The sequence below is a fragment of the Streptomyces sp. NPDC057486 genome, assembly GCF_042802415.1.
GTDB lineage: Bacteria > Actinomycetota > Actinomycetes > Streptomycetales > Streptomycetaceae > Streptomyces > Streptomyces yanii.
Genome location: NZ_JBHVEE010000038.1, coordinates 1 through 56142, shown reverse-complemented (window position 1 = coordinate 56142; position 56142 = coordinate 1). Strand labels below are relative to the sequence as shown.

The 56142-nt window shown below is 70.6% G+C and carries 50 protein-coding genes, 4 tRNA genes and 1 pseudogene (1 of these 55 only partly in view); 28 read left to right on the top strand and 27 right to left on the bottom strand.

What is annotated here, in order from left to right:
* The 9 genes from ACFU6I_RS19610 to ACFU6I_RS19570 form a co-directional block, all read left to right on the top strand.
* Positions 1 to 178: the final stretch of a phosphonatase-like hydrolase gene (locus ACFU6I_RS19610; protein WP_384368096.1), read on the top strand. Its footprint begins 530 nt before the window's first position; only the last 178 of its 708 coding nucleotides appear in the window; its start codon lies beyond the left edge, outside the window; the stop codon is at positions 176 to 178.
* Entirely contained in the window at positions 175 to 1266 is a 1092-nt protein-coding gene (locus ACFU6I_RS19605; protein WP_384368093.1) for an ABC transporter ATP-binding protein, read from the top strand. Before ACFU6I_RS19610 ends, ACFU6I_RS19605 begins: the two co-directional genes overlap by 4 nt.
* Positions 1259 to 2149 (top strand): 2-aminoethylphosphonate ABC transporter permease subunit, encoded by an 891-nt coding sequence (locus ACFU6I_RS19600; RefSeq protein WP_384368090.1) that lies wholly within the window; start codon positions 1259 to 1261, stop codon positions 2147 to 2149. Before ACFU6I_RS19605 ends, ACFU6I_RS19600 begins: the two co-directional genes overlap by 8 nt.
* Complete coding sequence (locus tag ACFU6I_RS19595) at positions 2136 to 2933, top strand: ABC transporter permease (protein ID WP_384368087.1); 798 nt, start codon at positions 2136 to 2138, stop codon at positions 2931 to 2933. The genes ACFU6I_RS19600 and ACFU6I_RS19595 overlap by 14 nt, the downstream gene beginning before the upstream one ends.
* A 40-nt stretch (positions 2934 to 2973) precedes the next feature.
* Positions 2974 to 4038: a 2-aminoethylphosphonate ABC transporter substrate-binding protein gene (locus tag ACFU6I_RS19590; protein WP_384368084.1), complete on the top strand. Its 1065-nt coding sequence runs from the start codon at positions 2974 to 2976 to the stop codon at positions 4036 to 4038.
* 263 nt (positions 4039 to 4301) lie between these two features.
* Positions 4302 to 5090, top strand: coding sequence for an HAD-IIA family hydrolase (locus tag ACFU6I_RS19585; RefSeq protein ID WP_266985294.1), 789 nt, complete (start codon positions 4302 to 4304; stop codon positions 5088 to 5090).
* Between the two features lie 141 nt (positions 5091 to 5231).
* Positions 5232 to 5840: a hypothetical protein gene (locus ACFU6I_RS19580; protein ID WP_384368081.1), complete on the top strand. Its 609-nt coding sequence runs from the start codon at positions 5232 to 5234 to the stop codon at positions 5838 to 5840.
* Positions 5841 to 5845: 5 nt separating this feature from the next.
* The gene (locus tag ACFU6I_RS19575) at positions 5846 to 6529 is read left to right on the top strand and encodes a class F sortase (protein WP_384368078.1); all 684 of its coding nucleotides are present in this window, start codon (positions 5846 to 5848) and stop codon (positions 6527 to 6529) included.
* Positions 6530 to 6819: 290 nt separating this feature from the next.
* On the top strand, positions 6820 to 7812 hold the full coding sequence (locus ACFU6I_RS19570) for a glycoside hydrolase family 6 protein (protein ID WP_384368075.1): 993 nt from the start codon (positions 6820 to 6822) through the stop codon (positions 7810 to 7812).
* A 99-nt stretch (positions 7813 to 7911) separates the two neighbouring features.
* Here the strand turns inward: ACFU6I_RS19570 and ACFU6I_RS19565 are convergent, their stop codons facing one another.
* The 3 genes from ACFU6I_RS19565 to ACFU6I_RS19555 form a co-directional block, all read right to left on the bottom strand.
* Positions 7912 to 9846: a galactose oxidase-like domain-containing protein gene (locus ACFU6I_RS19565; protein ID WP_384368072.1), complete on the bottom strand. Its 1935-nt coding sequence runs from the start codon at positions 9844 to 9846 to the stop codon at positions 7912 to 7914.
* Complete coding sequence (locus tag ACFU6I_RS19560) at positions 9843 to 11747, bottom strand: glycosyltransferase family 2 protein (RefSeq protein ID WP_384368069.1); 1905 nt, start codon at positions 11745 to 11747, stop codon at positions 9843 to 9845. The genes ACFU6I_RS19565 and ACFU6I_RS19560 overlap by 4 nt, the downstream gene beginning before the upstream one ends.
* A gap of 478 nt (positions 11748 to 12225) precedes the next feature.
* A tRNA-Lys gene (locus tag ACFU6I_RS19555) sits at positions 12226 to 12299 on the bottom strand.
* A gap of 604 nt (positions 12300 to 12903) precedes the next feature.
* Between ACFU6I_RS19555 and ACFU6I_RS19550 the strand changes: the two genes are divergently transcribed.
* The 4 genes from ACFU6I_RS19550 (at position 12904) to ACFU6I_RS19535 (ending at position 18313) form a co-directional block, all read left to right on the top strand.
* Entirely contained in the window at positions 12904 to 14190 is a 1287-nt protein-coding gene (locus ACFU6I_RS19550; protein WP_384368138.1) for a peptidoglycan-binding protein, read from the top strand.
* A 25-nt stretch (positions 14191 to 14215) separates the two neighbouring features.
* Entirely contained in the window at positions 14216 to 15868 is a 1653-nt protein-coding gene (locus tag ACFU6I_RS19545) for an SPFH domain-containing protein (RefSeq protein ID WP_384368066.1), read from the top strand.
* A 160-nt stretch (positions 15869 to 16028) separates the two neighbouring features.
* The gene (locus ACFU6I_RS19540) at positions 16029 to 16619 is read left to right on the top strand and encodes a lytic polysaccharide monooxygenase (protein WP_384368063.1); all 591 of its coding nucleotides are present in this window, start codon (positions 16029 to 16031) and stop codon (positions 16617 to 16619) included.
* A 26-nt stretch (positions 16620 to 16645) separates the two neighbouring features.
* Positions 16646 to 18313 carry an AMP-binding protein gene (locus tag ACFU6I_RS19535; RefSeq protein ID WP_384368060.1) on the top strand — a complete coding sequence of 556 codons (1668 nt, stop codon included), beginning with the start codon at positions 16646 to 16648 and terminating at the stop codon, positions 18311 to 18313.
* A gap of 120 nt (positions 18314 to 18433) precedes the next feature.
* Here the strand turns inward: ACFU6I_RS19535 and ACFU6I_RS19530 are convergent.
* The 3 genes from ACFU6I_RS19530 to ACFU6I_RS19520 form a co-directional block, all read right to left on the bottom strand.
* Positions 18434 to 18507: transfer RNA gene (locus tag ACFU6I_RS19530), tRNA-Lys, on the bottom strand.
* Between the two features lie 94 nt (positions 18508 to 18601).
* Positions 18602 to 19675, bottom strand: coding sequence for a sensor histidine kinase (locus tag ACFU6I_RS19525; RefSeq protein ID WP_384368057.1), 1074 nt, complete (start codon positions 19673 to 19675; stop codon positions 18602 to 18604).
* 89 nt (positions 19676 to 19764) lie between these two features.
* Complete coding sequence (locus tag ACFU6I_RS19520) at positions 19765 to 20442, bottom strand: response regulator transcription factor (RefSeq protein ID WP_384368054.1); 678 nt, start codon at positions 20440 to 20442, stop codon at positions 19765 to 19767.
* A 296-nt stretch (positions 20443 to 20738) separates the two neighbouring features.
* Here ACFU6I_RS19520 and ACFU6I_RS19515 point away from each other — a divergent pair, with 296 nt between their 5' ends.
* Positions 20739 to 21383: a M15 family metallopeptidase gene (locus ACFU6I_RS19515; RefSeq protein ID WP_384368051.1), complete on the top strand. Its 645-nt coding sequence runs from the start codon at positions 20739 to 20741 to the stop codon at positions 21381 to 21383.
* Between the two features lie 80 nt (positions 21384 to 21463).
* On the top strand, positions 21464 to 22567 hold the full coding sequence (locus tag ACFU6I_RS19510; RefSeq protein ID WP_384368048.1) for an endonuclease/exonuclease/phosphatase family protein: 1104 nt from the start codon (positions 21464 to 21466) through the stop codon (positions 22565 to 22567).
* A gap of 54 nt (positions 22568 to 22621) precedes the next feature.
* Here ACFU6I_RS19510 and ACFU6I_RS19505 read toward each other — a convergent pair whose 3' ends face one another.
* From ACFU6I_RS19505 to ACFU6I_RS19480, 6 genes are all read right to left on the bottom strand, one after another.
* Positions 22622 to 23380: an IclR family transcriptional regulator gene (locus tag ACFU6I_RS19505; RefSeq protein ID WP_384368045.1), complete on the bottom strand. Its 759-nt coding sequence runs from the start codon at positions 23378 to 23380 to the stop codon at positions 22622 to 22624.
* A 166-nt stretch (positions 23381 to 23546) separates the two neighbouring features.
* The gene (ehuA, locus tag ACFU6I_RS19500; RefSeq protein ID WP_384368042.1) at positions 23547 to 24377 is read right to left on the bottom strand and encodes an ectoine/hydroxyectoine ABC transporter ATP-binding protein EhuA; all 831 of its coding nucleotides are present in this window, start codon (positions 24375 to 24377) and stop codon (positions 23547 to 23549) included.
* Positions 24367 to 25008, bottom strand: coding sequence for an ectoine/hydroxyectoine ABC transporter permease subunit EhuD (gene ehuD, locus ACFU6I_RS19495; RefSeq protein WP_384368039.1), 642 nt, complete (start codon positions 25006 to 25008; stop codon positions 24367 to 24369). The genes ehuA and ehuD overlap by 11 nt, the downstream gene beginning before the upstream one ends.
* Entirely contained in the window at positions 25005 to 25745 is a 741-nt protein-coding gene (gene ehuC / locus ACFU6I_RS19490; protein ID WP_384368036.1) for an ectoine/hydroxyectoine ABC transporter permease subunit EhuC, read from the bottom strand. The genes ehuD and ehuC overlap by 4 nt, the downstream gene beginning before the upstream one ends.
* A gap of 46 nt (positions 25746 to 25791) precedes the next feature.
* A complete protein-coding gene (gene ehuB / locus ACFU6I_RS19485; RefSeq protein WP_384368033.1) occupies positions 25792 to 26694 on the bottom strand; it encodes an ectoine/hydroxyectoine ABC transporter substrate-binding protein EhuB in 903 nt (300 codons plus the stop codon).
* 141 nt (positions 26695 to 26835) lie between these two features.
* Positions 26836 to 27810: a D-2-hydroxyacid dehydrogenase gene (locus tag ACFU6I_RS19480; protein WP_384368030.1), complete on the bottom strand. Its 975-nt coding sequence runs from the start codon at positions 27808 to 27810 to the stop codon at positions 26836 to 26838.
* Between the two features lie 168 nt (positions 27811 to 27978).
* Between ACFU6I_RS19480 and ACFU6I_RS19475 the strand changes: the two genes are divergently transcribed.
* A complete protein-coding gene (locus ACFU6I_RS19475) occupies positions 27979 to 28722 on the top strand; it encodes a decarboxylase (RefSeq protein WP_384368027.1) in 744 nt (247 codons plus the stop codon).
* 75 nt (positions 28723 to 28797) lie between these two features.
* Entirely contained in the window at positions 28798 to 29901 is a 1104-nt protein-coding gene (locus ACFU6I_RS19470) for an LLM class flavin-dependent oxidoreductase (protein ID WP_384368024.1), read from the top strand.
* Between the two features lie 95 nt (positions 29902 to 29996).
* On the opposite strand, the gene ACFU6I_RS19465 is transcribed toward ACFU6I_RS19470, so the two are convergent.
* Positions 29997 to 31925, bottom strand: a complete 1929-nt coding sequence (locus tag ACFU6I_RS19465; RefSeq protein WP_384368021.1) for an EAL domain-containing protein — start codon at positions 31923 to 31925, stop codon at positions 29997 to 29999.
* Between the two features lie 436 nt (positions 31926 to 32361).
* Here ACFU6I_RS19465 and ACFU6I_RS19460 point away from each other — a divergent pair, with 436 nt between their 5' ends.
* Complete coding sequence (locus tag ACFU6I_RS19460) at positions 32362 to 33576, top strand: M6 family metalloprotease domain-containing protein (RefSeq protein WP_384368135.1); 1215 nt, start codon at positions 32362 to 32364, stop codon at positions 33574 to 33576.
* Positions 33577 to 33636: 60 nt separating this feature from the next.
* Here the strand turns inward: ACFU6I_RS19460 and ACFU6I_RS19455 are convergent.
* The 7 genes from ACFU6I_RS19455 to ACFU6I_RS19425 all read right to left on the bottom strand — a co-directional run bounded on the left by ACFU6I_RS19455 (position 33637) and on the right by ACFU6I_RS19425 (position 40072).
* Positions 33637 to 33710: transfer RNA gene (locus ACFU6I_RS19455), tRNA-Lys, on the bottom strand.
* Positions 33701 to 34441 carry a hypothetical protein gene (locus ACFU6I_RS19450; RefSeq protein WP_384368018.1) on the bottom strand — a complete coding sequence of 247 codons (741 nt, stop codon included), beginning with the start codon at positions 34439 to 34441 and terminating at the stop codon, positions 33701 to 33703. Before ACFU6I_RS19450 ends, ACFU6I_RS19455 begins: the two co-directional genes overlap by 10 nt.
* A 179-nt stretch (positions 34442 to 34620) precedes the next feature.
* Entirely contained in the window at positions 34621 to 34962 is a 342-nt protein-coding gene (locus ACFU6I_RS19445; RefSeq protein WP_384368015.1) for a hypothetical protein, read from the bottom strand.
* Positions 34963 to 35111: 149 nt separating this feature from the next.
* Positions 35112 to 36446 (bottom strand): AAA domain-containing protein, encoded by a 1335-nt coding sequence (locus tag ACFU6I_RS19440; protein WP_384368012.1) that lies wholly within the window; start codon positions 36444 to 36446, stop codon positions 35112 to 35114.
* Entirely contained in the window at positions 36443 to 38056 is a 1614-nt protein-coding gene (locus ACFU6I_RS19435) for a hypothetical protein (RefSeq protein WP_384368009.1), read from the bottom strand. Before ACFU6I_RS19435 ends, ACFU6I_RS19440 begins: the two co-directional genes overlap by 4 nt.
* On the bottom strand, positions 38047 to 39240 hold the full coding sequence (locus tag ACFU6I_RS19430) for a hypothetical protein (RefSeq protein ID WP_384368007.1): 1194 nt from the start codon (positions 39238 to 39240) through the stop codon (positions 38047 to 38049). The genes ACFU6I_RS19435 and ACFU6I_RS19430 overlap by 10 nt, the downstream gene beginning before the upstream one ends.
* The gene (locus ACFU6I_RS19425; RefSeq protein WP_384368132.1) at positions 39140 to 40072 is read right to left on the bottom strand and encodes a phosphatase PAP2 family protein; all 933 of its coding nucleotides are present in this window, start codon (positions 40070 to 40072) and stop codon (positions 39140 to 39142) included. The genes ACFU6I_RS19430 and ACFU6I_RS19425 overlap by 101 nt, the downstream gene beginning before the upstream one ends.
* A gap of 247 nt (positions 40073 to 40319) precedes the next feature.
* Between ACFU6I_RS19425 and ACFU6I_RS19420 the strand changes: the two genes are divergently transcribed.
* Positions 40320 to 40916, top strand: coding sequence for a histidine phosphatase family protein (locus ACFU6I_RS19420; RefSeq protein WP_327246202.1), 597 nt, complete (start codon positions 40320 to 40322; stop codon positions 40914 to 40916).
* Positions 40917 to 41042: 126 nt separating this feature from the next.
* On the opposite strand, the gene ACFU6I_RS19415 is transcribed toward ACFU6I_RS19420, so the two are convergent.
* Entirely contained in the window at positions 41043 to 42407 is a 1365-nt protein-coding gene (locus ACFU6I_RS19415; RefSeq protein WP_384368004.1) for a tetratricopeptide repeat protein, read from the bottom strand.
* Between the two features lie 239 nt (positions 42408 to 42646).
* Between ACFU6I_RS19415 and ACFU6I_RS19410 the strand changes: the two genes are divergently transcribed.
* Both ACFU6I_RS19410 and ACFU6I_RS19405 read left to right on the top strand, forming a co-directional pair.
* Complete coding sequence (locus ACFU6I_RS19410) at positions 42647 to 43162, top strand: hypothetical protein (RefSeq protein ID WP_384368001.1); 516 nt, start codon at positions 42647 to 42649, stop codon at positions 43160 to 43162.
* An 85-nt stretch (positions 43163 to 43247) separates the two neighbouring features.
* Positions 43248 to 44138 carry a spermidine synthase gene (locus ACFU6I_RS19405; RefSeq protein WP_384367998.1) on the top strand — a complete coding sequence of 297 codons (891 nt, stop codon included), beginning with the start codon at positions 43248 to 43250 and terminating at the stop codon, positions 44136 to 44138.
* Between the two features lie 24 nt (positions 44139 to 44162).
* Here the strand turns inward: ACFU6I_RS19405 and ACFU6I_RS19400 are convergent.
* A pseudogene (locus ACFU6I_RS19400) lies at positions 44163 to 44357 on the bottom strand (hypothetical protein); the annotation flags it as partial.
* Between the two features lie 145 nt (positions 44358 to 44502).
* Positions 44503 to 44700, bottom strand: a complete 198-nt coding sequence (locus ACFU6I_RS19395; protein ID WP_384367995.1) for a hypothetical protein — start codon at positions 44698 to 44700, stop codon at positions 44503 to 44505.
* 566 nt (positions 44701 to 45266) lie between these two features.
* Between ACFU6I_RS19395 and ACFU6I_RS19390 the strand changes: the two genes are divergently transcribed.
* The 5 genes from ACFU6I_RS19390 (at position 45267) to ACFU6I_RS19370 (ending at position 51548) form a co-directional block, all read left to right on the top strand.
* The gene (locus ACFU6I_RS19390) at positions 45267 to 46592 is read left to right on the top strand and encodes an ABC transporter substrate-binding protein (RefSeq protein WP_384367992.1); all 1326 of its coding nucleotides are present in this window, start codon (positions 45267 to 45269) and stop codon (positions 46590 to 46592) included.
* A 169-nt stretch (positions 46593 to 46761) separates the two neighbouring features.
* A complete protein-coding gene (locus ACFU6I_RS19385) occupies positions 46762 to 47760 on the top strand; it encodes a carbohydrate ABC transporter permease (RefSeq protein ID WP_384367989.1) in 999 nt (332 codons plus the stop codon).
* A 14-nt stretch (positions 47761 to 47774) separates the two neighbouring features.
* Positions 47775 to 48695: a carbohydrate ABC transporter permease gene (locus ACFU6I_RS19380; protein WP_384367986.1), complete on the top strand. Its 921-nt coding sequence runs from the start codon at positions 47775 to 47777 to the stop codon at positions 48693 to 48695.
* A gap of 122 nt (positions 48696 to 48817) precedes the next feature.
* Positions 48818 to 50278: a GH1 family beta-glucosidase gene (locus tag ACFU6I_RS19375; protein ID WP_384367983.1), complete on the top strand. Its 1461-nt coding sequence runs from the start codon at positions 48818 to 48820 to the stop codon at positions 50276 to 50278.
* A gap of 238 nt (positions 50279 to 50516) precedes the next feature.
* Positions 50517 to 51548: a LacI family DNA-binding transcriptional regulator gene (locus tag ACFU6I_RS19370; RefSeq protein ID WP_384367980.1), complete on the top strand. Its 1032-nt coding sequence runs from the start codon at positions 50517 to 50519 to the stop codon at positions 51546 to 51548.
* A 109-nt stretch (positions 51549 to 51657) separates the two neighbouring features.
* Here the strand turns inward: ACFU6I_RS19370 and ACFU6I_RS19365 are convergent.
* The 4 genes from ACFU6I_RS19365 to ACFU6I_RS19350 all read right to left on the bottom strand — a co-directional run bounded on the left by ACFU6I_RS19365 (position 51658) and on the right by ACFU6I_RS19350 (position 54416).
* Positions 51658 to 51730: transfer RNA gene (locus ACFU6I_RS19365), tRNA-His, on the bottom strand.
* Positions 51731 to 51855: 125 nt separating this feature from the next.
* Positions 51856 to 52458, bottom strand: coding sequence for an oligoribonuclease (orn, locus tag ACFU6I_RS19360; RefSeq protein WP_384367977.1), 603 nt, complete (start codon positions 52456 to 52458; stop codon positions 51856 to 51858).
* A gap of 10 nt (positions 52459 to 52468) precedes the next feature.
* Positions 52469 to 53704 (bottom strand): helix-turn-helix domain-containing protein, encoded by a 1236-nt coding sequence (locus tag ACFU6I_RS19355; protein ID WP_384367974.1) that lies wholly within the window; start codon positions 53702 to 53704, stop codon positions 52469 to 52471.
* A 379-nt stretch (positions 53705 to 54083) separates the two neighbouring features.
* Positions 54084 to 54416, bottom strand: a complete 333-nt coding sequence (locus tag ACFU6I_RS19350; protein ID WP_384367971.1) for a hypothetical protein — start codon at positions 54414 to 54416, stop codon at positions 54084 to 54086.
* Positions 54417 to 54728: 312 nt separating this feature from the next.
* On the opposite strand from ACFU6I_RS19350, the gene ACFU6I_RS19345 reads away from it, so the two are divergent.
* Positions 54729 to 55250, top strand: coding sequence for a universal stress protein (locus tag ACFU6I_RS19345; RefSeq protein WP_037694266.1), 522 nt, complete (start codon positions 54729 to 54731; stop codon positions 55248 to 55250).
* 243 nt (positions 55251 to 55493) lie between these two features.
* Positions 55494 to 56066, top strand: coding sequence for an acetate uptake transporter (locus tag ACFU6I_RS19340; RefSeq protein WP_266985374.1), 573 nt, complete (start codon positions 55494 to 55496; stop codon positions 56064 to 56066).
* Positions 56067 to 56142 lie beyond the last annotated feature (76 nt).

The window sequence follows — 56142 nt, the reverse complement described above, 5'->3', positions numbered from 1 at the left end:
CGTTGTCGCTGGGGACACCTCGTACGACATGCTCAGTGGCGTACGCTCCGGCGCCGGGATCGTCGCCGGCGTGCTGACCGGCGCACACGACAAGGAACAGCTGCAGCGCAACGGTGCCACGCATGTACTCGGCTCGGTCGCCGAGCTGCCGGACCTCATCGCCCGGGCGGAAGCATGACCGGCGGGGCCACCCAGGGCAGCGGTATCCGGTTCGACCAGGTCAGCGTCGCGTACGGCGGGAACATCGTCCTCGACCGGCTCGACCTGACGGTGGAACCCGGCGAGGTCATGGCCCTGCTCGGGCCGTCCGGGTCCGGCAAGACCACGGCCCTGCGCGCCGTCGCCGGCTTCGTCCAGCCCGTCTCCGGGCGGATCCGGCTCGGCGACCGGGACGTCACCGGCCTGCCGCCGCACAAGCGCGGTATCGGCATGGTCGTCCAGCAGTACGCCCTGTTCCCGCACATGCGGGTCCGGGACAACGTCGCCTTCGGCCTCAAGGCCCGCAAGGTCGCGAAGGCGGAGATACCCGAGCGGGTCGCCGAAGCCCTCGAACTCGTCGGCATGGCCGCGTACGCCACGCGCTACCCGCGTGAGCTCTCCGGGGGACAGCAGCAGCGCGTCGCCATCGCCCGAGCTCTCGCCATCCGCCCGGGCGTACTCCTGCTCGACGAACCGCTGTCCGCGCTCGACGCCCAGCTGCGCTCCGGGATGCTTGCCGAACTGGCGCGGCTGCACCGGGAGTTGCCGGACGTCTCCATCCTGTACGTCACGCACGATCAGGTCGAGGCGCTCACTCTCGCCGACCGGATCGCGGTCATGGACAAGGCGCGGCTCCAGGACTGCGGCACCCCGCAGGAGCTGTACCGACGCCCGCGTACGGAGTTCACCGCGTCGTTCGTCGGCAACGCCAACCTGCTGCCGGTCACCGTCGCAGGCACCACCGGCGCCGTCGACTTCGCCGGGCAGGCACTCGCCGTGCCGACCGGCGAGGTGGCGGGCGGCGTCGCCGCCACCCTCTGCGTCCGGCCCCACCTGGTCGGACTCGGCGACGGCCCCAACGCGCTGACCGGCACTCTCGCCGAGGTCCAGTGGCGCGGCTCCACCCACCGGCTGTACGTCGACATCCACGGCCACCGGATCAAGGCCGACCTGCGCGAACTTCGCGAGACCCCGGTGCTCGGCGACAAGGTCACCGTGCACTTCGCCGCCGAGGACGCGGTGCTGCTGCCGGCGGGCGCCGGCGTCGGGGGAGGGGTCCATGGCTAGCGCCGTGGCCGGAGACGTGTCCGCGGGTGCGTCCGGCAGCCGTCTTGTCCGCAATCGTTGGACGGGACCCAGCAAGTTCCTCTGGGCGCTCCCGCCCGTCGCCGTCCTCGCCCTCGTCTTCCTGTACCCACTGGCCCTCGTCGTTCAGCAGTCCGTCAGCCCGGACGAGGGCGGCACCTCGCTCGCCCCGTACGGCGACGTCTTCGCCTCCGCGTCGTTCCGCTCGGCACTGACCACCACCGTCTGGCTCGCCGTCGGCTCGACGGTCGGCTGTCTGGTGCTGGGCTTCGTCCTCGCGCTGGTGATCGCCTTCGTGCCGTTTCCCGGCGGCCGGGCGGTCGCCAGGTTCATCGACGTCTTCCTCTCCTTCCCGTCCTTCCTGATCACGCTCGCCCTGCTGTTCATCTACGGCACCGTCGGCATGGCCAACGGCGTCTGGACGGATGTCACCGGGGCGGCGGACGGGCCCTTCCACTTCCTCACCACCCCGTGGGGTGTCCTCCTCGCCGAGATCACGTACTTCACCCCGTTCGTGATGCGGCCGCTGCTCGCCGCGTTCTCCCAGCTCGACACCGCGCAACTGGAGGTGGCGTCCTCCCTGGGCGCGAAGCCGGCCCGGATCGTGCGGCAGGTGATCCTCCCGGAGGCGCTCCCGGCGCTCGCCGCGGGCGGCTCCCTCGTCCTCGTGATGTGCCTCAACGAGTTCGGCATCGTGCTGTTCACCGGCGCGAAAGGTGTCACGACCCTGCCGATGCTGGTCTACGGCAAGGCGATCCTGGAGTCCGACTACCCGGCCGCCTGCGTCGTCGCCGTCGTCAACATCGCGATCTCCGTCGGCCTCTACAGCCTGTATCGGATGGTGAGCCGCCGTGTTGGTGCATAGCCGTACCGGGAAGTGGGCCACTTGGGCCGTGTTCTTCCTGCTCTTCGTCCCGCTGTTCGCGGTGCCGCTGCTGGTGATCGTCGCCGCGTCGTTCACCACCAACTGGTCCGGCGCCTTCCCGTCGGGACCGACCTCCGAGCACTACAAGGCCGCCACCAGCGGCGACTCGCTCCAGGCCCTCACCACCAGCCTGATCACCGCCGTCAGCGCCAGCCTGCTCGCCCTCACCGTCGGCTCCTGGGCCGCGCTCGCCGCCGCCTCGCTGCGACGGCGCGGACGCCGATTCCTGGACGGGCTGTTCATGCTGCCGGTCGCCGTGCCGTCCGTCGTCGTCGGTCTCGCCGTGCTCGTCGCGTTCAGCAAGCCGCCGTTGCTGCTCAACGGAACGCGCTGGATCGTGATCCTGGCGCACACCATTCTTGTCACGGCGTTTGCCTATCAGTCGGTTTCGGCTGCAATAGTGCGTCTTGACCCGATGTACGAACAGGCGGCGGCCAGTCTCGGTGCCCGCCCGTCCTACGTCCTGTGGCGGATCAGACTGCCGCTCCTGCTGCCCGCCCTCACCGCGGCCGCAGGGCTCTGCTTCGCCCTGTCCATGGGCGAGTTGAGCGCCACGATGATGCTCTACCCGCCCGACTGGACTCCGCTTCCGGTGCAGATCTTCGCGGCGACCGACCGTGGCTCGCTCTTCACCGGTGCCGCGGTCGCGGTGGTCCTCATGGGGACGACGCTGCTCGTGCTCCTCGGAGTCGCCCGCATCCGCACCAGGGCCTCGTACCGCTGACACCCCGATGCTTACTCACCTTCCAGGAGATACCTCACCCATGCGCAAGAACCTCCTCAAGCCGGTAGCCGCCGTCACCGGCTGCCTCGCCCTCGCCGCCACCCTCTCCGCCTGCGGCGGGTCCTCCTCCGCCGCCTCCGACGAGAAGGTCGTCACCGTCTACAGCGCCGACGGGCTCAAGGGCGAGAACGGCGACGGCTGGTACGACAAGGTCTTCAAGGACTTCGAGAAGAAGACCGGCATCAAGGTCAAGTACGTGGAGGGCGGTTCCGGCGAGATGGTGCAGCGCGCCGTCCGCGAGAAGTCCAACACCCAGGCCGACGTCCTCGTCACCCTTCCGCCGTTCATCCAGCAGGCCGACTCCAAAGGCCTGCTGACGGCGTACGAACCGGCCGGCTCCGACCAGGTCGACGGCGCCGACAAGGCGTCCGACGGAAAGTGGACCTCGGTCGTCAACAACTACTTCGGGTTCGTCTACAACAAGAAGGAGCTGAAGACCGCGCCCGCCACCTGGGAACAGCTCCTCGACGGGGCGTACAAGGAGAAGATCCAGTACTCCACCCCCGGAGTCGCCGGTGACGGCACGGCCGTGCTCATCAAGGCCATGCACGACTTCGGCGGCAAGGAGCCGGCGATGGAGTACCTGAAGAAGCTCCAGGCCAACAACGTCGGCCCGTCCGCCTCCACCGGCAAGCTCGCCCCCAAGGTCGACAAGGGTGAACTCCTCGTCGCCAACGGTGACGTCCAGATGAACTACGCCCAGTCCAAGGACATGCCGAACCTCGGCATCTGGTTCCCCGCGAAGGCCGGCTCCAAGCCCACCACCTTCGCCCTGCCGTACGCGGCCGGACTGGTCGACAAGGCTCCGCACAGCGCCAACGGCAAGAAGTTGCTCGACTTCATGCTCTCCGAGCAGGCGCAGAAGGACGTCAGCGAGGTCGGCGGCGGCTTCGCCGCCCGTAAGGACGTCGAGGCCACCGATGCCAACGCGATCGCGCTGACCGGGCTGATGGACGGAGTGGAGGTCTTCGAGCCGGACTGGTCGGACATCGGCGCTCACCTGGACGACTACGTCGGCGCCTGGAAGACCGCCACCGGCAGCTGAACCCCCGCTCCACAGGGCCTGGCGCCGATATGGGCCACCGGTGATCCGCACCGGAAAGATAACGGGTCTGGACTGAAGCTCAACTCCTCGCCAAAAGCGGGGAGTTGAGTGCATTCCTGGTGGGAGTCCGGATCGGTCCGGGTCGGGTACGGGACCGCCGCCGACCCCCGCCACCTGCCCGTACCTCTAAAATCGGCGATGTCGGCGCTGCACAACGCGGTGCCGCCGGCGTCCCCGCACACGGCGTACGGCAGGAGTCCCACATGGCAGAGCGCAAGCCGATCACATCCTGGCTCACCGACATGGACGGAGTCCTCATCCACGAGGGGACGCCGATCCCCGGGGCCGACGCCTTCATCAAGCGGCTGCGGGATTCCGGGCTGCCGTTCCTGGTCCTCACCAACAATTCGATCTACACGGCGCGCGACCTGCACGCCAGGCTGGCACGCATGGGTCTCGACGTCCCGGTCGAGAACATCTGGACCTCCGCGCTGGCCACCGCGAAGTTCCTCGACGACCAGCGGCCGGGCGGTACCGCGTATGTCATCGGCGAGGCCGGACTCACCACCGCGCTGCACGACATCGGCTACGTCCTCACCGACCAGGAGCCGGACTACGTCGTCCTCGGTGAGACCCGGACGTACAGCTTCGAGGCGCTCACCAAGGCGATCCGGCTGATCAACGGCGGCGCCCGCTTCATCTGCACCAACCCCGACGAGACCGGCCCGTCGGCTCAGGGCCCGCTGCCCGCCACCGGGGCCGTCGCCGCGCTGATCACCAAGGCCACCGGCAAGGACCCGTACTTCGCGGGCAAGCCCAACCCGCTGATGATGCGCACCGGGCTGAACGCGATCGGTGCCCACTCCGAGTCCAGCGCCATGATCGGTGACCGGATGGACACAGATGTGCTCGCCGGCCTGGAGGCGGGCATGCACACCTTCCTGGTGCTGACCGGCCTGACGACCCCCGCCGACATCGACCGCTACCCGTTCCGGCCCTCCACAGTCGTCGACTCCATCGCCGACCTGGTCGACCTCGTCGACGTGAGCTGAGCCCCGTGCGGGGAAGGCCGCCCGCGTACCTTCCCCGCACCCTTTCGTTTCCCGAGGAGCTGAACCCGCACGGCCCAGTCCCTCACCCCTGCGGATGCGAAAAGCCGCCGGACGCGTGAACCTGCCATCAGGAGGTTCACGATGCGTTCCATACCCCTCACGTTCTGTGGGGCCGCGGTGATCGCGGCGACCCTGATACCCGCTCCCGCCGCACTGGCCGACTCCGGCTCCGGCACCGGCTCGGGCTCCGGCACCGGCTCGGGCTCCGGCACCGGCTCCGAGAAGGCCTCGAAGTCCCACGCCACCCTCTCGGTGACCCCGTCCTCCCTCGCCCCCGGCGATGAGGTGGACCTGCAGGTCGACGGCTGCAAGGGCAAGGAGGCCAAAGGGATCTCCGACGCCTTCGCCTCCGATGCGAGCTTCTCGGCCGACGACCGCAACGGGCTCATCACACGAGCCAGGATTCGCTCAGACGCCGCACCCGGCGCGTACGACATCTGGGTGACCTGTGACGGCGACCAGGACACCAGGGTGTCCGGCACGGTCACCGTCGTCGCAGGCGCCGGACCGCTCGCCCCGATCGCCCCGGTCCGCGCCGGTGGCGGAGGCACCGCCGTCCTCACCGAACAGACGGCCGAGCAGGACGGCCCCGGCACCGGGCACGCCGTGCTCGGGCTGGCCCTGGCCGCCGTCGCGGCCGTCACCGTAGTCCTCCGCAGCGCCCGCCGTCGCCGCACGGCCGCGGACTGAACGAGATGTCCGCCTCGAACCGCCCGGCAGGGTCCGGCCGACTGCTCACCGGAGTGGCCTGGGCCACTCTGCTCCTGGGACTGTGGCTCTGGGGCCGCGGCATCACCGACGGCTCCGGCGCCAGCTCCGCCCCGACCACCGGTGACATCGCGGCCGTCGGGCGCCCCCACGGTGTACCGCTGCCCGCGGCGCACGCCCCGATCAAGGGCGCGGCGCCGGAACGCATCGAGATTCCCTCCATAGGAGTCCGGGCCCCCGTCGTCGCCCGCGGCCTGGACAAGGCGGGAGGGATCGACCCGCCACCGTTCGCGAAATCGCAGACCGTCGGCTGGTACGGCAGCGGCATCCGACCCGGCGCGGCGGGCGCAGCACTCCTCGTCGGCCACGTCGACACCGAGACCAAACCGGCCGTCTTCTACGGACTGAGCGCGGCCCGTCCCGGCGCGAAGGTCCGGGTCGTCCGGACGGACGGCTCGGTCGCCGAATTCACCATCGACGACGTCCAGGTCTTCACCCGGAAACGCTTCGACGCCCACAAGGCCTACGGGCCCCGCAAGGACGGCCGGGCGGAGCTGCGGCTGATCACCTGCGGCGGCACGTTCGACCGCGCGTCGCACGAGTACAACGCCAATGTGGTCGTCTCGGCGTACCTGACCGGCGAGAAGCCGTCCGCGGGCAAGTCCGCGTAGCGGACCGTCCGGTGGATGGGTGCACCTGGCCCGGCCGGCCACCCGTTTCCCCCCGGGGCGCCGACCGGGCCGGTCCTCGACCGCGGTGCGCGGGCTGCGGGAGAAGCCCGGCGCCGACACGGGAGGCAAAGGGGGCGTGCGGGCCACTGTGCGCCACTGTAGGGCGCCCAACGGCCGGTACCCAACAGATATTTGACGATACGTCCAGAACTGGTCGCTCTCCGTCGTTCGAGGTCTGGGTGTGTCAGGATGGATTCGCCCGGTCTTGTCCGGTGCCCAAGGGGGAGTGGATGTACGGCAATTACACCGGCCGGTCCGGTGCGGGGGCGGTGGCGGTGGCGCTGGCCGTGACGCTGATGCTCGCAGGATGTTCCTCGTCCTCCGGTGGTGACGAGCGCCCCGCCGCGAGCGGCCCCTACTGGGTCAACCCGGACGGGAACGCGGCCCGGCAGGTCGCCGCCTACACCGAGGCCGGCAACGACAGGAACGCCGGCCTGATCAAGAAGATCGCCCGGCAGCCGGTCGGGGAGTGGATCGGTCCTGACAACCCCGAGGCGGAGGCACAGGGCTTCACCGAGGCGGCCCGGAAGGCCGGCCGGGAGGCGCTGCTGGTCCTCTACAACATCCCGCACCGCGACTGCGGCCAGTTCTCGAAGGGCGGCGCCGCGGACGGCGACGCGTACCGTGCCTGGCTGGAGAGCGTGGCGAAGGGCATCGGCGACCGTCGCACCACGGTGATCCTGGAGCCGGACGCACTGTTGCACCTGATCGACGGCTGCACCCCGCAGGAGTTCCACGAGGAGCGGTACGACCTGCTCAAGGGCGCCGTGCAACGGCTGAAGCAACTGCCGCACGCGCGCGTCTACATGGACGCGGGCAACGCGGGCTGGCGCACCCCGGACGCGCTCTTCCAGCCGCTCCGGCGGGCGGGCATCGCGGACGCGGACGGCTTCGCGGTCAACGTCTCCAACTTCCAGACCACGGCGGACAGTACGGACTTCGGAAAGCGGCTTTCGGAGAAGGTCGGCAACAAGCCGTTCGTCATCGACACGAGCCGCAACGGCAACGGCCCGTACGACGAGGGCGACCCCAAGGAGAACTGGTGCAACCCACCGGGTCGGGCCCTGGGCGAACCCCCGACCGCGGACACGGGTGAGGACCTGGTCGACGCATACCTCTGGATCAAGCGGCCGGGGGAGTCGGACGGCGCGTGCAAGGGGGGCCCGAAGGCGGGGGAGTGGTGGCCGGAGTACGCGCTGGGGCTGGCCCGCAACACGAAGTAGTACCGGGGGTGCCCGGTGGCCGGTTCTCTCCCCTGCCACCGGGCGGGCCTGACGGGGCCGCGCCCGTCCGGGCCCCCGGCATGACCCGAACGGGAGGCCCTACGGGACCCGCACCCACGTCCCCTTCGACGGTGTCCCTTTCGCGTCGGCCACGAACAGCATGTACCACCCCGACGGCACCAGCGCCCGGTTCCCCGGCACCGTCACGGCGATACCCCCTGCCGTCCGCTTCAGCCCCAGCGCCACGGACCGCTGGTCCGTGTCCGTCACATGCGTCACCGCGCTCGGCCGCATCAGCTTCGCCGACGTGATCGTCGATCCCCGCCCGGTCGTGAACACCCCCGTACCGCCGCGTCGAATGCCTTTCGGTCCGGCCGTCAGCTCCGGCCGTGAGCCGCGGTACAGGTAGGGCGGCGTGTAGATCTCGATGCGCTGCTCGAAGACGCCCGGGCGGGTGTTCGCCTTGTCGGCGTACAACGAGTCCGAGCCGAAGATCATGACGCGCCCGTCGGGCAGCAGCAGCGACCCCGAGTGATAGTTCCGTCCGACCTCGGGATCCGCCACCCTCCGGTACGTGTCCGTACTCGCGTCGTACAGCCGGGCCTGCAGGACGTTCGAGCCGCTGCGCCCCCGGTAGTCGCCCGACCCGCCGGTGACGAGCACCGAGTCGTCGGGCAGCAGCGACGCGCTCGGGTAGCGCGTGCCCTCGGTGAGCGCCGCGCCGTCCCTGAATCTCGGCTCGGCGGCCTTCAGGTCCACGAGCCGGGACTTCTCGCTGGACCTGTCCGACTCACCCACCCCGCCCCCGCCGATGACCATGAACTTCTCGTCCTGGGCGGGTGGCAGCCGTACCGTCGCCGATGTCTCCATCTCGCGGGCGTCGCTCAGCCCGGGGATCTCCTCGAACGTATTCGTCGCAAGGTCCCAGACGCCCGGCGCGCGGCCGGTGTCCGCCGGACCGTACCCGGCGTTCGAGCCGGAGTAGAAGAGCCGGCCGTCGCCCAGCAGGAAGACCGCGGGGTAGGTGGGGAACTTCCGGACGATGCCGGTGTACGCCCACTTCTTCGTCCGGGGGTCGTAGATCTCGTCCTTGCCGGGCACGATCTGACCGATCTCGTCGAGTCCGGACAGGGCGAGGACCCTGCCGTCCTTCAGCGTGGTCAGCGTCGGGTACCAGCGAGCCTCGTTCATCGGATCGACGCCGATGTACTTCTCCGCCACCGGGTCGAACTCGAATGCCTCCCGGATGCCCTGGAAGTCCTTCTTGTCGAGGGCGAGCTTCTGGGCGATCCCGTACACGTTCCGTGTGTCGGAGCCGGAGAGCCCGGAGATCCGGTAGTTGTCCTGGGTGCCCGTCTCGTACCTCGTACCGGACTTCTGGGCCTCGACGTAGATCCGGCCGAGTCCGGGGTCGTTGCGCAGGAACGCGCCGGTCTTCCTGTCGAAGACCTTGGTGGCCTTCTCGACCAGCACCGAATCCTTGGAGACGAACGTCCTGCCGTTCTCCTTGCCGGTGAACCGGGTGCCCGCGGGCAGGGTGACCGGCTTGTCCGGGTCCTCGTTGTGGACGATCATCAGGCCGCCCGCCTTGGTGACGTCGCCCTTCAGCTTCTCGTACCGCTTCGTGCCGCCGGCCACCAGCAGCCGGCCGTCCGGCAGCTGGGTGTGACCGGAGCAGAACATGTCCTTGGGCGTGGGTACGTTCGTGAACCTGCCGGTGCCCGGGTCCCACAGCACCGACCGGAAGCTCTTCGCGTCGAAGTTCTTCTGGTTGTTGCCGGAGCCCGCGACGAGCAGCACCTTGCCGGTGTGCAGCAGCGCGGCATGGATCGTATTGATCCGGAACCCGGACGGAACGTCGAGGAAGCCCCAGTGGCCGTTGGCGGCCTTGTACGCCGGCTTGTTGATCTCGTACTCGTGGTAGCGCTCGCTGCTGACGCGGTACAGCCACGGCCCGTTGGCCCCCGCGAGCGCCAGCACCACCGCCGTACTGATCGCCATGCGGCGGGTACGGCGGCCAGGACGGTACGTCATTGGTTACGTCCCCCCAGGGAGATCTGCACGGTCCGCTCGTCGGACACCCGGTGCGGCTTCCCCTGCGGGGCATGCGCCGGCCGGCCAGCGGGTGCGCCGTCCTGCGGGGCCGGTCCGTCGCGCCGCTGCTTCCTCTCCGCGCGGACGGTGTACCGCCAGCCGAAGATCGGCGCCGCCGTGATCATCAGCGCCAGCGCGGCCCAGGTGAGCATCGCGGGGTGGCTGTGGCCGAGGACGAAGGAGGTGGCGATCGAGCCGCCGAAGACCAGCATGAAGAAGAGATGGATACGGAAGGTGCCGAACAACGTGTCGGGGCTGGACGAGTCGCCCTTGGGCGTCACCACGAACGAGCTCTTGCGGCGCAGCACGGCATCCATCAGGGACCGCGCGTAGACCGGGGCGGAGAGTGCGGACATCATCATCCCCGCCAGACCGCCGGAGCCCTCCGGCTCGTGCGGCGACACATTGTGCCGCCGGTTCCAGATGTACAGACCGATCTGGAGTGCCGAGGCGTTGCCGTACAGCATCATCCAGACGACCGGGTCGATCTGCACGCCGGAGGCGCCCATGCCCAGGAACAGCGCGCAACTGAGCGCCGCCAGGATCCAGTTCAGGGCGGACATCGGATAGAAGATGATCATCATCGTGTAGTTGAAGAGCTTGCCGACGGGGAGTGTCCCGATCCCTCTCCAGTACTGCTTGAGGATCGTCTCGTACGTCCCCCGTGACCAGCGCAGCTGCTGGGTGAAGAAGTCCGTCCACGCGGTCGGGCCCTCGCCGACGGCCAGCACGTCCGGGGTGTAGACCGAGCGCCACTTCCGGCCGGTGTGCGGGTTGCGCGCGCGGTGCATCTCGAAGCCGGTCGCCATGTCCTCGGTTATCGAGTCGTACAGACCGCCGATCTGTTTCAGGGCGGAGATCCGCACGGCGTTGCTGGTCCCGACGAACATCGGGGCACCGTAACGGTTGCCCGCGCGTTGGATCAGCGCGTGGAAGAGGAACTGCTGGGACTCGGCGGCCTTGGTGACGAACGTGTCGTAGTTGCCGTAGACCTGCGGGCCGATGACGAAGCCGACGTCCGGGTCGCGGAAGTAGCCGAGCATCCGCTCCAGGTAGTTGGGCAGTGGCACGTGATCGGTGTCGACCGAGGCGAAGAAGTCGTACGCGCTGCCGTGCGCGTCGAGCCAGGCGTTGTAGTTGCCGTGCTTGGTCTTCGCGCGATGCGCGCCCGTGGCCCGGTTCCAGTGCGCGACGCCCTTGCGGGAGAAGTGGTGCACCCCGAGCCGGGCACAGACCTCCTTGACGGCCGGGTCGTCGCCCTCGTCGAGCAGCCAGACGTGCATCGGTCCGCGGTGCCTGATGCGGACCGCCGCTTCGAGGGTCTTCGTCACCATCTCCAGGGGCTCCTTGCCCGGGACGAAGGAGGTGAGGAAGGCGACCCGGGTGCCGGGCTCCGGCACGACCGGGACCGGGTCGCGCGCGACCAGCGTCGCGTGCGCGTTCGACAGGACGTTCATGGTGCGGAAGAGCTCGATCAGACCGATCGAGACGAGCATGACGATGTCGAGGATCAGCAGTGTGTCGTTCTTGAGGTTCGGATCGCGCTGGGTCCAGTGTTCGGGCTGCATCAGCCATGCGAACAGGCCGAGTGAGACGAGCGGTGCGGCGCCGAGCAGGAGCGCCGCGCGGAGTCTGTGCGGTTCCTGCGAGAGCAGCGAGCGGTACTGCACGGAGTACGGTCTGCCCGGATCGGGCAGGGTCAGCGGCCCGGCGAGACGGCTGTAGTGCTCGTAGTCGTAGCGGGGCAGCGCCTTCTTCGGGTGGCGCCGGTCCCCGGTCCGCAGCTGCATGGTCCGGGAAGGGTCGTTGTTCTGCCGGGCGCCTGTCGGCGTCGACGTCATGGGTCATCCCCCTGCGCGCATGCTGGCTGCGCGGTCGGTCGGTCGTCTCGTCCGCCGCGCATCCCCCTCGATCGCGGCGGACGAACTCTCTGGCGGGCGCCGTCCCCTCACGGAAGGCGCCTTTCCGGTCGCCCGGTGCCCTTCGGCATCCGTCCGCGAGCGGGACCCCCATCCCGCGGTACGCGCAAACCGGAACTTCCCCCTGATACTGCCCCCAACTGCAGAGGTCATCGGCTCGGTTGCGGCTGATGACCCCATGACAGGCTGTATGACCCAGGTCGTGATCGCAAGGGCGAAACGGGCTACTTGCCGGTCATATGAGCGATTTAGGTGGCTCTTGTGGGGGGGTGCGCGGAGGTGTACGAGGGGGCTTTTCGGTTCCGGGGAGGCGGCTCGGGGCTCGCTCGGTGGCCGCGGATGAGGGGATGGCATACGAACAAGGCCCCCTCACGTGGAGTGAGGGGGCCTTGACTCTGCGTGCGCCGCCAGGGACTCGAACCCCGGACCCGCTGATTAAGAGTCAGCTGCTCTAACCAACTGAGCTAGCGGCGCCTGCTGACCTGGAGAACTCTACCCGATGCGGGGGGATGCTCCTGACCATTTCCTGCCCGTCGCGGCCTGTCGGATGGTCGTTTTTTCTGTTCTATCCGTCAAAATGCAATATGTCGGGAGAGTTGAGACACTGACGCCCGTGCAGCTGCGCCAAAAGATCTTGACGAGTGCCGAGGGGATTCGCATGACTGTGCCGGCCTTCGAGGAGTACGTGCCCGCCATCGACTGCACCTGTGCGGGGTGCGCCGCGCAGCGGCGCGCCGCCGCTCGTGCCCTGCCCAAGCGGTACGGAGGGCACCCCGCCGCACATGGTGCACGGCGCGTGCTGGTGCTGGCCACGGCGGCCGGCGTGGTGCTGAGCGCCGGCGCGACCGAGGCGGTGAGCGCGGTGACCGGGCTCGTGCCCGGGTCCGCCCGGACGGACGGGACGAAGGATCCGGGCGATGCGGGCGATCAGGGGCCGGTCGATCCGGATGTGGGTAATCCGCAGGGCATGCCCGGTCCGCTGAGGACCGGCTCGACGGACGGGACGACGGATCCGGACGAGACGGGTGATGCCGTCGATCAGGGGCCGGTCGATCCGGATGTGGGTAATCCGCAGGGCATGCCCGGTCCGCTGAGGACCGGCTCGACGGATCCGGACGAGGTGGGCGATGCCGTCGATCAGGGGCCGGTCGATTCGGATGTGGGTAATCCGCAGGGCATGCCCGGTCCGCTGAGGCCCGGTGCCGCCGAGGCGGTGAGCGTGGTGACCGGGCCGGCGCCCGGGTCCGCCCGGATGGACGGGGCGGCGGATCCGGGCTCGGGTCAGGCCGGCGCGGATGTGGGTAATCCGCAGGGTCTGCCCGGTCCGCTGAACGGCGCCGGGGCTCCGTCGTCCGGCGGTTCGAAATCGGCACTGAACGAGGTGACCCGGGCGGACATCATCAACCGGGCCAAGAAGTGGGTGAGCGCGAAGGTCCCGTACAGCATGGCGAAGTACTGGTCCGACGGGTATCGGCAGGACTGCTCCGGCTATGTGTCGATGGCCTGGAAGCTGAAGCGCAACGAGTGGACCGGCAGCCTCGCCGAGTACGGGACCCGGATCGCGCGCTCGGAGCTGCAGCCCGGCGACATGCTGCTCTTCCACAACCCGGCCGACCCCTCGAAGGGCTCGCACGTCACGATCTTCGGAGGCTGGACCGACTACACGCACACGCATTACACGGCCTACGAACAGACTCCCGCGCACACGCGCAAGCAGACGACGCCCATGGCCTACTGGACCAACTCGGGCAAATACGTTCCGTACCGCTACAAGGGACTGACCACCGGAACCGACAAGGTCGGCAGCGGAGTGGCGACGGCGTTCCCGGGCACCACGAAATTCGGTGCGGGTGTCAGCAACACGTACATCACCCAGCTCGGACGGATGCTCGTGGACCGCGGCGGAAGGCACTTCTACAAGGTCGGACCCGGGCCGGGCTGGGGCGACGCCGACCGGAGTGCGACCCGGGCGTTCCAGAGGGCACAGGGCTGGAAGGGCCAGGAGGCCGACGGCTTTCCCGGTCCGCACACCTGGCGCCTGTTGGTGAACGGGACCGGCCGCGACATCCCGGCGAGCACAAGCGGAAGCGCGGGCGGCGGCAGTCAGGGGAGCGGTTCGCATGCGGCCCCGGCCTTCCCCGGCCGGAGCTACTTCCGGCCGAGTCGGTCCAACAGCCATGTCGACAGGCTCGGCAGACAGTTGGTGAAGAAGGGATACGGCAAGTACTACACGTTGGGCCCCGGACCCCGGTGGACGGAGGCGGACCGGCGCAACGTCGAGGCCTTCCAGCGCGCCCAGGGCTGGCGGGGCGCCGAGGCCGACGGATACCCCGGCCCGGAGACCTGGCGGCGACTCTTCGCGTGAGAACACGGACATGACGGAGGCGGGAATGCGATCCACGGGATCGGGCAGCTCCGGAACCCCGGAGGACGGGAAGGAACGGGAGCCGATGAGCGGCGGAGTGGACGCCACGGAGGGCGCCTCGGGCGCCGGGGCCGGCCCGGACGCGGGTGCGGACATCTCGCCGGGCACCGGTCCGGCATCGGTTCCGGGCGTGGAGGCTGGGGGCGGCTCCGGTGCGGGGACGGAGGCGGAGGCCGGCTCGGATGCCCTCCTCGACCTCGTGCTCGACCTGGTCCCGGGGGGCGCGACGGACCCCGCCCTCGGTGCGGCCTCGGCCTCGGTTTCGGTTCCGTCCGGGGCTTCGGCGTCGGCCCTCGCCCCGGGCTCGTACCTGCCGACCCGCCCGCTCCTGGGCGCCCGGTCCGACAGCACGCCGCCGGCTCGAACCGAACCCGGCCCCGATGCGCCGCACGGCACACCGCCCCTCACGGTGCCTGTGCCCGCCTCGGCTGCCGAAGTCGTCCCCGTACAGGAATCCGCATCGGCCCCTGTATCGGTGTCGGATCCCGACGACGTGGGGACCGGGCGGCGGCACGTCGTCATCGCCCATGAGCACACCCGCTACGCCCCCGTACGCTTCCCCTTCCCCGGCGAGTTCGAGCGCCGCGACGCAGCCGCTCTCCCTGCCGGTCTCGCCCGGGGGGCCGGCGGCGGCGAGCAGGCGGCGGCCCTGCGGCGAGTGCCCGTCGCGCGCCGGATGCAGGTGCAGGCACCCACCAGGCCCGCGCCGGTGGGCGATCCACGGCTGACCGAGAAGCCGGGACCCGCGCTGCCCGGGTGGGCCGGGGCGCTCGCCGGGCTGGTGGCGACGGCCGGCGGTGGGGCGGTGCTGTGGTGGGCCGGCGCGCTGCCCGCCGGGGTGCTCGCCCGGCTCGGGATCGGCTCGCGTCCGTACGACGGCATCGGCATCGGGGCAGGGGCGGTGCTCGCCGCCCTGGCGACCGTGGTGCTCTTCGCGTTCGGCGGTCTGACTCGCGGTCGCGTCGGGTACGCATGGGTGACGATGCTCTTCGGTGCCTACCGGGGGAGCGTGCGGAGGACGGGGCTCGTCTGGGTCAGCCCGCTGCTGCGGCGCCGCCGGGTCGACGTGCGGCTCCGGCACTGGCGCAGCGAACCGCTGCCCACGGTGGATGCGAACGGTACGGCGCTGCGTGTCGTCGTCCTCGTCGTGTGGCGGATCAAGGACACCGTGCGGGCGACGCTCGGGGTGGCGGACCACGAGAAGTACCTGCGCGAGCAGGTCGAGGCGGCGATGGCGCGGGTCCTGTCACAGTTGCCCGCCGACGCGTTCCACGAGGACGCCCACACGCTGCGCAACGCGGAGGCGGTCGGTGACGCGCTGACCGGGACGCTGAAGGCGGAGTGCGAGCCGGTGGGCATCGAGGTGTACTCCGCGCAGCCGACCGGCATCGAGTACGCACCGGAGATCGCCGCCGCGATGCAGCGTCGCAGGATCGCCGCCATTGACGCCAAGCACCGGGACAGTGTGCTGACTTCGGTGGTCGACGCGGTGGACGACACGGTCAACCGGCTGACCGCGCGCGGCCTCGTGGAGCTCGACGATTATGAACGGAAGGCGCTGGTCAAGGACTTGACGGTGGCCTTCTACACCGGACACAGCGGTGGGGGCGGGGCCTGAGGGCGCGTCCGTACCGTGTCCGAGGTGAACCGGAATCCCGTTCCCATTGGTCTGGACATGTTCATGCTCCGTCAATAATCTAAGACTTGGTCTAGACCGCACGACCACGCGCGCAGCAGTGCTCATGGAACCTCCCCCACGTTCTTGAGGAGCGACAGCAATGCGTAAAAGGGCAAGCGCGGCCATAGTCGGCCTGGCGGTAGCGGGTGTCTCGATGTGTGCGACGAGCAGCGCCGGCAGCCACGGCTACACCGACAACCCCATCAGCCGCCAGAAGCTCTGTGCCAACGGCACCGTCACCGGCTGCGGCGCCATCCAGTGGGAACCGCAGAGCGTCGAGGCTCCCAAGGGCTTCCCGGCGGCAGGCCCGGCGGACGGCAAGATCTGCTCCGGCGGCCACGACAACTTCGCCGCGCTGGACGACCCGCGCGGAGGCAACTGGCCCGCCACCAAGGTCACCGCAGGTCAGGGCTTCAGCTTCCGCTGGCAGTTCACCGCCCAGCACGCCACGACCGACTTCCGGTACTACATCACCAAGAACGGCTGGGACCCCACCAAGCCGCTCACCAGGGCGGCGCTCGAGTCGCAGCCGTTCATGACCGTGCCGTACGGCGGTCAGCGGCCCCCGGCGACCCTGACGCAGCAGGGCACCATCCCCACCCAGAAGACCGGGAAGCACATCATCCTCAGTGTCTGGACCATCGCGGACACCGGGAACGCGTTCTATGCGTGCTCCGATGTTCAGTTCTGACGCATAGTCAGTTACCGTTCGGCGCCATGGGGAGCGCAGGCACCGTAGCGGAGCTCGTACAGCGCCAATGGGGCGACCACCGGCCAGGGTTGAAGCACGAGGACACCGTCCTCAGCCACCACCAGGTCGCCTCCGGAGCGGCCGTGCGGGCCGCGCTCCTGGCGGATCTGCTGTCGGCGGACGGCGAACCGCACCTGGGGGTACTGCTCGACAACACCCCCGAATTCCCGCTCTGGCTGAGCGCGGCGGCCCTGGCCGGGGCCGCCGTCGCGGGCATCAACCCGACCCGCCGCGGAGCCGAGCTGGCCCGCGACATCCTGCACACCGACTGCCGGGTCCTGATCACCGAGAGCGCACATCTGCCGCTGCTCGACGGGCTCGATCTGCCGGGCGTGCGGGTGCTGGTCACCGACACCGACGCGTACACCGCGCTGCTCGCCGGATATGCCGGGGCGAAGCCGGGCGATGCGGTGCTCCGGGAGGTCGGGCGCGGGACCCGGATGCTGCTCTACTTCACCTCGGGGTCGACCGGTGCGCCCAAGGCCGCGATCTGCACCCAGGGGCGACTGGCGGCGGCCGGGCAGTCGCTGGTCGACCACTTCGGGGTGCGGTGCGACGACGTCCACTACATCTGCATGCCGATGTTCCACGGCAACGCCGTGATCGCCGACTGGGCCCCCGCGCTGGCGGGCGGCGCCGCGGTCGCCCTGCGCCGCCGGTTCTCGGCCTCCGGCTTTCTCGACGACGTGCGCACGCACGGGGCCACGTACTTCACCTATGTCGGCCGCGCCGTGCAATACCTGCTGGCCACCCCCGAGCGCCCCGACGACCGTGACCATCCGCTGCGGCTCGGATTCGGCACGGAGGCGGGCGCCGTGGACGCGGCCCGGTTCCGGGAGCGGTTCGGGGTGCGGCTGGTGGAGGGGTACGGATCCTCCGAGGGCGGCGCGGCGATCCAGCGGACCCCGGACACCCCGCCGGGCGCTGTCGGCCGGGCGTCCCCCCGCGACGATCTGGCCGTCGTCGACCCGGAGACCGGCGAGGAGCGGGCTGCGGCGGCACTCGACGCGCGCGGGCGGCTGCTCAACGGGGACGATGCGATAGGAGAATTGGTCAACCGGGGCCGTACGCCCTTCGAGGGCTACTGGCGCAACGCGGAGGCGGACGCGGCCCGGGTGCGCGGCGGCTGGTACTGGACCGGGGACCTCTTCTTCCGCGACCCGGCCGGCTTCCTCTACTTCGCGGGCCGGACGGACGACCGGCTGCGGGTCGACAGCGAGAACCTGGCCGCCGCGATGATCGAGAACATCCTGGCCCGCTGGTCGGACGCGGCGGCCGTCGCGGTGTACGCGGTGCCGGACCCGGTGGCCGGCGACCAGGTGATGGCGGCGCTGGCGCTGCGCGAGGGGGCGGCCTTCGACCCCGGCGGATTCGCCGCGTTCCTGGCGGCCCAATCGGACCTGGGGACGAAGATGGTGCCCCGCTTCGTACGCATCGTCGCGGCGATGCCGGTCACGGCGACGAACAAGGTGCACCGGGTGGCGCTCCGCCGCGAGGGCTTCCGGATCGCCGATCCGGTCTGGTGGAACGGGGCCGGCGGACCCTACGAAAGGCTGCGGGGCGCGGAGCTGACCGCCCTGCTCGGCGAGTACGAGGCGCACGGGCGCGCCCACCTGGTGTCGTCCGGCGACTGAGGACGACATGGTTGACGGTTGTCCGGTACGCCTGCATGACTCGCGTGTACGGAGCGGCGGACCGCGAAAAACGCCCAGGGCGGCCCACGTGTGTACGTGAACCGCCCTGGGCGTTGTCTGTGCGCCGCCAGGGACTCGAACCCCGGACCCGCTGATTAAGAGTCAGCTGCTCTAACCAACTGAGCTAGCGGCGCCTGCTGACTCGAAAATAATACCTTGTCCCGAAGGGTGCTGATGACACGTGCCCGCGACGGGCCCGCGGGGACATCCGGCCCGACCGGACAGCCCCTAAGAGCTGGGGAGCGACACGCGGGCGGTGAGCCCGCCGCCGGGGTTGGGGGTCAAGGTCAGATCGCCGTGGTGGGCGCGGACGACACCCGCGACGATGGCCAAGCCGAGGCCGTGCCCGCGGCGTGCGGGGTCCTTCTCGGCCAGGCGTCCGCTGCCACGCAGGAACGGTTCGGTGAGGTGGTCGACCGTGTCGGGCAGGAGGGGCCCGGTGTTGGTGACGGTCAGGACGGCGCGGCCAGGGTGTGCCGGGTCGGGGCCGGTGGTCAGGGTGAGCGATCCGCCGGTGGGCAGGTTGTGCCGCACGGCGTTGTGGAGCAGGTTCAGGGTGAGCTGGCGGAGCAGTACGCCGTCGCCGGTGGCCGGGGCCGGGTGGATGTCGGTGGAGAGGGTGATGCCCCGAGCCCAGGCTTCCTCGCGGACGAAGTCGAGGGCTTCTTCGGCGGTGTCGGCGAGATCGAGGGGCTGGGTGGTGGGCGAGGTGTGGTCGAGGGCGGAGAGCTGCAGCAGGGCGTCGGTGACCTCGATGCCGCGCTGGTTGGTCTCGCGCAGCCGGGCCACGAGTCGGGGGTAGTCCTGGCCGTCGGGGTCGGCGGTGGCGACGTCGAGCATGGTGCGGTTGATGGCGAGCGGGGTGCGCAGTTCGTGCGAGGCGTTGGCGGCGAAGCGCTGCTGGGCGTCGAAGGACCGCTGCAGGCGGGCGAGCATGGTGTCGAAGGTGTCGGAGAGATCGGTGAACTCGTCGCGCGGGCCGGTGAGTCCGATGCGGTGGTCCAGGGAGCCGTCGGCCGCCCGCCTGGCAGCTCGGGTGATGTCCTGCAGGGGCCGCAGGACGCGACCCGCGATGAACCAGCCGCCGCCGACCCCGACGAGCGCCAGCAGGAGCAGCGTGAGGCCGGACGCTTCGAGCAGGGTCCGAAGGATCTCCTGCCGGGAAGGGGCGCCGCTCTCGTCCCGCGGGTTCGCGGCGGTCAAAGGGTAGTTGGGCACGAAGCGCATGGCCAGGTAGATGACGGCGAGGGTGAACGCGCCCGCGACGACCACGAACAGGGCATAAGTGAGGGTGAGCTTCATCCGGGCGGTCAGCCGCCGCGGCCGAAGGGGGCGCGCCGGGTCGTCCCCCGGTGCCGCGGTGGTGGCTCGGTGGGGTGCTGATCGCCGGTTCACCGTCCCTGCCCCGCCGGTTCGTCGAGCCGGTATCCGACGCCGGGCACGGTGTGGATGGACCACGGTTCGCCCAGCCGTTTGCGGAGCGTGGACATGGTGATGCGGACCGCGTTGGTGAACGGGTCGGCGTTCTCGTCCCAGGCCCGCTCCAGCAGCGTCTCCGCGCTGACGACCCCGCCCCGCGCCGCCATGAGGACTTCCAGGACGGCGAACTGTTTCCTGGTGAGCGCGACGTACTTCCCGTCGCGGAAGACTTCGCGCCGGAACGGGTCCAGCCGGATTCCGGCGTACTCGAGGACCGGGGGTGTGCTGTCCTTGGGCCGGCGGGCCAGTGAGCGGAGCCGTACGACCAGCTCTTTCAGGTCGAAGGGCTTGGTCAGGTAGTCGTCGGCGCCGATCTCGAACCCGGTGACCTTCTCGCTGAGGAGGCCCGCCGCCGTCAGCATGAGCACGCGGCAGCCGAGGCGCCGCTGCACGATGATCCGGCACACGTCGTCGCCGTGCGTGCCGGGGATGTCGCGGTCGAGTACGACGACGTCGTACTCGTTCACGTCGAGGCGCTCCAGGGCGGTGTCGCCGTCCCCGGCGATGTCGGAGGCGATGGCTTCGAGCCTCAGACCCGCCTGCACGGCCTCGGCGAGATACGGCTCGTCCTCGACAATCAGCACCCGCATGCGGCCTCTCCCGCTCTGTCTCAAACCGGCTGATATCCGGCTTCCGGTCCAGCCTACGGCCCCTGGGAGGGAACGGTGGCGAAGAGTGATTTCCGCACTGCGGAGGGCCCCTGCCGAGATTCCCGCCGCGAGTCGGACCGGCCGCCGGTCCTGTATCCGGCCATCCCTATTGGAGCGGTCCGGGCCTATCGAAAACGTATCGGGAAATCGAGACGGCCCGACAACACGGTCCGCCCTTGACTCAAGGCATCACCGAGCGGCACCCGCCGCTGTGTCCGAGATGCCTGGAGGCCGCGATGCGCGACAACCATGTGGCGAACCGCTCAACCACGGCGGCGCGCCGATTCCCCGGCTGGATGACGGCAGGAATCGGCGCACTCCTGGTTCTGGCGCTGTCGGCGATGTGGGTCGTGACGACCCGGAGCGAACCGGCCGCGCGGGCAACCGCACCGGCAGAGCATTCGCCGGACAGCGGCGGAGCGCCCGCGGAGGTCCCAGCCGAGGCTGCCGGTGACGGTGCCCTGCCGGACGACCGTGAGATCACCCCTTTCGACACCCGCCACGCGGCCGTCACCCGTCTGGACAGACGTCTGCTGAAGGCCGTGCAGGAAGCGGCCCGGGATGCCCGGGACGACGGCATCGAATTCGCGGTCACATCGGGCTGGCGCAGCAAGGAACACCAGCAGCGCCTGCTGGAGGAGGGAGTCGAGAAGTACGGAAGCCTGGAAAAGGCGCGGGAGTTCGTGAACACCCCGGAGAAGTCGACCCACGTGTCCGGGAAAGCGGTGGACATCGGCCCCACCGACGCCGACGACTGGCTCATCCGCAACGGCTCCGCCTATGGCCTGTGCCAGGTCTACGCCAACGAGATGTGGCACTTCGAGTTGCTGACCGGCCCGGGCGGCACCTGCCCCGGCCCCCTGAACAATGCCGCCGGCTGACGGGTACCCATCGCCTCGCCCTGAGCCGGCACCGCCGAGCCGGTACGCGCCGACCCACCCCCTCCTTTGAAGGACACGGCATGCCCGACCTGCACGAAGACCCCTACCCGGATGTGTACATCGGTGGCGGATTCTTCGACCCCGCCCAGATACCGCCCACCGACTCCGAGCCCGAACAGCAGGCCGCTTCCGGGGCAGCACCCGTGCCGGACCGACAAGCCCACGACCGGCCGGACCACGTATCAGATCGGCATGGACGTGACCGCGGATGGCGCAAGGGCCGGGTTCCGACCGCCCTGGCGGTCATGACGGGGATCGTGCTGGTCGGCCACTCGCTGGTTCCCAACTCGATGGGCAATCCGGGCAGCCTGCTCGAAACCCTGCTGCCCTGGACAGGTCTGGCCGTGCCCGCGCTGCTGTCGGCCGCCCTGCTCCGCAGGTCGGTGCCGGCCGGCGTCGCCGCGCTCCTGGTCGCCGCCGTGTGGGCTGCGATGTTCGGGCAGTTGTTTCTCGGCGGGCGGCCGGATGCCGAGCCGGACCTGACGGTCGTCACCCACAACGTCGGAGCCGCCAACCCGGACCCTGCCGGGACCGCCCGGGCGCTGCTTGCCGCCGACCCCGACCTGGTGGCCCTGGAAGAGATCACCGATGACGCGATGCCCGCCTACCGGAAGGTGCTGAACCGCCGGCTCACGCACTCGGTCCGCATCGGCACCGTTGCCCTGTGGAGCCGCTACCCGATCACCGACTCGGAGCGCGTCACCATCGACCCCGGCTGGAGCCGCTCCCTGCGCGCCCGGGTCCAGGGGCCGGACGGCCCGCTCGCCGTCTACGTGGTGCACCTGCCCTCCGTCCGGGTCGGCGCCTCCGGCTTCACCGTCGCACGGCGCGACCAGGTCCTGACCGCGCTCGATCATGCAGTCGACCAGGAACGGCAGAAGAAAATCCTCCTGATGGGCGATCTCAACGGCGCCACCACCGACCGGGGCCTCGCCTCCCTGAACTCCCGGCTGACGTCTGTCCAGGACGAGGCGGGGACCGGCTTCGGCTTCAGCTGGCCCGCAGCGTTCCCGGTCGCCCGTATCGACCACATCCTCACCCGGGGCGTCACCCCCACCGCCGCCTGGACCCTCCCCGCGACCGGCAGCGACCACCGGCCCGTCGCCGCCAGGCTGAAGGCGTAACAGGCGCACCGCCCCCGAGCTCTCGGAACTCGCCGGCCGCGGCCTCCAGCAGCCCTAGAGCGCCAGTGACAGCAGGACCGGAGCGGCCCGCCGGTTCAGCGTGTCCGCCGCCGCGCGCAGCCGGTGCGCGTGCTCGATGGGCAGCGACAGCGCCAGGCAGCCGGCCGAGGAGCCCGCCGTGAGCGGCACGGCCGCGCAGACGGTGCCCACCGCGTACTCCTGGAGGTCGAGCACCGGGACCGTCGCCGGCTGGCTGTCCAGCTTGGAGAAGAGGACCTTCTCGCTGGTGATGGTCCGCGAGGTGAGCCGGGCGATCTTGTGGCGCGAGAGATGGTCGCGGCGGCCGTTCTGGTCGAGCTGGGTCAGCAGGCACTTGCCGATCGCGCTGGCGTGCGCGGCCGACCGGAAGTCCACCCACTCGTTGACCGCGGGGGTGTGCGGACCGTCGGCGTACTGTGTGACCCGGATCTCGCCGTCGACGTACCGGCTTATGTACACCGCGGCGCCGACCGAATCGCGCAGCCGGTCCAGGATCTGCTGGAGCTTGTTCTCCAGGGCCTGCCTGCGGGCGGCGCCGGAGCCGAGCAGCAGGAGCGAGGCGCCGATCACATAGGCGCCGTCGGACACCTGCTCGACATAGCCCTCTCGGCGCAGCGTCAGCAGCAGTGGGGCGAGGTGCCCCGTCGGCAGTCCCGTCTCCCGGGAGATCTGGGTGTCGGTGACACCGGTGCCGTGCTTGGAGACCGTGTCGAGAACACGAAGGGCGTACTGCACCGAGTGGAACGGTGCGGTCGGTTCGGGCTTCAACGCCACGGTTTCCCCCCACCAGGTTGTGACCGCAAGCCTTTGCACCACGATAGCCGCCAAGAGGCTTTTGGTGGGGGCCTGTTGATGAGTTCTTGGTGCGCCCCGGCGCTGTCAGCTGGGGCGCACCCTTTTGGTATATGCCAGAGTCAATGACAATCGATGGACGGCGAGGTCACAGCACCGCGTTGAGGAAATCGCGCGTACGTTCATGTTCGGGAGCTGTGAAGATTTTTTCCGGCGGACCGGCCTCCACCACCCGCCCCGAGTCGAACATCAGCACCGTCTCCGAGACGTCACGGGCGAAATTCATCTCGTGGGTCACGCAGAGCATGGTGATGTCGGTGGTCCGGGCGATGTCGGACAGCAGGTCCAGCACGCCGGCCACCAGCTCCGGGTCGAGTGCGGACGTCACCTCGTCCAGCAGCAGGATCTCCGGCCGCATCGCCAGCGCCCGGGCGATCGCCACCCGCTGCTGCTGGCCGCCGGAGAGCTGGGACGGATGCGCATCGATCTTCCCGGTCAGCCCGACCAGGTCGAGCAGCTCGCGCGCGCGGCTCTCCGCCTCGTCCCGGTCCATGCCCAGCACGCTGATCGGCGCCTCGGTGATGTTCTGCAGCACCTTCATGTTCGGGAACAGATTGAACTGCTGGAAGACCATCCCGATCTTCTTCCGGACCTCGCGCAGATGCTTCTCACCCGCCGGCTTCAGGCCGCCGTCCGGCGTCCGGACATGGGACAACGGCGCACCGTCCACCCAGATCACGCCGTCGCTCACCTTCTCCAGCGTCATCAGGAGCCGCAGGATCGTGGTCTTTCCCGAGCCGCTCGGCCCGATCAGCGTGACGTGCTCGCCGCGCCGCACCGAGAAGTCCAACTCGTCGAGGACGACGTGGTCGCCGTACCGCTTGACCACACGGTCGAAGCGGACCAGGGCGTCCGTGCCCGCGGCGTCCTCGGGCGCTGCGGCCGCCGTCTTCTGCAGGGGGAGAGGTTCAGTGGCCAAGGCGCTTCTCCAGCTTTCTCATCAGCAGTGAGGTGGGGTAGCTCGCGACCAGGAAGACCAGTCCTGCGAGTGTGAATGCCTCGGTGTACGCGAAGTGGTCGGCCCCGTACCTGCGGGCCTCGAAGACCATTTCCTGCACCGTGATCACGGCGAGGAACGGGGTCTCCTTGAACATCGAGATCGCATAGTTGCCGAGGGCGGGCAGCACCTTGCGTACCGCCTGCGGCAGGACCACGGCCTGCCAGGTCCGCCGCGGCGACAGCGAGAGCGCCCGGCAGGCCTCCCACTGGCCCTTCGGTACACCGTCGATCCCGGCGCGGTACACCTCGGAGGTGTAGGCGGCGTAGTGGATACCCAGCACCACGATGCCGATGGTCAGCGGCTCCACCGAGGTGAAAAGAGCTGCCGCGCCCACCAGCTGGACCAGCAGCGGGGTGGATCGGATGAACTCCATGACGGCCCGCACCGGCACCGTCACGAACCGGCTCGGCGCCCGCCCGGCGACCGCGACGGCCAGCCCGAGGACGGCCGCGACGAGCGTGCCGAGCACCGTCGCCAGCAGCGTGACCTCGAACCCTTGCAGAACCAGGGGCAGGACGTCGCCCGCGGCGTTCCAGTCGAAGCCGTTCACCGGGCACCTCCGGCGGTCGTCGCCACGGCGTCCACCGCGGAGCGGGTGCGCAGCAGGGAGCCCGCGCCGGTCGGCAGTCCGAGCCGCCGCTTGGCGGTCCGCTCGAGCAGGTTCATGAGCAGGGTCAGCGCGTACGCGAGGACGAAGTAGACCGCCAGCAGGGTCAGATATGCGGTGAGGGTCTCACCGGTACGGTCGCGCAGCTGCTGGATCACGGTCATCAGATCGGCCGCGGAGATCAGCCACAGCAGCGGCGTGCACTTCAGCAGCTGGATCAGCAGATTGGTGAAGGGCGGAATCATCTGCACCCAGGCCTGCGGCAGGATCACCTTCCGCATCCGCTGGACCGGTGTCAGGTTCAGCGCGACGGCCGCTTCGTGCTGGGCACGCGGCACGGAGTTGATGGCGCCGCGCACCACCTCGGAGCCGTACGCCCCGTAGTTGAGGCCGAACGCGACGACGCCGCAGAGCAGCGGCGTCAGTTCGTACCCGGTCAGCGGCGGCATCGCGTAGTACAGCCAGAACAGCTGGATGTAGAGGGAGGTGCCGCGGAAGAACTCTACGACCACCCGGGACACACCGCGCACCGCAAGCATCCTGCTGATGGCCATCAGCCCGAGGACGAACGACAGGAGCAGGGCGAGCAGCGAGCCCAGCAACGTGGCCTGAAGGGTGACCCACAGTCCCGACCGGAGCTGGGGGAGATTGTCGGAGAAGGCGGAGAAGAAGTCGCTCATGCGGCGCTGTCCGTCCCTGTCGGCGCGGTCAGCCCCGCCGGTCCCGTCAGCCCTTGCACAGATCCGCCGTCCGCAGCGTGGCCGGCGGGAGCTCGGTGGCGCCGAAGCCGTACTCCTGGAGCAGCTCCACATAGCGTGAGCTGTCGGACACGATCTTCTTCAGTTCGCGGTTGAAGGAGTCCCGCAGGTCCTCGTTGCCCTTGCGGAAGACGGCGCCGCCGGGGCTGTACTGCTTCTTCCCGTCGAGCTCCGGCAGGAACGCCTCGGTGACCTCGGTGCCCGGGTTGGTCTTCGCGAGCCAGCGCAGCGAGATTCCGGTAAGCAGGAAGGCGTCGATCCTGCCGCCCCTGACCGCGTCGGCGCCGTCCTGCGGCTTCTGCAGCGTCTTGATCTTCTCCTTCGAGATGCCCGCGCCCTCGGCGTACGAGCCCTCCACCGCACCCGACATCACACCGACGGTGATACCGGCGGCCTTCGCCGACGGCAGGTCCGTGACCTTCTTCGGGTTGCCCTTCTTCACCATCAGCGCGGTCGGCGAGATGAACTCCGGCTCGGAGAAAAGGGCGTTGGCGCAGCGCTCGGGGGTGATCGCCATGCCCGCGCTGACCACGTCGTACTTCCCGGCCTGCAGTCCGGGAATCAGCCCGTCCCACTCGGAGAGGGTGGGCCTCAGCTCCTCGACCCCGAGCGCCTTGAAGATCTCCCGGTGCAGGGTGGGTGCCTCACCCTTGAGCTCCTTGCCCTCCAGATAGCCGTACGGGGCCTCGTTGGCATACGCGACCCGGACGAAGCCCTGCTTGCGGAGCTTGTCGAGCGCCCCCGCGCCGTCCGTGCCGCCGGAGGCTGTCTTGCTGCACGCCGTGAGCGCGCCGGGCACGACGAGCAGGCCGCCCACGGCTGTTGAGCGGCTGAGAAAGCCCCGGCGGGACAGGTTCGGGAAGTCGGCCATGGTTTGCAATCTCCTGGAACGGACGAACGGTTCGGACAGGGGGAACGCCTGCCCGATCCCGTGCGTCTATGCAGGAAGCGGCCCGGTGTGACCGAACGGTGTCCGGAGGGTGACCTCTCCGTGTCTCAATGTGCAGACGTGTCAACGCTGTTCGGGACTTCGGGGGACATCCGGTGAGGGAACGTATCCGCGCCGCTTGTCGACCACGTTCGGCAACGGCTCCCCGGCCGCCCACCGTTCGTACATCTCCACGAACTGCTCGCCCAGCCGGTCCCGCCAGCCCACGGTGTCGCCGCTCATGTGCGGGGAGACGATCAGCCCCGGTACGTCCCACAGTTCACTGTCGGCAGCGAGCGGTTCGTGCTGGAAGACGTCGAGCGCCGCGCCCGCGATCCACCGTCGGCGCAGCGCGTCGGCGAGATCGTCCTCGACGACCATGGGACCTCGCCCCACATTGATGAAGCGGGCCGAAGGCTGCATCAGCCCGAAGAACCGCGCGTCGAACATCCCGCGCGTCCGTTCCGTCAGGGGCGCCGCGCAGATCACCCAGTCGGCGAGCGCCGCCAGCCGGTCCAGATCGTCGGCGCCATGGATGGTGCGCCGCGCCGTACGCCCCACGAGTGCCACCTGGACGCCCAGTGCGTCGAGCAGCCGGGTGATCTCCCGGCCGATCGGCCCGGCCCCGACAACGACCGCGCGGGTGCCCGCGAGCTGCTGCGACTCGCGGTGGTGCCAGCGCCGCCGGCGCTGCAGCTCCAGCGTGCCGGGGACGTCCTTGGCGAACGCGAGCACCAGGCCCAGCACGTACTCGGCGATCGGCTGCTCGAAGATGCCCCGCGCGTTGGTCAGCACGGTGTCGGACCCGGCCAGCTCCGGGCAGAGCAGCCGGTCCACTCCCGCGCTGGCCGTATGCACCCACCGGGGCCGCGGTCCGTCACCGGGCCAGGCGGCGCGTACCGCGTCGGAGGTGAAGTCCCACACGAGCAGGGCGTCGGCGTGCGGCAGCTCCGCGGCGAGGCCGGCCTCGTCCACGGAGCGGATCCGGACCCGGCCGGTCAGCCGGCCGAGGCGCGGCGGCGGGGCGGCGTCCAGTACGAGGAGGGTGGGCTCTGACATCAGGGAGTGGTCGCCTCGTCAACGTCTGAGATGTACGGATTGACCACGCTCGCACCCGGGTCCGCGGCCGTCAACGCCAAGGTCGGCAGGGGTGCGGGCGTCGGAGGAATACTGGGCAGAGGGGAGGGCAGCGGCAGTACAGCGGTCCAGCAGTGCAGGAGGGTGAATATGACGACCGTCGGATTCCTCTACCCGGGCCATTTCGCGGACGACGACTTCCCGCGTATGGAGGTCATCCTCGACACCACCATCAGGCTCGTCGTCAACCGCACGGAGCCGGGCGAGGACGACCGCAGTGCCGAGACCCTGCGGCAGCGGGGCGCTCCCGAACGCCTCGCCGCCGGGGTCGAGGAGCTGCGGCGCGCCGGTGCCGAGTCGGTGGTCTGGGCCAGCACCGGCGCGAGTCTCGTGTACGGGTGGGAGGGCGCCCATCAGCAGAGCACCGCTCTGGCCAGGGCGGCGGGGCTGCCCGCATCGAGCACGTCGCTCGCCTTCGTCCACGCGGTACGGGCGCTGGGCGCCGCGCGTGTCGCGGTCGCCGCTCCGTACACCGAGGAGATCGCCGGACTCTTCGGCGACTTCCTGGCCGCCGCGGGCGTCGAGGTGGTCGCCGTGCGGGGCGGTGGCGTCACCTCCGCGGCCGCGGCCGCGGAGTGCGGGCTGGACCGGTTGAAGGAGCTCGCGGTTGCCGCGGACCGACCGGACGCGGAGGCGGTGCTGCTGCCGGACAACGCCGTGCACACCGCCGCGCACGTTCGTGACCTGGAGGAACTCCTCGCCAAACCGGTCCTCACCGCGAACCAGGTGGCGGTGCACGAGGCTCTGCGGCTGGCCCGTCGGCGCACCTGGGCGCCCCAGCTCGGCACGCTGTTCGCCACCCGGGAGGCGCCGCCCGCGCCGGTCGGGAAGTGACCGGCCGGGAATAAGCGGAGACATCCTCCTGTTAGGTTTCCCCGGACGTACGAGCATCACCGGAGAGGCCTTCACGTGGACAAGAACCGAGGCGGCGAGAACCGAGGCGACGAGAGTCGCGGCGACGGCATTCGGGGCAGGGCCGAGGGAACGGCCTCCGTGCCGCTGTCGGTGCTCGACCTGGTGACCGTCGGCCGGGGCCGCACCGCGACCCAGGCGCTGCGCACCAGCGTGGACATCGCCCAGCTCGCCGAGCGCCGGGGCTACCACCGCCTCTGGGTCGCCGAACACCACTCCATGCCCGGCGTCGCCTCGTCGTCCCCGGCCGTGATCCTGGCCCACCTCGCCGCCCGCACCGAGCGGATCCGGCTCGGCTCCGGCGGGGTCATGCTGCCCAACCACGCCCCGCTGGTCATCGCCGAACAGTTCGGCACACTGGAGGCCATGGCCCCCGGCCGCATCGACCTCGGCCTCGGGCGCGCCCCCGGCACGGATGGTGCGACCGCCGCCGCGCTGCGCCGCACGGACCGGCTCGGCGAGGGCGCCGACGACTTCCCGCAGCAGCTCGCCGAGCTGACCCGGTTCCTGGACGACGACTTCCCGGACGGCCACCCGTACGCCCGGATCCATGCGGTCCCGGGCCCGGTGCAGGGTCCCGCGGGCCGCCCGCCGATCTGGCTGCTCGGCTCCTCCGGCTTCAGTGCCCGGCTGGCCGGGGTCCTGGGGCTGCCGTTCGCCTTCGCCCACCACTTCTCGGCGCAGAACACGATTCCGGCGCTCGACCTGTACCGGGACTCGTTCAAGCCGTCCGCGGTGCTGGACGCCCCGTACGCCCTGATCGGCGTCTCGGCGCTGGCGGCCGACGAGGAGCGCGAGGCCCGCCGCCAGGTCCTGTCCGGTGCCCTGTCGATGGTCCGCCTGCGCACCGGCCGCCCCGGTCTGATCCCGACGCCGGAGGAGGCGGAGGCCTATGCCTTCAGTCCGATGGAGCGGGAGTTCGTCGACAGCTGGCTCGGCAATGTCATCCACGGGACGGCGGAGGAGGTGCGCAGCGGTCTGGACGACCTGGCCAAGCGGACCGGGGCGGACGAGCTGATGATCACGGCGAATGCGCATGGCGGGGAGGCGCGGCTGCGCAGCTACGACCTGATCGCGGATGCGTACGGGCTGCGTGGCTGAGGTCTGCGCGGGCCGGCCCGTTCCGCCCTCGAGCGCCCCGGCCTTCCCGGCGCTCGGGGGCACAGGCCGGCTCCGTGTTCCGGGGCGCGGCTCTCTCAGAGCGCCAGGGGGCTCGTCCCGATGAGTTCCGCGATGCGCTCCGGGGCCACCGCCCGGGAGTAGAGCCAGCCCTGCCCCGTGTCGCAGCCGATCCGCCGCAGCCGTTCCGCCTGGCTCACGGTCTCCACGCACTCCGCGGTGACGGTCAGCCCCAGCCGGTGCGCCAGCTGCACCATCGCCTCGACGATCGTCTCGTCGGCCGGGCTGGGGTGCGCCCCGTCCTCGTACCGGAAACCGCGCACGAACGAGCCGTCCAGCTTCAGTACGGAGACCGGCAGCCGGCTCAGATAGGCGAGGTTCGAATAGCCGGTCCCGAAGTCGTCGATGGCGATCCGGACGCCCATGTCGCTGAGCCTCTGGAGCGCCTCCAGCGGGCGGCCCGCCGAGCCCATCACCGCGGACTCGGTCAGTTCCAGCTGCAGCAGTCCGGGGGCCAGACCGGTCTCGGCGAGGATCTCGGCGACATCGGTGACCAGGTCGGAGTCCCAGACCTGCCGCACGGCGACATTGACGCTGATGAAGAGCGGCGGCTCGGCCGGATGGTCCAGCTGCCAGCGCCGGGCCTGACGGCAGGCCGACCGGAGCACCCAGCGGCCGAGCTGGACGATCGAGCCGTCCTCCTCGGCGATCGCGACGAACCGATTCGGTGAGAGCATGCCGAACTGCGGGTGGTTCCAGCGGACCAGAGCCTCCACCCCTCGCACGATTCCGTCGGCCATCCCGACAAGGGGCTGGTACTCGATGGTGAACTCGCCGCGTTCGACGGCGGGCCGGAGCGTGGAGGAGAGCGCCTGCCGCGTCATCCGGTGCGCGTTGCGCTCGGGGTCGAAGAGCGTCCAGCGTGCCTTGCCGTCCGCCTTCGCCCAGTACAGCGTGGTGTCCGCGGCCTGCATCAGACCGGTGGCCGAGGTCCCGGCGACGCCCCGCTCCACCACCCCGATCGACGCCGACACGGCCAGCCGTGTGCCGGCCAGGTCGAACGGCTTCTGGAGGGAGGCGAGCACCGCGCGGGCGAGATCGGTGAGTTGCTGCGTCCCGGTGGATTCCTCGACCAGGATCGCGAACTCGTCGCCGCCGAGGCGCGCCACGAGCGTGCCGCCGGTGCGGTGCAGGCTCTCCTGTTCGGCGCAGTCGGTGAGCCGGGCGGCGACGGCGGCGAGCAGCCGGTCGCCGATCCGGTGCCCCATCGTGTCGTTGACGGCCTTGAAGCCGTCCAGGTCGAGGTAGCAGAGCCCGATCCGGCCGTGCCGCGGCCGGCTGTCGTCCTGGTACGGCGGGGTCTCCAGAGCGGAGGAGAGCCGCTCGAAGAACAGCGTCCGGTTGGGCAGCCGGGTCACCGGGTCGTGCGTCTGGAGGTGGCGCAGTCGCTTCTGCAGCTCGTGCCGGTCGCTGATGTCGGCGACGGAGAGCAGTACGGGGGAGGCCCCCCGGGTGACCCCGGTTCCGGTCTCCGCGCCCGTCCCGGTCTCCGGATCTGTCCCCGCGCTTGCCTCCGGGGCTGTCGTCCCGGGCTCCGGCATCGGCACGACGGTGATCTCACCCCACATCGAGCGCCCGTCGGGGTGCTTGAGTCTGCGGGTGCAGCGGAACCGGGATCGCCGGCCGCGCAGCACCTCGCGGTACGCATGCCAGGTCCGGACGTCGGCGGAGAGGTCGAGCAGATCGGACGCGGACTGGGCGGTCAGCGCCGCGGGATCGGCGCCGAGCAGCCCGCCGAGAGCGTCGTTGGCGCACAGGACCAGGCCCTCGTGGTCGACGACGGCCATCGGCAGCACGGCGCCCCGGAAGGCGGCCCGGTAATCGGCCGGGCTCGAGTCGACGTCTCCTGGGCCGACAGGTTCCGTGTGACGCTCCGTGACGGACGGTCGCACGGTAGGGGGCGCTGTGCCTGCCGCGGGCCTCGGCCCTTCGGAGGTTCCGCTCACCGCTCGCTCCCGCCGTGCAGTTCTGTCCTGAACAGTTGTGGTCGGACTGGCCCGCCTCGCGGAGTGCCGTTGTCCGAGGCGGAAACCACGCAGGAAAGCGTGGTGAAGCATAGATGCTGTTGTCTCGCCCGTTCCAGCTCCCGGCCCGTTGCGACCCCGGGGAGCACCCCGCATGGGCCATTCGCGCGTCGTTCCGGTTTGCCCGTGACTGATTATTTCTGCGCGGCTCTGTTCCCTCACGTCGATCTTGGATCTCGTTCGCGTTGCCACAGTGATCGATTGTGACTGTCCGTGAACGAGCTCCGAGAGGCTGACTGCTGACACGTGTGGGGCAGCACAACAGGGCGAATGCGCCCGAACTGGCACAGGGTGGACTGCGTGTATCCGCATCCCGCACCCGGAGGTCGATGTGCCGCCTCAGCGCAGGCTCGGGGGACTGGAGAGGCCGAGCCCGCGTGGTGTGGTGGCCGGTCTGGTCTCTCTCCTGGCGCTCGCCTCCACCTCCCTCGTTGCGGGTCCGGCCGTGGCCGCCACGGGTGAAGCCGGCCCCTGCGCCCTGCCCAGGACGGGGGCACACCACTCGCTGGGCCTGGACGAGTGGGACGGCGCCTACCCGCGCCCGGACCACACCCTCGATGCGGTCATGATCTTTCTCTCGTTCCCCGACGCCCGCCCCGTCACCACCCCCGCCGAGCTCGCCGCCGACTACTTCCCCGCCACCACGCAGTTCTTCCGGCGCGCCTCGTACGGGAAGTTCACCCTGCGCCCGCACCCGCAGCGGCGGTGGGTCCAGATGCCTCACGCATCCACCTCGTACGGCATAAAACGCGACTGGGACGACAAGCGGCGCAGCTCCTATCTGCGCGACGCGATCGCCGCGGCCGACGACCAGGTCGACTTCTCGAAGTACGACATCGTCTATCTGGTCGCCGACCCGGACGCGCCCGGCGTCGACTCCGACGCCACCAAGGTCGTCAACTTCGACCAGCCGCTGCACGCCGACGGCACGGACATCAGGCGCGTCGTCACCGTGTTCGAGCAGCATCCGCCGGACCGGAACGTGCTGGCCCACGAGACCGGGCACGTCTTCGACCTGCCGGATCTCTACCACCGACCGTCGGACGGCAAGGGCGACTGGGACACCTACGTCGGCGACTGGGACGTGATGGGCAGCCAGTTCGGTCTCGCGCCGGATCTGTTCGGCTGGCACAAGTGGAAGCTGGGCTGGCTGGACCGCAGGCAAGTGGCGTGCATCCAGCACAACCAGGACATCACCCTGGAGTCGATGGCGGCCGTGCCGGTGCCCGGCGCGTCCATCGGTACGCGGCTCGCGGTGATCAGGACAGGTGAGGGCAGCGCCGTGGCGCTGGAGGCCCGCAGTGCCACCGGCAACGACCAGGCAACGTGCAGCGAGGGGGTGCTGATCTACCGGGTCCGCAACGAGACGCCGTCCGGCGGCGGGCCGATCCAGGTCATCGACACCCACCCCCACACCGACGCCTGCTGGGACCGGTCGGTCTACGCGCCGCTCGCGGACGCCCCGCTGCGAGTCGGCGAGACGTACTCCGTCCCCGGCGAGCACACCCGGATCGAGGTCGCGGACCGGACGCCGTCGGGTGCGTGGACCGTCCGTATCGCCACGGGTACGTAACGCTGCCGTGACGGCAAAACGAAGAAGCCCCTCGCTTCCGCGAAGGGCTTCTTCCGTCTGTGCGCCGCCAGGGACTCGAACCCCGGACCCGCTGATTAAGAGTCAGCTGCTCTAACCAACTGAGCTAGCGGCGCCTGCTGACGTCGTAGACCTTAGCACCCTGATCGGCGGGAGGAAAAATCGAAATCCGAGCCGATCCGGTGGGCGCGGAGCGCGTCACGCGCACACAGGCCCAGAGCAGTACATCGGGGCCCGGTAGCCAAGGGTTACGGGTGTCGGGGGCGACCACCCAGCGGGGCCCCGACGAGGAGGAGTCGCAGGCCAGGGGCGGAACGGTCACCGCGTCACCGGTGCCGTGGCAGAGCAGCGGCGGGACCCTGCCCTCACGGTCCTCGCTCTCCCGGGGCACCTCGGGGCCGTGCTCCGCCGCCCGGTCATGGCTGGTGCCCCACTCCTCCCAGTCGAGCAGCGACGGCAGCCGCTGGGCCGTTCCGGGGGCGGCGAACAGCAGCATCCGCCCGCGGTGCGTGGCGACCGGACCGGAACCCGGGCCGTCGGCCCACAGGTGCTCCAGCATCCGCCGCCCGAAGAGCGCGGGCACATTGACCACATCGAACGCCGATCCGCACGGCAGCACGCCGGGGGAGCCGGGGTGGGCCTCCCACTGGGCGAGCGCGGAGCGCGGATACGCGGCGGCCCCGGCCAGCCAGGCCGCTCCGGCCGCGGTGACCTGAGCGGTCTGGTCATCGGCTCGGTCCCGCAGGACCGTGAAGACATCGGCACCGTGGCGGGTGCCGGTGCGGGGTCCGGCGCAGGTTCCGGTGCCGGGATGCAGGGTGGTCTCGTCTGGCAGCCATGCGCTCATGACTACCTGTTTACCGGTAGTGACGCTGCGAATTGCTGGAATTGTCGGAAACCCGGACAGGGTGGGGTGGGGAGGAGTATCTTGCGCGCGGGCATATGCCAACGGCTGTGCCAGGAGTCAGATCCGGGGCGAGAGCCGGGGCCGGACCCGGAGGGGGTCGAGGGCCGGACGCTCCGGCGTCACGGCCGCGCGCCGCCCAGCAGACCCCGGCCGAACTCGACCATCAGCTTCGCGTAGTCCTCGGTCCACTCCGCGCGCTCCGCGATGTCCGCCATGGTGAGCCGGTCGAACCGGCCCGGGTCGGCCAGCTGGGCGGCGGCGATGGCCTGGTACTCGACCGCCCGGTCGGTCGCGGCGCGGAAGGCCAGCGTCAGCTCGGTGGCGCGGGCCAGCAGCTCCTTCGGGTCGTCCATCGACTCCAGGTCGAAGAAGTGCTCGGGGTCGGCGGCCGCAGCTGACGGCTCGAAGAGCAGGGGCGCGGGGCGCAGCCGCTGCCGCTCGTTCCGCTCGGGTTGTGCCATGTGTGGTTCCTCCTTCGGTGGGCCCGACGGCCACCCTCCATTGTCCAACCGTCCGCAAGTGCGCTTCGGGGGCGGTGTGCGGGGCGCACGGGGTCACCGCCCGGTACGGCGCACGCCCCCGACGGCCCATCGCCTGTGGTCCGGCAGTGTCACGGGCGCCACGGGACGCGGTGTTCCGCGAGGTGGGCCAGGACCGCGTGGTTCGCCTCCCACCCGTCGGGAAACTTGACCGTGACGCCGAGCTGGACCGGTTCCGTCGACGGGTGCTCGTCCAGCAGCTCCGCGACGCCGGCCCGGCAGACCACGATGCAGGCGTGACGGTGGCGGGACGCCAGGACGCACAGTCGGCCCGTCTCCAGATGGAACGCCGTGGCGTCCGGGCGCCCGGACAGCGGGTGCAGGACCACCGTCACATCGAACTCGCGGCCCTGGAGCCGGTTCGCCGTGTCCACCGCCACACCCGTCACACCGAGCTCGGCGAGCGCCGTCCGTACCGCCGCCGCCTGGTCCCGGTGGGCCGTGCCGACCGCGATCCGGTCCGCCGTCACCGGGGCCGGGTCGGGGGAGCGCTCGCTCGTCGCCGCGCCTCCCCGGTCCAGGAGCCGGCGGACCACCAGGGCCACCGCCCGAACCGCCTCCGGGTCCGTGCGCGGGGTGTGCCTGGCCGGGAGTTCGAGCAGCCCCCAGCCGGACTCCGCGGCCTCGTCCAGCACCCGGTCCGGGGCGGAGCCGTCCGACGGGACCCCGAACGCCAGCCGCCGGTCGCCGTGATCCGTACCGCTGCGGAACGGGGTGTACGGGTAGAACGCGTCCGAGACCAGCCGCGCGGCCGACGCGGGCAGCCGCCACGACACCGGCAGCCGGCGCTGCGGCAGCTCGGGGTTGTGCGCCAGCAGCGTCGAGACCGCGCTCGCCGACGGGTCGTACGACAGCCCCGCCCACTGGTCCGCACCGACGATGGAGAACGGATCCAGCTGCCCCGGATCACCGACGAACAGCGCCCTTTCGAAGAGCCCCGCGACGGCCAGCAGCGCGTCCGAGCGCATCTGGTACGCCTCGTCGACGATCGCGTGCCCCCACGGCTCGACGTTCTTCACATGAGCCCACTTGGCGGCCGTCGAGATGACGACGTCAAGTCCGGCCAGATCCCCGGCCTTCGCCGACTTCCGTACGTTGGCCAGGCCGTCCAGCACCTTGTCGTACGGGTCCGCGTCGTTGCTGTGCAAGCGCCCGACCGGCAGCCCGGGGTCCTTCTCGGCCAGTCGCACCACCAGGTCGTCGACCTGGGCGTTGGTCTGCGCGACCACCATCAACGGGCGCCCTGCCGAAGCGAGTTCGAGCGCGGCGCGCACCACCAGCGTCGACTTTCCCGCACCCGGCGGGGAGTCCACCACGATGCCCCGCGCCGTGCCGTTCAGCGTGTCGTCCAGGATCTGGGCAGTGGCCCGCCCCGCCTCGGCTCCCGGGTCGAATACGGCCGTCACAACAGGTCCTCCGGGGTCACGGGGTCGGGGTTCTCGGAATGTCCGGCGGCGCCCGGCGGGCCGCCGTGCGTCCACGGCGTCTCCTCCGGGTCCGGCAGCTTCGGGCCGCTGCGCTGGTCGTGCTCGAACAGGGTCCAGACGATCCGGTCGCCCGGCTCCGGCAGCGAACCAGGGGCCGGCTCCTTGCTCCGGCCCATCCGGTCGGTGATCCGCAGCACCAGCAGCCGCTCCTCGGCGTCCGGGAGATCCTCGGAGGCGTACGCCACGAACTCGGCGGTCTGCGGCCTGCCGTCCAGCGTGCGGTACACCTTCGTGCGCTCACCGAGGTGAGGGCGCTCGTCCGTCCGGACCGTGACCAGCGGACGCGGCGAGGGCCGCTTCGACTCGCTGTACGCCATCACCACCTCGGCCACCTCCCCGACGAACGCCTCACCGGCCAGCCGACGCCCGGCGAGCACCAGCGGGTCGTCCAGTGCCTCCTGCGCCTCCAACTGCGCCTGCGCCGTCTCCCGCGAGGCCAGCTTCGCCGCCGCCGTCACCGCGTCGTCCCGGCGCGGCTGCGGCGGCTCCCCGGCCCGTACCCGGTCCCGGTGGCCGGTGAACGACCAGCGGTCCCGGGTCCACCGGTCCTCGGTCCTGGACCCGGCCGGCAGCTCCCGCATCAGGTCGATCCCCCGCCACACCGCGTCCCAGGTCGGCCGCGCCACCGCGGCCAGCAGTGATCTGATCTCCCGCTCGGCAGCGGTCAGTTCGCCGAGCCGGGCGTCGGCCGCGAGGCCGTCCTCGGCCGCCGCGAGCGACGTACGCGCCCGGTCGTACTTCTCGATCGCGGGCGCGAGCAGCCGGTTGTCGAACGCCGGATCCGTCGCCGGACCGGCGGGCGGGCAGAGCAGTTGGCCGCCGGCGTCCCGCTCCAGCTCGGCCCGGAGCGCGGCCTGCGCACCGGACTCGCCGGCCGCAGGGTCGATCCAGGCGAGCAGCGCCCCCAGATGCTGGTCCTCCAGCGTGGACTGCCCGGTCGCCCAGTGCCGGTTCAGCAGATCGGTCATGGCGAGGAGCAGCGAGGAACCCGGCACCCGGGCCCGCTCCCCGTAATGCGTCAGCCAGCGGCCCAGCAGCGGGACCCGGGCCGGCGCCGGGTACGGGGTGTCCGGGTCGTCCTCGGCGGTGCGCCGGAACCGCATGGACCGGCCCAGCAGCCGGACGAAGTCGAGACCCGCCCGGCTCGGCACGATCAACTGCGGCGCGTCCGCGCACAACTCGACCTCGACCTTGACCTTCTTCCCGGTCTCGGGATCGGTCTCGTTGCGCTCGGCCGGCTCCACCACGTCCGTGTACGTCTCGATGTGCGGCAGGACCGCCTCGGCCAGTTCGGCGAGGAAGGCGAACCGCAGATCGCGGTCGCGCGGCTGGGCCACGGCGAGCAGCAGCGGCGCGTCCCGGTCGGTTCCGACGAGGGCGCCGAGCGGGGCGCCCGTCTCACCGGCGGTGGTCAGCGGCACGAGAACGAGCGGCGCACCGGTGAGATGACGGTGCCGGACGGTGGCCATCGGCTGCGCCCGCCCGCTCTCCACGGCCTCCAGTCGCGCCAGGGTGCTGATCAGCGACATGCCGGGCTTCCTTCCAGGGGCGCGCCCCGGTGCTCCAGCGCCTCCGCGCGCAGGGCCGCGGCGCGGCGCAGGGCGGCGACCGTGGGGTCGGCCGGATCGCCCTCCTTGCCCGCCGCCGCGGCCAGTACCGCGCCCACCGTCGTCAGACCGCCGAGCTCACCCCGTACGCTCCGCCCCAGCGCCTCCACCGCACCGGCCGCACGCGCCGTCGCCCGGCAGTGGAAGGCCAGTTCGCACGCGGCCAGGCACTCCGGTGCGTACGCAGCCGTGACCGCGTCGACCGCGGCCGTCAGCTCCTGCGCGGAGCACTCCGGGTCGAAGGTCGTGCCTTCGGGCAGGGCTGCCGCGATGTCCTCGACCCGGGTCAGCCGGGTCAGCTGGCGGCGGGTGACCGCGCGCTGCTTGCGCACGTCGACGACCGACGCCGTCGGCAGGTTGGAGAAGTCCTTCGGACAGACCAGCAGCACCCGGTGGCCGACCTCCGCCCCCGCCGTGACCGCCGCGATGCGCTCCAGCGCCAGCACATACACCGCCGACTGCCGGGCTGCCGCTCCGACCTTCGCCGCGTCCGCCGAACTGTCGATCATGGGAAACGACTTGATCTCCACGACCGTCCACCGGCCGTCGGGGTGCACCACCACCGCGTCCGGCTCCAGGTAGGCAGGCGAGCCCGCCACCTCCAGGGCCAGCATCGGGTGATCGAGCAGAGCCCAGCCACCCGCCTCGGTCGCCTCACGCAGCGCCAGTGCCGTACGCGCCGCGCGGCCCTCGGGACCCGCCGCCGCCAGATCCGGCACCCGGACCTCGCGCGGTGCATCGCCGCCCCCGCCGAGCCGCTCGTACAGCAGGCGCATCAGCTCCGTGCCGCCGTCGGCCTTGACCTTCGCCTCGAACGCGTTGCCCCGCATGAAAGCGAACTGCGACTGACCGAACGCGGCGGGAGAGCCGAGTGCGGCCGCCAGCGCGGCCTTGTCCACCCCGGCGCCGTCCAGCAGGGCGCGCCGCTTGCAGCCAGGGTTGGCGGCGAGGGCGGCCAGCGCGCGGGCATCGAGCGGATGCGGCGCGACGGCGGGACCGCGCAGTTCAGCGAGCCGCTGCCGGAGTGTCGTCGCCTGCTGCGTCGGCCGATGCCGCGACATCGGTTGAGTCTGCGGAGGAGGTCCGCTGGTTGGGAATTCGCTCACCCGCGGAAGTCTTGCATCCGGCACTGACAACAGGGGACTTCGTGACCGGGACGGCCACAGCGGTGCGGGCCCGTACCGCTGCCCCGATCCGGTCGGCGAGCCGCATCACCGGCGTGGCGAGAAGTGCCCCGACGCCCATCACCGCGGCGCCCGCGACCGCGTCGAGGAAGTAGTGGTTGGCCGTGCCCATCACGACGAACGTGGTGAGGAGCGGGTACACGACACCCGCGGCCCGGAGCAGCGGGTGCCTGCCGTGGCGCCACAGCAGGATCCCGCACCACAGCGCCCAGCCGACGTGCAGGCTCGGCATCGCCGCGTACTGGTTGGTCATCCAGCCCATGCCGCGCGGCGCACTCGCCTCGGCGCCCCACCAGCCGTACGAGCTGTACTGGGCCATCGTGTCGACGAAGCCGTGCGTGGCGTGGAGCAGCCGCGGCGGGCAGGTCGGCATCAGCGCGAAACCGATCAGACCGAGCAGCGTGGACGTCATCAGCCAGGTGCGGGCGGCGCGGTACGCGGTCGTGCGCCGTCGGTAGATCCAGATCAGGACGGCCGGGGTGACCACGTAGTGCAGTGAGGCGTACGCGAAGTCGGAGGGTATGCCTATCGCCGGATGGGCCGTCATCAAGCGGTTGAGCGGGTGCTCGGCATTGAGGAAGAGCGTCTTCTCCAGGTGAAGTATGCGCAGCCCGTGGTCGACGGCGGTCGACACATCGCTTCGGACCAGCAGCCGACCCGCCGAGTAGAGCGCGTACACGATCGCGATCAGCGGCAGCTCGGCCCACCATCGAGGCCGGTGCCGCGACACGGGCGCGGCGGTGGCAAGCGACATCCGGATGCTCTCCATCATGTGTTCATGCGTCCGACGGCGGGCGTTCAACCGTACGGCGCAGGTCGGTGACGAATCCCCCCGGGGCTCCCCTCTGGCTGCCCCGTGCGCGCGGAGCTCCCTCCGCGGGGGAAGGGACGCCGATGCGGCCCCGGGGGTTGCCTCCCGGGCACGTGAGCGATGATGGACAAAGGCGGATGACCCGTCCCTGTTGTCGTTTTCTCCGATCCACATCTCAGGGGGAGCCGTCATGGCACCGCGTATCCTGCTCGCCCGGCACGGCCAGACGGAATGGTCCGTCAAGGGCAATCACACCGGCAGGACGGACATCCCGCTGCTCGATGCGGGCCGCGAGGGCGCCAAGCTGCTGGGCGAGAGGCTGCACCGGAAACCGTGGGCGGACCTGCCGGGCCTCGAGGTCCGGACCAGTCCGCTCGTCCGCGCCAGGGAGACCTGTGACATAGCCGGCTTCGCGGACCGCGCGCAGCCGTGGGACGCGCTCATGGAGTGGGACTACGGGGCGTACGAGGGCATGACCCCGGCCGAGATCCAGGCCATCCGGCCGGGCTGGTTCATCTGGCGCGACGGGGTGCCGGAGGGCGAGACCCTCTCCGAACTGTCCGCCCGCGCGGACGAGATCGTGGCCTGGGCGCGCTCGGCCGACCGCGACGTGCTGGTCTTCGCGCACGGTCACATCCTGCGGGCGCTGGGGGCGCGGTGGCTGGGCGAGGACGTGTCTTTCGCGTCCCGCATCCGGCTGGACCCGACGTCGCTGTCGGTCCTGGGGTGGGCATACGGGGCGCCGGCGCTGGAACGCTGGAACGACACGGGCCACCTGGACCGGTAGGTCCCTCCGTCGCCCCGAGGCGGGGTGGGCGCTTCGCGGAGGGCGGCGCCGGGGAAATCGGCCTGCCCGGCGCCCGAGGGCCCAGCCGTCGGACCGGTCGGGGTGCCCCGGCCCCGTCGGGGGCTCCTACACCCCCATCTCCGCGCACCGCTCCAGAAGCCCCGCCACCTCCGGTGACCCGCGCTGCGCCCGCAACACCCCCACCGCCCCCGCCAACATCGCCCGGATCCGGGACGACTGCACCCGGTCGAGCAGGTCCAGCACCTGGTGGCCCGCCGCGGCCGCCTCCGCCGCGGCCCCGGCATGCGCCAGGTCCGTCGTCAGCTCGGCCCGGTACAGCGCCAGGTTCCGGGTGAAGTGCGGGTCCTGCAGCTGTGTGGCCCGTCGCGCATGACGCGCCGCCCGCGGCCAGTCACCCAGCGCCGACCAGCACTGCGCCTCCAGCATCTCCAGCTCCGCTTCCCGGAAGAACGTCATCCATTCCGGATCGGCATCGCGCGTTCCCCGTCCGAAGGCCTCGTGCGCCCGCCCCAGCGCCCGCTCGCAGCCGCTGCGATCACCGAGCCCCGCCCGGCCCCCCGCCTCCCGCAGCGCGAGCAGCGCCAGCAGTCGGGGTGAGCCCAGCGGCGTCGCCGCCCGCTGCCCGGCCTCCGCCGCCCGTACCGACTCCCGAGGCCGTCCCGCGTCCCTGGCCAGGAACGACGCGTTGCAGAACGCATGCGCCTCCAGCGCCGCGTCACCGGCCAGCCGTGCCGTCGCCAGCGCCTCCGCGTAGTGCGAGCGGGCGTCCTCGAAACGCCCCGAGTCATGGGCCAGCCACCCCACCGAGATGGCCAGCTCACCCGCCCCGGCATGCAGCCGGTCGGACGTGGAGCCGCGGGTGGTCGTCCCCTCGTCCAGCAGCGCGTACGCCGCCCTCAGCGGCTGCGCGGCCCGTCGGTAGAGGCCGTCGCCGCCGTGCCGGTCGTCCAGCAGCCTGATCTGCCGAACCGCCTTCTCGACGGCGGTCACCTCGGCCTCGCCGACCCGTCGTTGTGTGGGGCGCTGTGCGGGTACGGCAGCGGCGGCGGCGGTGGCGCCGAGGCCGAAGCCCAGGGTTGCGGCCGCCATCGCGGTGGTGCCGCTGGTCATGAATACGCGACGCAGCACGTCGCTCTCCTCGTCGCTGTCGCTCTGGAGCGTGGGGGGCAGTGGGGTGTCGGGGATCTCGGCGGTGGTGCGCGCTCCTCGGCCGCGTACGGTCTCGCGCGACGAGAAGCCCAGGTCCGCCAGGGTCGCCCCGGGGAACATGTGCAGGAAGACTCGTTCGTACGCGTAGTTGGGGCAGCGGATCTCGCCGGACTCCACGCGTCCGATGTACCGGGCGTCGCACGCGACCTGCTCGCCGATCTCGCGGGCGGATCTGCGCACCGCGGCAGCGAACTCCCCGGCGGAGCGCGGTCCGCGCAGCCGCCGGAAGGCGAGGTTGGGAACTGCCCCTGTCGACACCATGGCTGGGCCCTCTCTGGTGCAAGCCGGGCCTGTTTCCGGTGTCCCGGCGGAGCAAGAAGGTACCTGCTGTGACGGACCCCACACGCAGTGTTTGCCTACAAAACGGATATCTCGCCCGCGATCCGCCATGAACTGCCACCCTTTGCGGCGGCGTGGCACCGTAGCCCTTGACGTAGTCGACGCGTTGGTTCATGTGGAGACGGAGTCCTGCTCCGCCCGGCGATGAGAGGAGAGGTCCCTTGTTGCATCTCGGCACGGAGACCGGCTCGCGAACGACTGCGACGACGACCACGACGACGACCGGTTCCGGGGCTGCGGAGCGCGAACCCGCCACCCCCGAAGCCGCCACACCCCGGCCCCCGGCCTCCGAGCCCGCCGTGGCGGAACCCCTGCCGCTCACCGCCCCCGGGCCCTGCGAGCTGGTGACCGTTCCCGCCCGCCAAGGCCTCGAGGCCGTCGACATCCTGCGCCGCGGCGCCGATCAGGAGGCCGTCGGCCCGGTCCTGCACGACGGCACCTGCGACACCCTCGGCTTCCTGGTGCCGCCGGGCACGGCCGAGGCCTGGGACGTACCCGGCAGTGCCTGTACGCAGACGAACGGCCGCGGACTCCGCATTCCCGCCGAACCGCCGGTCTCCGGCAGCGGCTGGCTGCTGCCGCCCGCCGCCGACGCCCCGGTCACCGACCCTGCCGCGCTGCGGGCCGCCCTCGACCAGGCGGCCCGGCTGATCGAGGCGGCCGACAACTGCCGCTGAGCCCATAATGGCCGGGGGAGTGTTCCCCCTCGGTGCCGGACCGGCACCGGGCCGGAGCGATGAGCAGCGAGCAGGGGCAACAGCAGTGGCACGTCGAGGAGCATCCAGCGGTGGCGCGAACGCCCGGAAGCGTTCAGACCGCAGGCCGGAGACCCTCGCCGAGGCGGTCGACGGCGGTCTCGCCGAGCTGATACCCGACCGGGAGCGCCCCCGTGCCTGGACGCTGAACCTCGACGGCGCCCCTCAGTCCCATGTCGACCTCGACGACCCCTCGCACCTCTCCTTCTCCTACCAGCGCCGGATCGGCCACATCGCGGATCTCGTCGCCCCCGCGGGGCAGCCCCTGCACGTCGTGCACCTGGGCGGCGGCGCCTTCACCCTCGCCCGCTACATCGCCGCGACCCGCCCCCGCTCCACCCAGCAGATCGTCGAGCTGGACGCGGCGCTCGTCCAACTGGTCCGCCGGGAGCTGCCGCTGGACCCGCAGGCCCGGATCCGGGTCCGCTCCACCGACGCCCGCGCCGGGCTCGGGAAGATCCCGGACGACTGGGCGGACCTCGTCATCGCCGACGCGTTCAGCGGATCCCGCACCCCCGCCCACCTCAACAGCACCGAGTTCCTCACCGACGTACGCCGGGTGCTGAAGCCCACCGGGCAGTACGTGGCCAATCTCACCGACGGTCCGCCGCTGGCCCATCTCCGCGGCCAGATCGCCACCGCCGCCGCCGTCTTCCCCGAGCTGGCCCTCGCCGCCGACCCGGCGGTGCTGCGCGGCCGCCGCTTCGGCAACGCCGTGCTGCTCGCCTCCGGGCTGCCGCTCAAGGTCGCCGAACTGACCCGCAGGGTCGCCACCGATCCGCACCCGGGACGCGTCGAACACGGCCGGGATCTCGCCGACTTCACCGGCGGCGCGGCTGCGGTGCGCGACGCGGACGCCCGGCCGTCCCCGGTGCCGCCGTCCTCCGCGTTCCAGTGACTGGGCGTCGCACCGGCGCCGCGCTCAGCCGATGTCGACCGCCGGCGGATGATCGTTCCACGTGCAGAAGACCGACACCGTCGTGCCGTCGTCGGTGCTGAAGTTCACCCGGATCCAGGTCGTGTTCTTCCAGACCTGGATGGACCAGCCCGGATCCGGTGTCGCCGACACCAGCTCGGCCGAGGCGGCGCCCAGCTCGAAGACGACCCGGCCAACTCCCGCCGCGCGCAGGCGATCGCGCAGCTCCAGAAGTCGCACCCGGGCCTCGATGTGTCCTTCACCCTGCCGGTGATGCCCGAGAGTCTCACCCAGCCGGGCCGCCACGACGCAGGTCCCCGCAGGTCCCCGCAGAGCTCACAGTGCATCAGCCGCGAACGGTGCAGCGCACCGGCGGCGGGGGACGTGCCCTGCACTCCACGTACGCCGTCGCAGCGCTGCCCTGCCCCCGCGCCGTCGCGTGTTCCGTGAAGTCGTCGATGCCGACCTCGATCCCCGCCGCGGCCGGCGCACGGGTGAACGCCGACACCGGGCCGCGGGCGGGCCGGGCGGAACCGGAGCGCATGCCGGCCAGGCTGCGCGAGGTCCGAGTCCGCATCTGCCCCTGCACATGCCGCCGGACGATGTCCGGGGTGTCGGCTTCGGGGAAAGAACGCGCAGGGGCCCCGGAGGTGCCTCTGGGGGCCGCACCCCGTTCACCTTCCGGCGTGCCCTTCCGTGTGAACGGGGTGGGACGAGAACTGTTTCCCGGAGCCGGGGCACCGGGGGCGCGCTTGTGGGGCCCGATCCTGTGATCGTTTGGCAACAAGCCTTTGACCTGCTGGAATTCTGGATCCCGTCAGTCCGGAGATTGCGTTCACCCGTTTTGGCAAGCCTTCGGCGGGACACGGTCTCGTGACTTGCAGGACACACTCGGGCAACGGAAGCGTCTTCAACTCTTGACACCCACCCCTCCAAGGCAGGAACCTTCCGACATCGACGCATGGGAGCGCTCCCACATCGTGCGAGGTCTTCTCGTGCGAACGGCACTGCCCGTGTTCTCCCCCCTTGCACCACCCCGGCACCCGCCCTCACCACGCGTATGCCGCGCAGTCAGAACGCCAGTCCCACCCTGGAACAAGGAGTAGTGGAATGCGTATCACCCGCACCGTCGCCGGTCGAAGCCGCAGAGCCGCGGTTCTGGCCACCACGGGCCTGACAGCCACGGCCCTGTTGCTGACCGGCTGCAGCGATTCCGATTCGTCGGACCACACGGGCTCCGATGCGAACGGGCAGATCACGCTGACCGTCGCCGACTTCGGGCAGTTCGGCTACAAGGAAGCCGGTCTCTTCGCGAAGTACCACGAGCTGCACCCGAACATCACGGTCAAGGAAAACGCCACGGCCGACGAGAAGGTCTACTACCCCAAGTTCCTTCAGCAGCTCAACACGGGCAGTGGCCTGGCCGACGTGCAGGGCATCGAGGTCGGCCGCGTCAAGGAGCTCGTCGACACCAAGGCGGACGCCTTCGCCGACCTGTCCACGGTCGTCGACGCCGACCAGTGGGTCGGCTGGAAGGCACTCCAGGCCACCACCGACGAGGGCAAGGTCATCGGTGCCGGCACCGACATCGGCCCGATGTCGCTCTGCTACCGCCGCGACCTGTTCGAGCAGGCCGGCCTGCCGACCGACCGCGCCGAGGTCGCCAAGAAGGTCGCCGGCGGGTGGGAGGACTACCTCAAGCTCGGTGAGGAGTACAACAAGAAGGCTCCCAAGGGCACCTTCTTCATGGATTCCGCCAGCGCCATGTACAACGGTGTGGTCAGCTCGAACGAGGAGCAGTACTACTCCAAGGACGGCAAGGCGATCTACAAGGAGAGCGCCGGCGTCAAGAAGGGCTGGGACCTGGCCACCGAGGCGGTCGACAAGAAGCTGACCCAGGGCCTGGCCCAGTTCACCCCGCCGTGGCAGGCGGCCCTGCGCAAGGGCAGTATCGCCAGCATGGCCTGCCCCGCATGGATGGCCGCCCAGATCTCCACGTACTCCGGTGACGCGTTCAAGGGCAAGTGGGACATCACCCGCACCCCGGGCACGACCGCGGCCAACTGGGGCGGCTCGTTCCTGTCCGTGCCCGCGAAGGGCAAGCACGTCAAGGAGGCCGGTGAGCTCGTCAAGTGGCTGACCGCGCCGGAGCAGCAGGCCGCCGTGTTCAAGGCGGCCGGTCTCTTCCCGTCCAACAAGGGCGCCTACGACCTGGCCGACGTGAAGAGCGCCAAGCTGGAGTACTTCAACAACGCCCCGATCGGTGAGATCTACGCCGAAGAGGCGACCTCCATCCCCGCCGCCGTGCTCGGCCCGAAGGACGGCATCATCAAGGACTCCATCTCCACCCAGATCAACAACATGGAGCAGCGGGGCACCGACCCGGACAAGGCCTGGGACGCCGCCACCAAGGCGATCGACAAGGTGATCGGCTGATCCTCGCCGGTGCGGGCGGCCGGGACGCCATCCATGCGTCCGGCCCGCCCGCACCGGTGCCGGCTCCCGAACCGGCACCGTGCACGGCTTCCGACACCTCCGCCGGACCTGACCAGAGGTCCGGCCTGCCCCTGCGGTGTCGGCACACCCCAGGGAAGGACTCCCACCTGTGGCAACCACCACCCCCACCCGGGGCGCACACGGCTCCCGGCCCGGCCGGCGCGCTCCGAAGCCCATGACTTCCGGCCGCCAGGCATGGCGCAGTCGACTGTGGCGCTTCGACGACAAGGTGTCGCCGTACGCCTACATCGCGCCCTTCTTCCTTGTCTTCGGCGCCTTCGGGCTCTACCCGCTCCTGTACACCGGCTGGATCGCCCTGCACCGGGTGGAGATGACCGGTCTCGACCGGATGGAGTGGGTCGGCTGGGAGAACTTCAGTACCATCCTGCAGGACTCCGAGTTCTGGACCGCGGTCACCAACACCTTTGTCATCGGCGTCATTTCGACCGTCCCGCAGCTGATGATCGCGCTCGGCCTGGCCCACCTGCTGAACTACAAGCTCCGCGCCAGCACCTTCTGGCGCACTGTGATCCTCACCCCGTACGCCACCTCGGTGGCCTCCGCGGCGCTGGTCTTCGCCCTGGTGTTCCGGGCCGACGGTGGTCTGCTGAACTGGGTCCTCGGCTTCTTCGGCGCCGGCGGGACGAACTGGGTCAACGGCCACTGGACGTCCAACATCGCCATCGCCGTCATCGTGATCTGGCGCTGGACGGGCTACAACACCTTGATCTACCTGGCCGCGATGCAGGCCGTCCCGGCCGACCTGTACGAGGCCGCCTCGCTCGACGGAGCCTCGCGCTGGCAGCAGTTCCGCAACGTGACCATTCCCGCGCTGCGGCCGACGATCCTCTTCACGATCGTCATCTCGACCATCGGCTCCATGCAGCTGTTCGGTGAACCCCTTCTGCTCGAGGGCGGCGCCAACGGAGCGCAGGGTGGCACCGAGAACCAGTACGAGACGCTCAGCATCTACCTCTACAACTACGGCTGGAATCTCGGGCATCTCGGTCCGGCCGCCGCAGTCGCCTGGGCCATGCTCGTCCTGCTGCTGCTCATTGCCGCGATCAACTGGCTCATCGGGCGCTTCATGCGCAAGAACGCGGCCTGACGGGAGCGATATCCATGACCACAACCAGCCCGATCACCGCTCCGGACCGCCGCATCTCCAAGGCTGCCACCCGCAGCGAACCCCCGCGCCCCCGCCGGTTCAAGCCCGGCGCGGGCCGCCAGCACCACGCCGGCCCCTTCGCCTACTTCGCCCTGATCGTCGTCGGCCTCGGCTCGCTGTTCCCGCTGTACTGGACGCTCGTCACCGCGTCCCGCACCCAGGACGAGGTGTTGGACACGTCGCCGCCGCTGCTGCCGGGCGGCAACCTGTTCAACAACCTCGAGGCAGCATGGGAACAGGCCCACCTCGGCACGGCCATTCTCAACACGCTCATCGTGTCCAGCTGCATCACGGTCGCGACCCTGTTCTTCTGCACCCTGGCCGGTTACGCCTTCGCCAAGATGCGCTTCAAGGGGCGCGGGGTACTGATGACGATGGTCGTCGCCACCCTGACGATTCCGCCGCAGCTCAGCGTCGTTCCGCTGTTCATGATGATGTCCGACATCGGCTGGGGCGGTCAGCTGGAGTCGGTGATCTTCCCGACCCTGGTGAGCGCCTTCGGTGTGTTCTTCATGCGGCAGTACCTGCTCGAGGCGCTGCCGTACGAGCTCATCGAGGCAGGCAGGATGGACGGTGCGAACAACCTCCGCGTCGTGTGGAGCATCGTGCTCCCGGTGGCCCGCCCGGCGATGATGGTGCTCGGCATGCTCACCTTCGTCCAGGCGTGGAACGACTTCTTCTGGCCCTACCTCGCGCTGAACCAGGAGAATCCCACGCTCCAAGTGGCCCTCGGCCAGTTGAGCGCCTCCTACGTCCCCGACCAGAGCATCGTGATGGCCGGCGCGCTGATCAGCACGCTGCCGCTGCTCGTGGTGTTCGTGATCTTCGGCAAGCAGATTGTCGGGGGGATCATGTCCGGCGCCGTCAAGGGCTGACGTGATGTCACCCGCCCTTTCCCGGACGTCCGGTACGGCCTGCGCCTGACCGCAGGCCGTACGGACCCCGGAGTTCCACCCTTTCCCTGACTTCGTTCGCCCACTCCTGGGAGCGCTCCCGCATGACTGCCGTACGACCCGACATCGCCCCGCAGCGGGCACCCGAGGCAACGAACTTCCCGACCGGTTTCGTCTGGGGGGCGGCCACTGCCGCCTACCAGGTCGAGGGGGCCGCCGCCGAGGACGGTCGAACCCCTTCCATCTGGGACACCTTCAGCCGCACACCGGGAAAGGTCCGCAACGGTGACACCGGCGACATCGCCGCCGACCACTACCACCGCTACCGCGACGACGTGCAGCTGATGAAGCAACTGGGTCTGAAGGCCTACCGCTTCTCGATCTCCTGGTCCCGGGTGCAGCCCACCGGGCGGGGGCCCGCCGTCGAACGCGGTCTGGACTTCTACCGCAGGCTCGTCGACGAGCTGCTCGAAGCAGGCATCACCCCTGTCGCCACGCTCTACCACTGGGACCTTCCCCAGGAGTTGGAGGACGCGGGCGGCTGGCCGCAGCGCGTCACCACCGATCGGTTCGCCGACTACACGGCGATCATGGCCGGCGCCCTCGGCGACCGCGTCGGCATGTGGACCACGTTCAACGAGCCGTGGTGCTCGGCCTTCCTCGGATACGGCTCCGGTGTGCACGCTCCCGGCCGCACCGAGGCCGCGTCCGCACTGCGGGCGGCCCACCACCTCAACCTCGCCCATGGCCGGGCGATCGAGGTTCTGCGCGGTCAACTCCCCGCTAGCGCGCAGACCTCGGTCACCCTCAATCTCCACCAGGTCCGCCCGCTGACCGACAGCGCGGCCGACGTGGACGCCGCCCGCCGGATCGACGCGGTGGGCAACCGGGTGTTCACCGGACCGATGCTGCGCGGTGAGTACCCCGAGGACCTGATCGCCGACACCTCGCACATCGTCGACTGGTCGCAGCTGGTCCACGACGGCGACCTGGCCGCGATCTCCCGTCCGGTCGACGTCCTGGGCATCAACTACTACACGCCCACGCTGGTTTCCACGCCCGCCGAGGGCGTCGGCGACTCGCGCAACGACGGCCACGGCGTCAGCGACTACTCCCCGTGGCCCGGCTCCGAGCACGTCGCCTTCCACCTCGCCGAGGGGAAGGAGCGCACCGCGATGAACTGGGCGATCGACCCCAACGGCCTGTACGACCTGCTCATGGACGTCACCCGTGACCACCCCGGGCTGCCGCTGATGGTCACCGAGAACGGCGCGGCCTTCGACGACTACGTCTCGCCCGAGGGGCGGGTCGAGGACCCCGAGCGGATCGAGTACCTGCACGGCCACCTCGACGCCGTGCAGCGAGCCGTCGCCGACGGTGCGGACGTCCGCGGCTACTTCCTGTGGTCGCTGATGGACAACTTCGAGTGGGGGTACGGGTACTCCAAGCGCTTCGGCGCGGTGTACGTGGACTACGCGTCCCAGCGCCGCATCCCCAAGGCGAGCGCCCACTGGTACGCCGATGTGATCCGCCGGAACGCGCTTCCCCCGACCGACGCCTCCTGACCCCCGCTGACCCCTGGGACCCGGCCCTGTGCCGGGTCCCAGCCGTTTCCGCCGGGCAGTTGAGTTCTCCCGCCCCCCCGGACGCTGCGCGACCCTTGACCACGCGCGTAGAGTGGGAGCGCTCCCAAAAGGAAGTTGCGGTGCGGGCGGTCGGCCCGGTGGAGTGTCAAGCGATCCCACATCGGGACTTGGTTTGGTTATCCGACTGTGAGAAATTGACCGCGAACGGGAGGCGGCCATGACGGTAGCGCGAGTACGGAGCGGTGGGCGGCCCACGCTCGAAGAAGTCGCGGCACGAGCGGGGGTGGGGCGCGGTACCGCCTCGCGGGTCATCAACGGTTCACCACGGGTCAGCGCGCATACGCGTGAGGCGGTGGAGGCAGCGGTCGCCGAGCTGGGTTATGTGCCCAATCGCGCGGCCCGCGCCCTGGCCGGGAACCGCACGGACGCCATCGCCCTCGTCGTGCCCGAGTCGGAGAGCCGCTTCTTCGCCGAGCCGTACTTCTCCGACATCGTGCGGGGTGTCGGGGCCGCCCTCGCCGAGACCGACATGCAGCTGCTGCTCACCCTGGCGGGCAACGACCGCGAGCGTCGGCGGCTGGCCCAGTACCTGACCGCGCACCGCGTCGACGGTGTGCTGCTGGTCTCCGTGCACGCCGACGACCCCCTGCCCGACCTGCTGGAGCAGCTCGGGATGCCGGCCGTGATGAGCGGCCGCAGATCCGCATCCGAACCGCTTGCCGCGGTCGACTCGGACAACTTCGAGGGCGCCCGCAGCGCCGTCGACCATCTGATCTCCCGGGGCCGCCGGTCCATCGCCACGATCACCGGGCACCTCGATGTGTACGGTGCCCAGCGGCGCCTCGACGGCTACCGCAAGGCGGTCGCCTCCGCCGGTCTGGAGCCGGACGAGCGGCTGATCGCCCCCGCCGACTTCACCGAGGAGGGCGGCGCCCGCGCCATGCGCGACCTCCTGGCCCGCCGGCCCGATGTCGACGCGGTCTTCGCGGCCTCCGACGTGATGGCCGCGGGCGCCCGTCAGGTGCTCCGTGAGGAGGGCCGGCGCATCCCGGACGATGTGGCGCTCGTCGGCTTCGACGACTCGGCCGTGGCCCGCCACATGGACCCCGCGCTCACCAGCGTGCGTCAGCCGATCGAGGAGATGGGCCGGGAGATGACCCGGGTGCTGCTCCAGGAGATCGCGGGCGAGGAACTGGAGCGCCCGCAGATCGTGCTCCCCACCGAGCTGATCGTCCGCGACTCGTCGTGACGCCCGCCGCCGGGCCGACAGTGGTGTGACGACCGTCACTCGACCCTCTGGTGAGAGGGCATCATATGGAGAAGGGCCCCGGTCCGAAGACCGGGGCCCTTCCCTTCAGGGTGAGTAACGGGACTCGAACCCGCGACATCCTGGACCACAACCAGGTGCTCTACCATCTGAGCTATACCCACCGTGTCCGGTCTTTTCTGACCGGCCGAGAAAAAGTGTACAGGGTCCGAGAGGGTGCTCGCGCCCCAGTTGTTCAGCCGCTGATCCCGGACCTTGAAACGCCCGTGACCAGCGGCTTCCCGAGGTCCTACGACGGGGGTGCCGTCAGGCGTGTCGCGATGGCCTTGGCCTGCTCCGAATCCGGCCCGGGCTGCGGTACGAAGATCGCCTCCCGGTAGTACCGCAGCTCCGTGATGGAGTCACGGATGTCCGCGAGCGCCCGGTGGTTGCCGTTCTTCTCCGGACTGTTGAAGTACGCCCTCGGGTACCAGCGGCGGGCCAGCTCCTTGACCGAGGACACGTCGACGATCCGGTAGTGCAGGTAGCCCTCCAGGGCCGCCATGTCCCGGGCCAGGAATCCCCGGTCGGTACCGACCGAGTTCCCGCAGAGCGGTGCCTTGCCCGGCTCCTTCACGTGCTCGCGGACATAGGCCAGCAACTGGGCCTCGGCGTCGACGAGCGTGGTGCCGTCGGCCAGCTCGTCGAGGAGGCCCGAGGCGGTGTGCATCTGCCGCACCACCTCGGGCATCGTCTCCAGGGCCCTGTCCGGCGGGCGGATCACGATGTCCACCCCTTCGCCGAGCACGTTCAACTCCGAGTCGGTGACCAGTGCGGCCACCTCGATGAGTGCGTCTTCCGTCAACGAGAGCCCGGTCATCTCGCAGTCGATCCACACCATGCGATCGTTCATGCGTCCCACCCTACGGGGCGCTGCGCTGCCCCGGCAGGGTCGGGCGCCCGGTGGCGTATGCGTCGGAGCCCGGCTTCCCGTGCTCCGGCTGCCCCGCCCCGGCCGCCGTGGAGGGTGCGGCCGGAGGGCCCGACGGGGTCGCCGTCAGGCCGGCCCTCCGGCTCGCGGTCGTGCCCTGTGCGGGCACGACCGTCTCGATCGCCGTCGCCACCGGCTCCATGGGTCCGCCCTGCGGACGGCGGGCCCGGTACGCGGCCCGGTACGCGGCGGGGGAGGAGCCCAGCTGGCGCCGGAAGTGTCCGCGCAACGCGACCGGCGAGCGGAAGCCGCAGCGGCCCGCGACCTCGTCGACCGAGTAGTCGGACGTCTCCAGCAGCCGCTGCGCCTGCAGCACGCGCTGGGTGATCAGCCACTGGAGCGGTGCGCTGCCGGTCAGCGAACGGAACCTCCGGTCGAAGGTCCGCCTGCTCATGTAGGCGCGCGCGGCGAGCGTCTCGACGTCGAACTGCTCGTGGAGGTGCTCCAGTGCCCAGGCCACGACCTCGGCGAGCGGGTCGGAGCCGATCTCCTCAGGTAAAGACCTGTCGAGGTAGCGCTCCTGACCGCCACTGCGCCGCGGGGGCACGACGAGCCGGCGGGCCAGGGCCCCGGCCGCCTCGGTGCCGTGGTCCGTGCGGACTATGTGCAGGCAGAGATCGATCCCTGCCGCTGTCCCGGCGGAGGTGAGCACATCGCCGTCGTCGACGAACAGCTCACGCGGATCGACGTGGACCGACGGGTAGCGCTTGGCCAGCGTCGGTGCGTACATCCAGTGCGTGGTCGCGGGACGGCCGTCCAGCAGCCCCGCGGCGGCGAGCACGAACGCGCCGGTGCACAGCCCGACGATGCGGGCCCCTTCCTCATGGGCGCGGCGCAGCGCCTCCAGCGCCTCGGCGGGCGGTGGCGAGGTGATCGAACGCCAGGCGGGCACCACGACGGTGCCTGCCCTGCTGATCGCCTCCAGGCCGTACGGCGCGGTGAGTTCGAGCCCCCCGGTAGTACGCAGCGGCCCCTCCTCCCCGCCGCAGACAAGAAGTCGGTAGCGCGGAACTCCCGCGTCCTGCCGGTCGATCCCGAAGACGGAGAGCGGGATGGAACTCTCGAAGATGGGGCCGCCGCTGAACAGCAGGACGGCGACGACTTCCCGACGTCGTCGTCCGCTCAGCTTCCGTACAGCCTCCGTTGCGGCGGCGGAGTCCTGGCTCATGACGCTAAGCCCCCCTCGGTGTTCGCGTCTTCCTGGTCCTTGCGGGCCTGTCGCTGCACGTTTCCCCTCGGTCCTGCACGAGTCCCCAGTCTTCGACACCCAAGATCGAATCTACTGCGTCTCGTGGTGCCGTCGTGACAAGTTGACCAACCAGCGCTATGTCGACATGGGCACTTGGCGGGAAGCATTCGATCACGAAGCGTTCCACCCCCGGGCCGTGCAGGGAAGTGCGCCTCCCGTTCGTGGCCCGTCCCTGTCGGGTGGAAGCGTACCGCGTGGTCTCTTCTTGCCTGGTAGCAAGGGGGTTGATCGGCCAATTCGCCAAGGATTCGGCAGGGGTGAGAAGTTGGCTGAAAACATACGGTTGCGTGTGCCGGATTCAGTTGTTCGACCGGCGTACGACCCCTCGGTGCGACTGCTCCTGTGTGCCCCCTCGGTCCGGTGGGCGGCCACGGGCCAGGACCGGCGGACCGGGGTGAGGCAGGCGGCCGTGCCGACCCGCGGGGCCGACGGTGGGGGCGCGTGCGTCGCCGGCGGACGTGCCGTACGCCACGAGGGCGGCCGGTTCGGGCAGGCGGTCGAACGCCGGGCGGCGGACCATGCCGGCCGCGGACCGGTCGGCGGTGGTGACGGGCGCGGTCGGCCGGTCGGCCGGGGCGGGTGCGGGCGCGGCGTCGCTCCCCGGGGTGGCGCGGTGACACGTGGTGGTCACCCTGCGGGGTGGTGACCGAGCGGTGCCACTCGGTCGCCGACGGGTGTCCGTCGCGGCCGGTAGCCAGATGCGGTCCCCTGCCCGGGCGGCGTCGGTGTACCACGCAACCGGCATTGCCATCCGCGGCTGCCTCGGGCATGCTCCGTGGAACGTCGCATGCGCTTTGCGGGGGTCTGGGCAGTGGAGGAGTGGCGCCGTACCCTTGGGGGTAAGGGGTTGGGAAGATGATTCCAGGACACCGCAACACTGCTCGCTGATACACCTTCCCCAAGCAGCTCTCTCCTCACGAGGACTCTCTTCGCCGAGACACCGATGGCCGGTCACGAAATCCCCGAACCCGCGGACCGCAAGCAGGTAGCCGACCCACTGTCGGACCCGCTGGCGGTCGAAGAACCACGCCACTCCTGCGATCCCGCCTTCCGGCATGGGGTCGTGGTCGGCTTCGACGGCTCCACGTCCAGTGAGCGAGCCCTCGCCTATGCCATCGGGATGGCCCGAAGATCAGGTTCCGGCCTGATCATCGTCCATGTCGCCAATCGGCTTCCGACCACGGTCTGGGCAGGCTGCGAGCCGCCGGTCTTCGTCGACGTGCCCGATCACCGCACCGAGGTCCTCGGTCTGGAGCTCGCCTGTGCGGACTACCTCTCCGAGGTGCCGTGGGTGCTCGTCGAGCGGGGCGGCGACATCTGCCACGAGTTGGAGGAGGTCGGCCGCGAGTACTCGGCCGACGCGATCGTCGTCGGCTCCACGCACGGCATCGTCGGCCGGATCTTCGGCTCGGTGGCGGGGCGGCTGGCACGGCGCGCCCAGCGCCCGGTCGTGGTCATTCCCTGAGGGCCCGTCGCCGCACTGCCGTCGTCCGGCCGGAGGCCGGGCCGTGCGGCAGGTGGCGGACGGCGGCGGGACCCAGGACTTTTCCTTCCTGACGCGGAGGCGTCCTGGCCGGATGGCCGACGTGGCGTCAACTCGCCCTTGAAAACAGGCAATCTACTCACCCGTAAAGGTGGATTGTGTGCTTGTGAAGGGTACATAAGGGTCACTGGGAAACAGCACCACTGCCTTTGAAGGGAGCCCGCCGTGGACAATGACGTCTCTGCGGGAAGCAGCAGCACCTCCACCCTCGGCCATCTCGCCCTGGGACTCACCCTGTTGGCGTTCGGCATCGGTCACACCCGGGTCATCGACGGCGTGACGGCGGCCGACGCGGTCTCGCTCGCACTGTATGTCGGCGGTATCGCCCTGTTCGTCGCCGGACTGCTGGAGTTCCGCGGCGGCAGCGCCTTCACCGGCACGGCCTTCGTCGGGCTCGGCGCCTTCTGGTTCACCTGGGGCACCGGTGCCGATGCCCATGTCTCCGGTCATGCGGCGGGGCTGTTCCTGCTGCTCTGGGCGCTGTTCGCGCTGAGTCTCACCCTCGGGGCGGCCGGCGGCGGTCTGCTCGCGCAGGGGACGTACGCACTGCTCTTCCTGGGGCTTCTGCTCCTGGGCGTCGGGCAGTTCGCCGGGAGTGACGGGCTCGGCAAGGTCGGCGGCTGGCTGGCCGCGCTGGCCGGTCTCGCCGCCTGGTACGGAGCGACGGCGGCGCTGGCCAAGTGGCCGACGGCGCTGCCGGGGCGTGCTGCCGGCCGGGGTGTGACGGCCGCCGGCTGAGGCAGTCACCGGCCGGTGCGACCTGGGGCGGCACCGGCCGAACGGGAGCGGCCCCGCACCTGATGTGGTGCGGGGC

Bases quoted from the DNA above. Each gene is read 5' to 3' on its own strand.
- ACFU6I_RS19605 (WP_384368093.1), top strand. From the start codon at position 175: ATGACCGGCGGGGCCACCCAGGGCAGCGGTATCCGGTTCGACCAGGTC.
- ACFU6I_RS19600 (WP_384368090.1), top strand. From the start codon at position 1,259: ATGGCTAGCGCCGTGGCCGGAGACGTGTCCGCGGGTGCGTCCGGCAGC.
- ACFU6I_RS19590 (WP_384368084.1), top strand. From the start codon at position 2,974: ATGCGCAAGAACCTCCTCAAGCCGGTAGCCGCCGTCACCGGCTGCCTC.
- ACFU6I_RS19585 (WP_266985294.1), top strand. From the start codon at position 4,302: ATGGCAGAGCGCAAGCCGATCACATCCTGGCTCACCGACATGGACGGA.
- ACFU6I_RS19580 (WP_384368081.1), top strand. From the start codon at position 5,232: ATGCGTTCCATACCCCTCACGTTCTGTGGGGCCGCGGTGATCGCGGCG.
- ACFU6I_RS19575 (WP_384368078.1), top strand. From the start codon at position 5,846: ATGTCCGCCTCGAACCGCCCGGCAGGGTCCGGCCGACTGCTCACCGGA.
- ACFU6I_RS19570 (WP_384368075.1), top strand. From the start codon at position 6,820: ATGTACGGCAATTACACCGGCCGGTCCGGTGCGGGGGCGGTGGCGGTG.
- ACFU6I_RS19565 (WP_384368072.1), bottom strand. From the start codon at position 9,846: ATGACGTACCGTCCTGGCCGCCGTACCCGCCGCATGGCGATCAGTACG.
- ACFU6I_RS19560 (WP_384368069.1), bottom strand. From the start codon at position 11,747: ATGACGTCGACGCCGACAGGCGCCCGGCAGAACAACGACCCTTCCCGG.
- ACFU6I_RS19550 (WP_384368138.1), top strand. From the start codon at position 12,904: ATGCCCGGTCCGCTGAGGACCGGCTCGACGGATCCGGACGAGGTGGGC.
- ACFU6I_RS19545 (WP_384368066.1), top strand. From the start codon at position 14,216: ATGCGATCCACGGGATCGGGCAGCTCCGGAACCCCGGAGGACGGGAAG.
- ACFU6I_RS19540 (WP_384368063.1), top strand. From the start codon at position 16,029: ATGCGTAAAAGGGCAAGCGCGGCCATAGTCGGCCTGGCGGTAGCGGGT.
- ACFU6I_RS19535 (WP_384368060.1), top strand. From the start codon at position 16,646: ATGGGGAGCGCAGGCACCGTAGCGGAGCTCGTACAGCGCCAATGGGGC.
- ACFU6I_RS19525 (WP_384368057.1), bottom strand. From the start codon at position 19,675: ATGAAGCTCACCCTCACTTATGCCCTGTTCGTGGTCGTCGCGGGCGCG.
- ACFU6I_RS19520 (WP_384368054.1), bottom strand. From the start codon at position 20,442: ATGCGGGTGCTGATTGTCGAGGACGAGCCGTATCTCGCCGAGGCCGTG.
- ACFU6I_RS19515 (WP_384368051.1), top strand. From the start codon at position 20,739: ATGCGCGACAACCATGTGGCGAACCGCTCAACCACGGCGGCGCGCCGA.
- ACFU6I_RS19510 (WP_384368048.1), top strand. From the start codon at position 21,464: ATGCCCGACCTGCACGAAGACCCCTACCCGGATGTGTACATCGGTGGC.
- ehuC (WP_384368036.1), bottom strand. From the start codon at position 25,745: ATGAGCGACTTCTTCTCCGCCTTCTCCGACAATCTCCCCCAGCTCCGG.
- ehuB (WP_384368033.1), bottom strand. From the start codon at position 26,694: ATGGCCGACTTCCCGAACCTGTCCCGCCGGGGCTTTCTCAGCCGCTCA.
- ACFU6I_RS19480 (WP_384368030.1), bottom strand. From the start codon at position 27,810: ATGTCAGAGCCCACCCTCCTCGTACTGGACGCCGCCCCGCCGCCGCGC.
- ACFU6I_RS19475 (WP_384368027.1), top strand. From the start codon at position 27,979: ATGACGACCGTCGGATTCCTCTACCCGGGCCATTTCGCGGACGACGAC.
- ACFU6I_RS19450 (WP_384368018.1), bottom strand. From the start codon at position 34,441: ATGAGCGCATGGCTGCCAGACGAGACCACCCTGCATCCCGGCACCGGA.
- ACFU6I_RS19445 (WP_384368015.1), bottom strand. From the start codon at position 34,962: ATGGCACAACCCGAGCGGAACGAGCGGCAGCGGCTGCGCCCCGCGCCC.
- ACFU6I_RS19435 (WP_384368009.1), bottom strand. From the start codon at position 38,056: ATGTCGCTGATCAGCACCCTGGCGCGACTGGAGGCCGTGGAGAGCGGG.
- ACFU6I_RS19425 (WP_384368132.1), bottom strand. From the start codon at position 40,072: ATGTCGCTTGCCACCGCCGCGCCCGTGTCGCGGCACCGGCCTCGATGG.
- ACFU6I_RS19420 (WP_327246202.1), top strand. From the start codon at position 40,320: ATGGCACCGCGTATCCTGCTCGCCCGGCACGGCCAGACGGAATGGTCC.
- ACFU6I_RS19415 (WP_384368004.1), bottom strand. From the start codon at position 42,407: ATGGTGTCGACAGGGGCAGTTCCCAACCTCGCCTTCCGGCGGCTGCGC.
- ACFU6I_RS19395 (WP_384367995.1), bottom strand. From the start codon at position 44,700: ATGCGCTCCGGTTCCGCCCGGCCCGCCCGCGGCCCGGTGTCGGCGTTC.
- ACFU6I_RS19390 (WP_384367992.1), top strand. From the start codon at position 45,267: ATGCGTATCACCCGCACCGTCGCCGGTCGAAGCCGCAGAGCCGCGGTT.
- ACFU6I_RS19380 (WP_384367986.1), top strand. From the start codon at position 47,775: ATGACCACAACCAGCCCGATCACCGCTCCGGACCGCCGCATCTCCAAG.
- ACFU6I_RS19375 (WP_384367983.1), top strand. From the start codon at position 48,818: ATGACTGCCGTACGACCCGACATCGCCCCGCAGCGGGCACCCGAGGCA.
- ACFU6I_RS19370 (WP_384367980.1), top strand. From the start codon at position 50,517: ATGACGGTAGCGCGAGTACGGAGCGGTGGGCGGCCCACGCTCGAAGAA.
- orn (WP_384367977.1), bottom strand. From the start codon at position 52,458: ATGAACGATCGCATGGTGTGGATCGACTGCGAGATGACCGGGCTCTCG.
- ACFU6I_RS19355 (WP_384367974.1), bottom strand. From the start codon at position 53,704: ATGAGCCAGGACTCCGCCGCCGCAACGGAGGCTGTACGGAAGCTGAGC.
- ACFU6I_RS19345 (WP_037694266.1), top strand. From the start codon at position 54,729: ATGGCCGGTCACGAAATCCCCGAACCCGCGGACCGCAAGCAGGTAGCC.